This is a genomic window from Pseudomonas fontis (assembly GCF_028656955.1).
Taxonomy (GTDB): Bacteria; Pseudomonadota; Gammaproteobacteria; order Pseudomonadales; family Pseudomonadaceae; genus Aquipseudomonas; species Aquipseudomonas fontis.
Genome location: NZ_JAMDGY010000002.1, coordinates 1 through 55,695 on the forward strand (window position 1 = coordinate 1; position 55,695 = coordinate 55,695).

Genomic DNA, 55,695 nt, shown 5'->3' on the forward strand with positions numbered 1-55,695 from the left:
GGGGGGGTGGAGGAAGGAGGCTTGGCCGCGGGTGTATGCGGGTGGGTTGGTTTCGGTTTCGAAGGAGGAGTATTTACGCAATAGGCAAGATCAACATGAGGGGCATGATGGGCACCGATGCAGAAGAAAAGGGGGCATTATTGGGCTTTTCCTTTTGATTTATTGGATAAAAAAGGGGGGGCTGCCCATACTTTTGGTTTTTTTTGCGCCCAAAAAAGTAACCCGCCGTAAGGGCGGAAGGGGCCAATGGATAAGCTCACCCACCCAAAAAAAACCACCATCACCCCCGAGCCAACTCCTCGATACTGATCTCCCGCATCCGAAACTTCTGCACCTTCCCTGTAACCGTCATCGGAAACTCCTCGACAAAGCGGAAGTACCGCGGCGTCTTGAAGTGCGCAATGCGGCTCTTGCACCACAGTTGCAACTCTTCCCCGCTAGCACTGTGCCCCGGATGCAGCTTGACCCACGCCACAATCTCTTCACCGTAGCGATCATCGGGAATCCCGATCACCTGCACATCGGCCACCGCCGGGTGGGTGAAGAAGAACTCTTCCAACTCCCGTGGATAGATGTTCTCGCCACCGCGAATGATCATGTCCTTGTTGCGCCCGGCGATGCACACATACCCCTGCCCATCCATGCTTGCCAGGTCCCCGGTATGCATCCACCCCGCCGGATCAACCGCCTCGGCGGTGGCCGCCGGGTTGCCCCAATAGCCCAGCATCACGCTGTACCCCCGGGTACACAGCTCACCGATCTGCCCACGCGCCACGATGCAACCGTGCTCATCAACCACCTTGCTTTCCAACTGCGGCTGAGTCCGCCCCACCGTGGTCACGCGCAACTCCAAGCCATCATCCGGCCCAGTCTGCAGCGACACCGGGCTGGTCTCGGTCATCCCATAGGCAATCTGCACCTCAGCCATGTGCAACTCGCTGATCACCCGGCGCATCACCTCGATCGGACACGTTGCCCCGGCCATGATTCCGGTGCGCAGGCTGCTGAGGTCGTATTCGGCGCGCTGCGGCTGGTCGAGAATGGCGATGAACATGGTCGGCACGCCATACAGCGCCGTCGCGCGTTCCTCGGCGACGCAACCGAGGGTCAATACCGGGTCAAAGGCATCGCTGGGATAAATCATCGTGCTGCCATGGGTGACGCACCCAAGGTTGCCCATGACCATGCCGAAGCAGTGATACAACGGCACCGGGATGACCATGCGATCGTGCTCGGTCAAACCCAGGCTTTCGCCGACCATGTAGCCGTTGTTGAGGATGTTGTAGTGGCTGAGCGTCGCGCCCTTGGGGAAGCCGGTGGTGCCGGAGGTGTACTGGATGTTCACCGGCTGGTCGAATTGCAGGCTTTGCTGGAGGGCGTCGTAGCCCTCAAGCTCAATCGAATCGGCCATCTGCGCCAACGCATGCCAAGGCAAAAAGCCTGACGGCGGCTCGGCGTCCAGGCTGATCAACCCGCGCAACTCCGGAAGTCGCTCGCCATTGAGCTGGCCAGCCGCCTGCCCCGCGAGCTCTGGCAGCAGCTCGCCGATCATCGCGTGATAGTTGGAAGACTTGAAGGCACCCGCACAGATCAGCCATTTGCAACCGGACTGCTTGAGCACGTATTCCAGCTCACTGGTGCGATACGCCGGGTTGATGTTGACCAGGATGATCCCGACCTTGGCGCTGGCGAACTGGGCAATGCACCACTGCGCACAATTGGGCGCCCAGATGCCCAGGCGGTCGCCGGTCTTAAGGCCCAGGGCCATGAAGGCGCGGGCATGGCGGTCAACGCTGTCGGCCAGTTGGCGCCAGGTGTAGCGCTGCTGCTGGTGACGGACCACCAGCGCCTCACGTTCGGCAAAGCGTGCCACGGTAGCGTCGAAGGCCTGGCCAATGGTCATGGCCAACAATGGTTTGTCCTGACGGCCCTGGGTGTAACTGGGTTGATTCATGGCGATCCCTTTTTGTGTTTGTTCTGGGAGCTGATTCAAGCGCAGCTACTCTGGCGCAAAGTAACGTTAACGTAAAGGTCACGATGCGATTGACAGTTGTCGGGCCCAGGTTTACGTTAACGTCAAGGTGAAAAACTCTGTGGGAGCCGGCGTTGCCGGCGAAAAGGCCTACACCGCTCCCCCTCAATTCCAAGAACAATCGAACAGAAGGTGACAGCATGCGTTATCCCTCCCTGAACTTCGCCCTGGGCGAAACCATCGACATGCTGCGCGACCAGGTGCAAGCCTTTGTCGCGGCCGAGTTGGCCCCGCGCGCCGCGCAAATCGACCAGGACAACCTGTTCCCCGACGATATGTGGCGCAAGTTCGGCGACATGGGCCTGCTCGGTGTGACCGTCTCGGAAGAATATGGCGGCGCCGGCCTAGGCTACCTGGCCCACGTGATTGCCATGGAAGAAATCAGCCGTGGCTCGGCCTCGGTGGCCCTCTCCTACGGCGCCCATTCCAACCTCTGCGTCAACCAGATCAACCGCAACGGCAATGCTGCGCAGAAAGCCAAGTACCTGCCCAAGCTGATCAGCGGCGAGCACATCGGCGCCCTGGCCATGAGCGAGCCGAACGCCGGCTCCGACGTGGTCTCGATGAAGCTGCGCGCCGAGAAGCGCGGCGACCACTACGTGCTCAACGGCAGCAAGACCTGGATCACCAACGGCCCCGACGCCAACACCTACGTGATCTACGCCAAGACCGACCTGGAAAAAGGCCCGCACGGCATCACCGCCTTCATCGTCGAACGTGACTCGGCCGGCTTCAGCCGCGGCAGCAAATTCGACAAGCTGGGCATGCGCGGCTCGAACACCTGCGAGCTGTTCTTCGACAACGTCGAAGTGCCGGAAGAGAACATCCTCGGCCAGCTCAACGGCGGCGTGAAGGTGCTGATGAGCGGCCTGGACTACGAGCGCGTGGTATTGGCCGGTGGCCCGACCGGGATCATGCAGGCCTGCATGGACCTGATCGTGCCGTACATCCACGACCGCAAGCAGTTCGGCCAGAGCATCGGCGAGTTCCAACTGATCCAGGGCAAGGTCGCCGACATGTACACCCAGCTGAACGCCAGCCGCGCCTACCTGTACGCCGTGGCCCAGGCCTGTGACCGTGGCGAAACCACGCGCAAGGACGCCGCCGGGGTCATCCTCTACACCGCCGAACGTGCCACCCAGATGGGCCTGGAAGCGATCCAGATCCTAGGCGGCAATGGCTACATCAACGAGTTCCCGGCCGGGCGCCTGCTGCGCGATGCCAAACTCTACGAGATCGGCGCCGGCACCAGCGAAATCCGCCGGATGCTGATCGGCCGCGAACTGTTCAACGAAACCCGCTGAGCACAAGGAAAAGGCGCCCATGGCTATCCTGCATACCCAGCTCAACCCTCGCTCGGCAGACTTCACGCATAACAGCGCGGCCATGCTCGAACAGGTCCAGGCCCTGCGCACCCTGCTCGCCCAGGTGCACCAGGGCGGCGGGCCGAAAGCGCAAGAGCGGCACACCTCGCGCGGCAAGCTGCTGCCGCGCGAACGCATTGATCGCCTGCTCGACCCGGGCTCGCCCTTCCTTGAGATCGGCCAACTGGCCGCCCATGAAGTGTATGGCGAAGACGTACCGGCAGCCGGGGTGATTGCCGGGATCGGCCGGGTCGAGGGCGTCGAATGCATGATCGTGGCCAATGACGCCACGGTCAAAGGCGGCTCCTACTACCCGCTGACCGTGAAGAAACACCTGCGCGCCCAAGCCATCGCCCAGCAGAACCGCCTGCCATGCCTGTACCTGGTGGACTCGGGCGGCGCCAACCTGCCGCGTCAGGATGAAGTCTTCCCCGACCGTGAGCACTTCGGGCGGATCTTCTTCAACCAGGCCAACATGAGCGCCCTGGGCATTCCGCAGATTGCCGTGGTAATGGGTTCCTGCACTGCCGGTGGCGCCTACGTGCCAGCCATGGCCGACGAAGCGATCATGGTGCGCCAGCAGGCAACCATCTTCCTCGCCGGCCCGCCCCTGGTGAAGGCCGCCACTGGCGAAGTGGTCAGCGCCGAAGACCTCGGCGGCGCCGATGTGCACTGCAAGACCAGCGGCGTTGCCGACCACTATGCCGAGAACGACGAGCACGCCCTGGCCATCGCCCGCCGCTGCATCGCCAACCTCAACTGGCACAAGCAAGGTGAGTTGCAGCAACGCACGCCGATTGCCCCGCTGTATGCCGCGGACGAGCTGTACGGCGTGGTCCCGGCCGACGCCAAGCAACCTTTCGATGTACGCGAAGTGATTGCCCGCCTGGTCGATGGCTCGCTGTTCGATGAGTTCAAGGCTCTGTTCGGCACCACCCTGGTGTGCGGCTTCGCTCACCTGCACGGCTACCCCGTGGCCATCCTGGCCAATAACGGCATCCTGTTCGCCGAAGCGGCGCAAAAAGGCGCGCACTTCATCGAGCTGGCGTGCCAGCGCGGGATCCCGCTGCTGTTCCTGCAGAACATCACCGGCTTCATGGTCGGCCAGAAGTACGAAGCCGGCGGCATTGCCAAGCACGGCGCCAAGCTGGTGACAGCCGTGGCGTGCGCCAAGGTGCCGAAGTTCACCGTGATCATCGGCGGCAGCTTTGGCGCCGGCAACTACGGCATGTGCGGCCGCGCCTACGACCCACGTTTCCTGTGGATGTGGCCGAATGCGCGCATCGGCGTAATGGGCGCCGAACAGGCCGCCGGCGTACTGGCCCAGGTCAAGCGCGAGCAAAGCGAGCGCAGCGGGCAACCCTTCAGCAGCGACGACGAGGCGCGGCTCAAGCAACCGATCCTTGATCAGTACGAGCACCAGGGCCACCCCTACTACTCCAGCGCGCGGCTGTGGGATGACGGCGTCATCGACCCCGCGCAAACCCGCGAGATCCTTGGCCTGGCCCTCTCGGCAGCCCTCAACGCACCGATCGAACAAAGCCGTTTCGGCATTTTCCGGATGTGACCGATGAGCGACTTCTCTACCCTTGAACTGATCAGGGACCCCCGTGGTTTCGCCACCCTGTGGCTGAGCCGGGAAGCCAAGAACAACGCCTTCAACGCGCAGATGATCCGCGAACTGATCGTGGCCATCGACCAGCTCGGCAACGACGCCAGCCTGCGCTTCGTACTGCTGCGTGGGCGTGGCCGGCATTTCAGCGCCGGCGCGGACCTGGCCTGGATGCAACAGTCGGCCGAACTCGACTACAACACCAACCTGGATGACGCTCGCGAACTGGCCGAGTTGATGTACAACCTGGCCAAGTTCAAGGTGCCGACCCTGGCAGTGGTCCAGGGCGCAGCCTTTGGCGGGGCACTAGGGCTGATCAGTTGCTGCGACATGGCGATTGGCAGCGAAGATGCCCAGCTGTGCCTGTCGGAAGTACGCATTGGCCTGGCACCGGCGGTGATCAGCCCGTTCGTGGTGCAGGCCATGGGCGAACGCGCAGCACGGCGTTATGCCCTGACCGCCGAACGGTTCAGCGGAGTGCGTGCGCGTGAGCTGGGCCTGCTCTCTGAAGCCTATCCCGCCGCCGAGCTGGAGCAACAGGTCGAACAATGGATCGACAACCTGCTGCTCAACAGCCCGCAAGCCATGCGCGCCAGCAAGGAGCTGCTACGTGAAGTCGGGCACGGGGAACTGACCCCGGCCGTACGCCGCTACTGCGAGAACGCCATTGCCCGCATTCGCGTCAGCGCTGAAGGCCAGGAAGGCCTGCGTGCCTTCCTCGAAAAGCGCAAGCCAAGCTGGCTGACCCCCTCTTCGGACAAGGAGCCCCGCCCATGAGCCGTGCCGTGCTGACCACCCTGCTGGTCGCCAACCGTGGCGAGATCGCTTGCCGCGTCATGCGTACCGCCAAGGCCCTGGGCCTGACCACCGTCGCCGTGCACAGCGCCGTCGACCGCGACGCCCGCCACAGCCGCGAAGCCGATATCCGGGTCGACCTGGGCGGCGCCAAGGCGGCCGAGAGCTACCTGGACATCGCCAAGCTGATCGCTGCGGCCAAGGCCAGTGGCGCACAGGCCATTCACCCGGGCTACGGCTTCCTCTCGGAGAACGCAGGCTTTGCCAAGGCCATCGAAGACGCCGGGCTGATTTTCCTCGGCCCGCCCGCCTCCGCCATCCTGGCCATGGGCAGCAAGTCGGCTGCCAAGGCCTTGATGGAAACGGCCGGCGTCCCCTTGGTGCCGGGCTATCACGGCGAAGCCCAGGACGTTGAAACGTTCCGCGCTGCGGCTGAAAAGATCGGCTACCCCGTCCTGCTCAAGGCCACCGCCGGTGGCGGCGGCAAGGGCATGAAGGTGGTCGAGGAAGAAAGCCAGCTGGCCGAAGCACTGGCCTCGGCGCAGCGCGAGGCGTTGTCCTCGTTTGGCGACGCGCGGATGCTGGTGGAGAAGTACGTCCTCAAGCCACGCCATGTCGAAATCCAGGTATTTGCCGACCAGCAGGGCAACTGCCTGTACCTGAATGAACGCGACTGCTCGATCCAGAGACGTCACCAGAAAGTCGTCGAAGAAGCGCCGGCACCGGGTTTGAGCGCTGAACAACGGCGCGCCATGGGCGAGTCTGCCGTACGCGCCGCGCAAGCCATCGGTTATGTCGGCGCAGGCACGGTCGAGTTCCTGCTCGATGCGCGTGGCGAGTTCTTCTTCATGGAGATGAACACCCGCCTGCAAGTGGAGCACCCGGTGACCGAAGCCATTACCGGCCTCGACCTGGTTGCCTGGCAAATTCGCGTTGCCCGTGGCGAGGCGCTGCCGATCACCCAGGAGCAGGTTCCGCTCATAGGCCATGCCATCGAAGTGCGCTTGTACGCCGAAGACCCCGCCAACGACTTCCTGCCCGCCACCGGCCATCTGGCGCTTTATCGTGAATCGGCTGCCGGTGAAGGCCGCCGTGTGGACAGCGGCGTCAGTGAAGGCGACAGCGTCTCGCCGTTCTACGACCCGATGCTCGGCAAGCTGATTGCTTGGGGCGAAGACCGTGAACAAGCGCGCCTGCGTTTGCTGGCGATGCTCGACGAGTTTGCCATTGGCGGGCTGAAGACCAACATCGCGTTCCTGCGGCGGATTCTCGCGCACCCGGCCTTTGCCGCCGCCGAGCTGGATACCGGGTTTATCCCGCGCTATCAGGCGCAGTTGCTGCCAGCACCGCAGGCTTTGCCTGAACAGTTCTGGCAGGCCGCCGGTGAAGCGTTCATCCAGAGTGAGCCAACGCTGCAACGCAGCGACGATCCGGCGTCACCTTGGGCTGCACGTGAAGGTTTCCGGGCCGGTGTGCCGGCGCAGATCAGCGTGCACCTGAACTGCAATGGTCAGAACCAGGCGCTGGGGCTTACCCGGGCTGCCGCGTCGCCCTTCACGCTTGAGGGGGAGCAACTGGTCGTCGACAGCAACGGCATGCGCCGGCAACACCTGGCGATCCGCCGTGGGCAGACGCTGTACCTGCAATGGGAAGGCGAACTGCATGCCGTCACGGCCTACGACCCGATTGCCGAAGCCGATGCTGGGCATAGCCATCAAGGCGGCCTGAGTGCGCCTATGAACGGCAGCATTGTGCGCGTGTTGGTCGAGGTGGGTCAGCAGGTGGAGGCCGGTGCGCAACTGGTGGTGCTGGAGGCCATGAAGATGGAACACAGCATCCGCGCACCACAGGCCGGGACGGTCAAAGCGCTGTATTGCCAGGAAGGCGAGATGGTCAGTGAAGGCAGTGCCTTGGTTGAGCTGGAGGGTGCTGAGGGCTGATGGCCTCATCGCCGGCAAGGCCGGCTCCCACAAGGAGCGTGCCAATGCAGTTCCTGTGGGAGCCGGCCTTGCCGGCGATGCTGCATCAAGTGAACTTGATCAGTGCCTGGACAACCACCCCCAGCACCTCACCGTCCTCAGGCCAGGGCAACTTCGGATAAGTCGGATTCAACGGCCGCAGGTACCGCTGCCCACCCTCCTCTATCAACTGGCGAAACACCGCCGCCCCGCCCGGCAACTGCGCGATCACCAACTTGCCAGGCTCTGCCTGCAACCCGCTGTCGACCAGCACCAGCATGCCATCAGGAACACTCAGGCCGACCGGCGCGGTCATCGCATCGCCTTCCACGGGCAGCCAGTACGCCGTACCTTGCGCTGCGTAATCACACAGCTCGGCACGCGCCTGGTCCAAGGTCAGGTCGCTCCAGCCGCGCAGTGGGTAGCGGAACACCGGCTCAGCGTCAAAGTCGCTGGCATACGCCTGCGCAAGCTCCGCCACATCGCTGCTGGCGTTCATCTGCAAATGACCGATCCCCAGCACTACGAGGATCTCGTTCATCCGCTCAAGCGTGGGTTCGCGCTCTTTGCGCAGCCAATGGCCGACCGCACCCTGGGTGACCCCGATGCGCTCGGCAAGTTTTTCCTGCGTGAACTTCACTTCACGCATCCTGGATTTGACCAGGGCTATCCATTTATCCATCGCAGGCACGATACGGACTGCCCCCACACGCTCAATACACATACTGTAGTATTTAATTTGCAGTAATAAATACAGTACGTATTACCATGGCAAGCCACAAAAACAGCCGACCTACAGGGCCGTCATCATGAACCCATCTTCCTTCGATGAACTGGACAGCGACGCCGCACGTCGCGCACTGGATTTCTACCTCAACCCCGCACCCACAAAGCCCTGGGGGCTCACCGATGCACCACTGGTGATCGCCCGCACCGACCTCACCGCAGACCAAGCCGCCGGGTATGCCTCAACGCTGCTGCGCAGCGCCGCCACAACCGCGTTCCAGGCTGCCGATGGGCTCAATGGCGCACCCCAGGAGATGACCTACTCCGTGATGCACATGATCAACATGGCGCGGGCACTGCTTGAGCGCAGCATCACTGAACAGGCGAAATTCAATGACCTGATGCTGGCTGAGGCGCACTACGCAGCAGAGAACAAGGAATAAGAAGGCGGCTGGATTCAGCCAACAGACAGGCAGCCGAATAATTTTCGCGCATCAACGCAAAAATCATTTGACTTGAAAATGAGAACGATTACTATTGCAAACAACTGGTCGCAAGACTGGTTGGGTAACCTGAAAGCCCTTAGGTCGGACTCTCAGATTATCTCCTCATCAGGCTAATCACGGTTTTTGACCCGGCTTTTTGCCGGGTCTTTTTTTTTGGCTCTTCAGGCTAATGAAGGCGGGTGTTGCTTGAATGACGGCGATGATAGCAAAGGTATGTCGCAGAATGTAACCCTAGGTAACGTTCCTTTGCTGAAATAGCACTTGAGAATCAATCTCATGCAGACTAAGCTGTCGCAGCGTCAGGGAAGACGCCCCCTTTACCGCCTCGGCCGTTCCACCTCAGCAAGGAGCTTGTGCCATGACTCGTCTGTTGCTGCCCCTTGAACACCTCCCCGATTCCATCGAGCAAGACGACGACGCCTTGCTTTGGCGCCTGAACCGGCTGCCACGCCGGGTTCAGCAGGTCTTTCTGCTCAGCCGCCTTGATCAATTGCCCTTCGCCAGTATCGCCCAGCGCCTTGACCTCTCCTGCGCCGCCATCGAGCGCCACATGAACCAGGTACTGCAGGCTGCCCAGCAGGCCCGTACGCCGGTCAGCCGCGAGGCCTGCCTTTGGTATGTGCGCTTGCAGAGCCCGGATGTCACCGCCAGCGAGCGTATCGACTTCCGCCGCTGGCTGGATGCCGCCCCCGAGCACCTGCAAGCGTTCCACGACACCGAGTTGCGCTGGCGCACCCTGCTTGCACCGGCCCGCATGCTCGGCCATGGCCAGTGGTATCGCCAGCCTTGGGCGGCTGTTTCACTAGGTGGCTGTTCGGTCGCCGTCGGCCTTGGTCTGGCCGCATTGCTGGCGATCGGTTTCTGGTCGTGAGCCAGGCGTGTAGAGTGGGTGTCACAACAACTCTACAGGAGCCTGGCAATGACCGTGACGCTGTCCCCCCTGAGCATCGACTGTGCGTTCGACTCCGGCAACATCCTCATCCGTGACGTCAGCAATCCTGCCCAGGTCCGTTTGGCGATCCGCCCTGACACCCATAGCAACCATTTCCAGTGGTTCCACTTCAAGGCCAGCGGCCTGACCCCAGGGCAGACGCACCAGTTCAACCTGGAAAATGCCGGGGAGTCTTCCTACAACGCAGCCTGGCAGGGATATCAGGCGGTCGCCTCGTATGATCAGCAAACGTGGTTCCGCGTACCCAGCCAATTCGATGGCAAGGCGCTGCATTTCAGCCTCGAAGCCCGCGAGCCACAAGCTTGGTTCGCCTACTTCGAACCTTATCCACGCGCGCGCCACAACCAACTGATCGAACGTGCCGTGAGCCTGCCGAACGTCGCGCTGCTGGCGACCGGGCGCAGCGTCGAAGGTCGCGACATTCCCCTGTTGCGTGCAGGTGATGGTGCTGCTGGCAAACGCAAGATCTGGATCATCGCGCAGCAGCACCCCGGCGAGCACATGGCCGAATGGTTCATGGAAGGCGTGATTGATCGCCTGGAGCAGAACGATGAGACGGTTCAAGCGTTGCTGGAAAAAGCGGACCTCTACCTGATCCCCAACATGAACCCCGACGGAGCGTTCCACGGCCACCTGCGCACCAACTTCAAGGGCAAGGACCTCAACCGGGCCTGGCAGGATGCGAGTAGCGAACTGACGCCAGAGGTGCTCTTCGCGCAGCAGCAAATGAAGCTGCATGGCGTCGACCTGTTCCTCGATGCCCATGGTGACGAAGAAATTCCGCATGTATTCACAGCAGCCTGTGAAGGCAACCCGGGTTATACGCCGCGTATTGCCGAGCTTGAAGAGCGCTTTCGCAGCACCTTGTGCAGCGTTACCCAAGACTTCCAGACCAAGCATGGCTATGCACTGAGCAAGCCGGGCGAAGCCAACATGACCCTGGCGTGCAATGCGGTGGGCCAGGCGTATGACTGCCTGTCACTGACCCTGGAAATGCCGTTCAAAGACCATGACGATGCGCCGAACGCCGTTACCGGCTGGTCCGGGGCGCGCTCCAAGGCATTGGCCGGGGCTGTGCTGGAGACGTTTGAGAAGATGGCAGGCAACCTGCGCTGATGCTCGGGAATGGCCACCCTGCTTGCCCTGGAGGCCCTGCCGTTGAAGGTTGAGCGGGCGCGTACGCGGGTCTGGAGCAAAGTCAAAAGCGCCGTCTGACTGCAAGGCAACTGCCGCTAGCGTCTCAAGGGAATCTTGCCTGCATCAGGTAATCAATGAATACCCGCACCCGCAGCGGCAAATGCCGTGCGTGCGGGTAGATCAGCATGAACGGCCGTGAAGTCCCGCCAAACGCCGGCAACACCTCCAGCAATTCACCACTGTCCAGCTCGCGCTGCACGGTAAAGCGATAGGCCTGCATCAACCCAGCGCCACTTTTCACCAAGGTCGAGGTCGCCAGAAAGTCCCCCTGACAGGTGTAGTTCCCGCTTGTCTCCCGCTCCTGCAGGGCCTCCCCGTCTCGGAACGCCCACAGGGCCTTGCGCCCGGTGCTGGGGATGTCGAACTGGATACAGTCATGCCCGGCCAGGTCGTCCGGCGTATGCGGCATGCCCACCTGCGCCAGATAGGCCGGGGTCCCGACCACCACCAACTCGGCATCTTCCAGCCTGCGCGCCACCAGCCGCGAGTCCGTGGGTTCACGCCCGCGAATCGCCATATCGAACCCTTCCTCGAAAAAGTCGACGTTGCGGTTACTGACGTGAAGGTCCAACTGCACCTGCGGATAGCGCGCTCGAAACCCCGGCAACAGTGGCAACAGCCGGTAATGCGCATAGGGCGTGGGCGCACTGATGCGCAGCCGACCGGAAGGCGTCACCTGCCCACCGGTCGCCTCGCGCTCGGCATCCACCAACTGGGCCAATGCCTGTCGGCAGTGCGCGTAATAGCGCTGGCCTTCCTCGCTCAGGCGCATTTGCCGCGTGGTGCGCACAAACAGGCGCACGCCCAGGCGCTCCTCCAGACGCGCCACCGAGCGGCTGACCGCCGCCGGCGTTACCCCCGCCTGCGTAGCCGCCGCCGTAAAGCTGCCAGTTTCTGCCGCAAGGCAGAACAGCTCGATGCTACCCAATTGCAGATCGTCGAAATAGCGGGTCATGGCGGTCACATTGATTACATGGAGTATCAATTGAAATGCCATACGCCTCATTTTTCAACCACCAGTTGTTATCTATAGTGATCTCCATGCCGGGCACCCACCGCCCGTACCCTTGGAGAACCACCCCATGAGCACTGCAAAAACTGTCATCGTCACCGGCGCATCCAGCGGTTTGGGCTTCGCCATCGCCAAGGCCTACCTGGAGCGCGGCGACAACGTGGTCGGCAACGCCCGCACCATGGCGCGCCTTGAAGAAGCCGCAAGCAAACTGGGCAACCCGGCAAACCTGTTGCTGGTGGCTGGCGACATTGCCAAGCCGCAAACGGCGAAAGCACTGTTCGAGCAGGCCATCGCCGCGTTCGGCAAGGTCGATGTGCTGGTCAACAACGCCGGGATCTTCATTGCCAAACCGGTCGGTGACTACACCGAGGAAGACGTCGATGCAATTGTCTCGACCAACCTGAAGGGCTTCTTCTACCCCGCCCAAGCCGCGGCCGCACACATGAGCGCGCAGGGCAGCGGGCACATCATCAGCATTACCGCATCCATTGCCATGCAGCCGAACGTGAAGGTCCCCGCCCTGCTCCCGGTGCTGATCAAGGGCGGCCTGAACCACGCCGTGCGCGGCCTGGCGCTTGAGTTGGCGGCATCGGGCGTGAAGGTAAACGCGGTAGCCCCCGGCATCATCGACACGCCGCTGCACCCAAGCGATGCGCAAACCCAGGCCGCGCTGCGCAGCCTGGCCCCCAGCGGCAAGGTCGGCTCGCCGCAGGATGTGGTCGATGCAGTGCTATACCTGAGCGACACCTCGTTCGTGACCGGCACCATCCTGCCAGTCGACGGCGGCGCCACCAGCGGTACCTGGTAAACCATCACTCCAAGAGGAAAGCGTCATGCCTTACGTTCATATCCGCGTCACCGATGAAGGCGTCACCGCCGAGCAGAAACGCGAACTGATCGAAGCGACCACGGCGATGCTGGAACGCATCCTGAACAAGCCACCCGCCTCGACCTTCGTGGTGATTGAAGAGGTGCCGACGGACAACTGGGGGGCTGGCGGGGAAACCGTGACGGCGATACGGTTGCGAGAAAACAGTCGGACGCGTTAAGACAGGCACTGCAGTACCCCCTCTTCGCCAGGCAAACCCAATCCTCATGATAGAAGTGCCATCACGGATGATGGCATCATGCATGTTCAGTTTCGCCTGGCACGATCGCTCACCTTCAGCGCCCGCATCAGTCAACCCGTACCAAGGAACGTGTAAACAACATGAGTCAGGGACAAGATCAATCCAAAGCGGTGGCACTTTACACTTTTGGGGGCGTCATACTCGGCGGAGCACTGACCATCGCCGCGCAATACTTGATTACCTACCAAGGTATTGAAAGGCCCAAAATTGAATTGGAAACCAAGAGAGCCAATATCGAGGCACACAAACATGTTCTGGCACTCAGCCCCAGTACAAGCAGTTCATGTCATGCAACCAACATCGATAACTGGTCATGGAAGATCTCTTGCACGACCAAGAACGCGGGCCAGTATCCGGTGGATGTCACGCTCAGCGACATTCAGGTCACACTGTCCTCAGATACAACGGAAAAACGCTATCGCGCTGAAAGCGGATTCACCATCAACTACCCAAATGACAAGAAAACCTACCGCTCACAACCAGGCACTGAAGGCCAACTTTGGGCGTACGTAAACTTTGACAAGACACGCTACGCGGATGGCATAAAACGAACAGACCTGCTGGGTATCGCGAATATTGAAAGCGCTACCATTTCTTCAGTACAGGAATATGTCGCCAAACAGTTCCCTGAGCTGAAGCGTCTGGTGGCCGACACATCCACCTCCGGCGCAAATATCTACATCTCATTGCCGGTTCCAGTGGCTGAAAAAAAAGCAGTCGATTGAGACGCCCTGGGCTGGGGGATGACGTGGTACCCCACATCATCCCCCTGGAGGTCAGGACGCTTTCACGTGCAATACCGGAGTACGCGGTGGGATCCTGCGCTTGGAGCCGGTCGCCTCGTACGCCGCCGCAAACTTCAGCAGGTTCGAGTCATCATAGGCACGGCCGGCAAAGGTCAGGCCGATCGGCATGCCGATATCGGCCATCACGCCCATCGGTACGGTGACGGTCGGCACACCCAGGTGACGGATCGCCAGGTTGCCGTTGGCTACCCAGATACCGTTGCTCCAGGCGATGTCGGCCGACGCCGGGTTGACGTCGGCATCTGCCGGGCCAACGTCGGCAACGGTCGGGAACAGCACCGCATCGAGTTGCAGGTTGTCCATCCAGTCTTCCAGGTCGAGCTTGCGGGTCTGCTCCAGGCCGCGCAGGCCGTCCGGCACGGTGCTGATCTGGTCGTACGGGGTAATGCCCCGCTCGGCCATGCGCACGTACTCGTCCATGCCGGCTGCCAGGTCGCCCTCACGGTTAGGCAGCGTGCCTGGGTCATGCGGGAAGATGGCCGGGCCGTCGACGTCAACCAGGCGGTTGAGTTTCGGGTCGCCGTTGGCCTGCAGGAAATCGTCGAAGGCCCAGGCCGTCAGATCCCACAGTTCGTGGTGCTGGAACTCCTTGGAGACGATGCCGCGATTGAACACGGTCGGAGCACCCGGGCGGTCGCCTTCGCAGTTGGAGACCAGCGGGAAGTCGACGTCGATCACTTGTGCGCCAGCCGCTTCAAGCGCCTTGCGCGCGTCTTCCCACAGTGTGATCGCCGAAGCGCGGGTATTGATGCGCTGACCAGTCGGGCCACCGATGCCCGGGGCTTCCGAGGTGCCTGCTTGCAGGTCGGCATTGATATACATGCGCGGAATACCGAAACGCTTGCCCTTGAGCGACTCGGCGCTCACGGCCAGGTCCAGGTAGGACGCCGGACGCACCGAGGCGACGCTCGGGATCGGCACCCAAGGCTGCAGGCGCCACAGGTCACCGCGTTTATCCGGGTCTTCAGCCACGACCACATCGAGCACTTCGAGCAGGTCGGCCATGGTCCGCGCATACGGCACGACCACATCCATGGTCGGCGTCAGCGGCCAGTTGCCACGCACCGAAATCACCCCGCGCGAAGGCGTATAGGCGCACAGGCCGTTGTTCGAGGCCGGGCCACGACCGCTGGACCAGGTTTCTTCCGCCAGGCCGAAGGCCGAGAAGCTCGCCGCCGTCGCGGTGCCCGCGCCGTTGGAAGAGCCCGACGCAAAGGGCGCGGTCAGGTAATCGGCGTTGTACGGGCTTTCGGCGCGGCCGTAGACGCCGCGCTGCATACCGCCATTGGCCATCGGCGGCATATTGGTCTTGCCCAGGCAGATGGCACCGGCAGCGCGCAGGCGCTCGATGGTGAACGCATCACGGTAGGCCACCAGGTCCTTGAAGGCCGGGCTGCCGGAAGCAGCGGTAAGGCCCTTGACCAGGTAGCTGTCCTTGGCGGTATAGGGGATGCCGTCCAGCGGCCCGAGGGTTTCGCCCTTGGCCCGGCGGGCATCAGAGGCCTGCGCTTCCTTGAGCGCCTGCGGGTTGCGCACCACGACCGCGTTGAGGGCGGTGGCGGTTTCAGGGCCGTCATAGGCGTCGATACGGGCCAGGTACGCCTGAACCAGCTCGACCGCCGTCGTCTGACCGGACTCGAGCGCAGCGCGCAGCTCGGCAATGGAAACTTCGGTGACTTCGATCATGCTGCTACCGCCGACGACAGGTGGGAGAAGTGGTGAATATTTCCATCACCCTGGTGGTCGGGCGCATGGGCATCACTTTTCTTGGAATGGGTGTACATAGGGTTCTCATGACAAGGCAGGTTAAGCGCTGGGAGGATCCTACAAAGCCCGGCCTTTCTACGCAAGAAGCGTTTGGCTGAATATTCGCCGCGGGCCGATGACAGGTACTGTCGCAGGGCACGACTTGCCCAGCCATGGCGGGTTCCAGGGCTTTGCAGCGCCGCAAAGGCGTAATTTATTCTTGACACACCACCTCGCCGACAGCGTGCCTGCCCCCCGTATCCATGTCCGGTGTAGGCTGGGCCCTTTCGATATCTGCCGAGTGAAGGCACAATGCGCATCCTTTTTTGGCTGGCCTTGCCGGAGGCCTCGAAATGATCAAAACGCCGTACTACCTCATCGACAAACAAAAGCTGCTGAGCAACATGCAGAAGATTGCCTATGTGCGCGAGCACTCCGGGGCCAAGGCCCTGCTGGCACTCAAGTGCTTTGCCACCTGGTCGGTCTTCGACCTGATGCAGCAGTACATGGACGGCACCACGTCCTCGTCGCTCTACGAGCTCAAGCTCGGCCGCCAGAAGTTTGCCGGCGAAACCCACGCCTACAGCGTGGCCTGGGCCGACGACGAGATCGAGGAGATGATCGAGAACTGCGACAAGATCATCTTCAACTCCATCGGCCAGCTGCAACGCTACGCCGAAGCGACCACCGACAAGGTCCGTGGCCTGCGCGTCAACCCGCAAGTGAGCAGCTCCGACTACCTGCTGGCCGACCCGGCACGCCCGTTCAGCCGCCTGGGCGAATGGGACCCGGTGAAGATCGAACAGGTGATCGAGCAGATCTCCGGCTTCATGTTCCACAACAACTGCGAGAACGGCGACTTCGGCCTGTTCGACCAGATGCTCAACACCATCGAAGAGCGCTTTGGCGAACTGCTGCACAAGGTCGAGTGGGTCAGCCTCGGTGGCGGCATCCACTTCACCGGTGAAGACTACGCACTGGACGCCTTCTGCGCGCGCCTTAAAGGCTTCGCCGAAAAATACGGCGTACAGGTCTACCTGGAACCGGGCGAAGCGGCCATCACCCAGAGCGCCTCGCTGGAAGTCAGCGTGCTCGACACGCTGTACAACGGCAAGCACCTGGCCGTGGTCGACAGCTCCATCGAAGCACACATGCTCGACCTGCTGATCTATCGCCTGAACGCCAAGCTGGCACCGAGCGCGGGTGAACACACCTACATGGTGTGCGGCAAGTCCTGCCTGGCCGGAGACATCTTCGGCGAGTATCAATTTGATCGTCCGCTGGCCATCGGCGATCGGCTGTCGTTTGTTGACGCAGCTGGCTACACCATGGTCAAGAAAAACTGGTTCAACGGGCTGAAAATGCCATCCATCGTAGTGAAACAACTTGACGGTAGTGTCGAGGTGGTTCGTGAATTTGGGTTCGAAGACTACCTGTCCAGCCTCTCGTAAGCGGGCAGAAAGGAGAGATAAAGAAATTGAAGAAAAACGTTCTTATCATTGGTGCAGGAGGTGTCGCCAAGGTGGTGGCCCACAAGTGCGCGCAGCACAACGACGAACTCGGTCGGATTGCTATCGCGTCGCGCAACATCTCCAAATGCCAGGCCATCATCGACAGCGTCAAGGCCAAGGGTAGCCTCAAGCAACCCGCCGACATCAAGGCCTTCACGCTGAATGCGCTCGACGTCGAAGCGACCAAAGCGCTGATCCGCGAAACCGAATCGCAGATCGTCATCAACGTCGGTTCCGCGTTCCTCAACATGTCGGTGCTGCGTGCCTGCATCGATACCGGCGTGGCCTACCTGGACACCGCCATTCACGAAGAACCGGGCAAGGTCTGCGAGACGCCGCCGTGGTACGGCAACTACGAGTGGAAACACCTCGAAGAGTGTCAGCAGAAGAACGTCACCGCCATTCTCGGCGTAGGTTTCGACCCAGGTGTGGTCAATGCCTATGCGGCACTGGCCAAACAACAGTATTTCGACCGCATTGATTCGATCGACATTCTCGACGTCAATGCCGGTTCCCATGGCAAATATTTCGCCACCAATTTCGACCCGGAAATCAACTTCCGCGAATTCACCGGGCAGGTGTGGAGCTGGCAGAACAGCCAGTGGACCAGCAACACCATGTTCGAAGTCAAGCGTACCGATGACCTGCCGGTAGTGGGTTCGCAGAACCTGTACCTGACCGGTCACGATGAAGTGCATTCGCTGTCGAAGAACCTCGACGTGCCGAACGTGCGCTTCTGGATGAGCTTCGGCGAGCACTACATCAATGTGTTCACCGTCTTGAAAAACCTCGGCCTGCTTTCCGAGCAGCCGGTCAAGACTGCCGAAGGCCTGGAAGTGGTACCGTTGAAAGTGGTCAAGGCCGTGCTGCCGGACCCTTCCTCGCTGGCACCGGGCTACACCGGCAAGACCTGCATTGGTGACCTGGTCAAGGGCACCAAGGATGGCAAGCCGCGCGAAGTCTTCATCTACAACGTGGCCGACCACGAAGAAGCCTACGCCGAGACCGACAGCCAGGGTATTTCCTATACCGCTGGCGTACCGCCAGTGGCGGCGGCCTTGCTGGTAGCGCGTGGCGAGTGGGATGTGCAGCGCATGGTCAACGTCGAGGAGCTGCCAGCCGAGCCGTTCCTCAAGGCGCTGGACGTGATGGGCCTGCCAACCCGCGTCAAGGACGAGAACGGCGACCGTCCCTGGAACTGATGTAGCAACACCCGGGCGCCCCCTGAAGGGCGCCCTTCCCCTCCCCTGAACACCCCCCTTTCTTCAAACCTCTTCGCTGCGTCCGAGCCTGCGTCGTGTATGCGCTCGATGATGGGTCACCCTCGGGCTGTTTGCCCACCTTGCAGGCAAGCGAGGTAAGATGCCGTGCTTACCCTCCTACCAAGAGACCTTCATGGCCAACCAAGACATCACCTTCATTCCCGACCCGGATGCGGACTCCATTTCCTCGGACGTCGCCGGTTTCGCCGGCGTGCTGGTGTCCACGCAGATCCCGACCCGTCCCGATGGCAGCATCGAGCTGGGCGACATCACCCTGCAATGCGAATGCACCCTGCAGTCGCTGAAGGATGCACTGGAGCGCGCCGGCAGCTCCATGGACCGCGTGCTGCACCTGACCATCTACCTGACCGACATGGCTGATCGCCCGGCGTTCAACGAGGTGTACCAGCGCTTCTTTGCCAAGCCGTGGCCAGTACGTGCAGCGGTTGGCGTGGCTTCGCTGGCGTTTGAAGGCATGCGCGTGGAAGTGACGGCGATGGCGGCCAAGTAACACCGGCCACCACCCCAACACTTCCCCTTCTGTGGGAGCCGGCATTGCCGGCGATGACGACCGCATTGGCAACACCAATCGCCGGCAATGCCGGCTCCCACAGGGGTCAGTGCAAGGCTGTTGCCTGGGGGCAATTTCCACCACCGGGCAGCACACAGATGCCGGTCGGGCCAATCACGGCTACAATGCGCGCCTCAACCGTGACAAGCCTGACTAAAAAAACTATGTCCTTGCCCAAGCATCACCTGGAATTGCTCAGCCCTGCCCGCGATGTCGCCATCGCGCGCGAGGCCATCCTGCACGGCGCCGACGCCGTGTACATCGGCGGCCCAAGCTTCGGTGCACGCCACAACGCCTGCAACGAAGTAGGCGAAATTGCCGAGCTGGTGGAATTCGCCCGCCGCTACCATGCGCGCATCTTCACCACCATCAACACCATCCTGCACGACAACGAGCTGGAGCCAGCGCGCAAGCTGATCCACCAGTTGTACGACGCCGGCGTCGATGCGCTGATCGTCCAGGACCTGGGCGTGATGGAACTGGACATCCCGCCAATCGAGCTGCACGCCAGCACCCAGACCGACATCCGTACCCTGGAGCGAGCGAAATTCCTCGACCAGGCCGGTTTCTCGCAGCTGGTACTGGCCCGCGAGCTGAACCTCCAGGAAATCCGCGCCATCGCCGATGAAACCGACGCAGCAGTCGAGTTCTTCATCCACGGCGCGCTGTGCGTGGCCTTCTCCGGCCAGTGCAACATTTCCCACGCACACACCGGGCGCAGCGCCAACCGTGGCGACTGCTCCCAGGCCTGCCGCCTGCCCTACACCCTGAAAGATGATCAGGGCCGCGTAGTGGCCTTCGAAAAGCACCTGCTGTCGATGAAGGACAACAACCAGAGCGCCAACATCCGCGCCCTGGTCGAAGCCGGCGTGCGTTCGTTCAAGATCGAAGGGCGCTACAAGGACATGGGCTACGTGAAGAACATCACGGCCTACTACCGTCAGCGCCTGGACGATGTGCTCGAAGGACGCCCGGACCTCGCCCGCGCCTCCAGCGGCCGTACTGCGCACTTCTTCGTGCCGGACCCGGACAAGACCTTCCACCGTGGCAGCACCGACTACTTCGTCACCGACCGCAAGATCGATATCGGCGCCTTCGACTCGCCAACCTTCACCGGCCTGCCGGTGGGCGTGATCGAGAAGGTCGGCAAGCGTGACATGCAGGTCGTGACCCATGAGCCGCTGTCCAACGGCGATGGCCTCAATGTGCTGGTCAAGCGTGAGGTCGTGGGTTTTCGCGCCAACATCGCCGAGCCAAAAGGCGAGTTCGAGGAAGACGGTGCCAAGCGCTACCGTTACCGCGTAGAACCCAATGAAATGCCGGCAGGCATGTACAACCTGCGCCCGAACCACGAGCTGAGCCGCAACCTGGACCACAACTGGCAGCAGGCCTTGCAGAAAACCTCCGCCGAGCGCCGGGTTGGCCTGACGTGGGACGCGCGCCTGCGCGAAGAGCGCCTGGAATTGACTGCCACCAGCGAAGAAGGCATCAGCGCCAGTGTTGCCCTGGACGGCCCGTTCGGTCCGGCCAACAAGCCGGAGCAGGCCCTGGAGCAACTGCACGACCTGCTCGGCCAGCTGGGTACCACGCAGTACCATGCCACCGATATCAAGCTGGATGCACCGCAGGCGTTCTTCATCCCCAACTCGCAGCTCAAGGCATTGCGCCGCGAAGTGATCGAAGCGCTGACCGCTGCACGAATTGCCGCACACCCTCGTGGTGCGCGCAAGGCCGAGACCAGCCCGCCGCCGGTGTACCCGGAATCGCACCTGTCGTTCCTGGCCAACGTGTACAACCAGAAGGCCCGCGACTTCTATCATCGCCATGGCGTGAAGCTGATCGATGCGGCGTTCGAGGCGCATGAAGAGACGGGTGAAGTGCCGGTGATGATCACCAAGCACTGCCTGCGCTTCTCCTTCAACCTGTGCCCGAAACAGGCCAAGGGCGTAACCGGTGTGCGTACCAAGGTGGCGCCGATGCAGCTGATTCACGGCGATGAAGTGCTGACCCTGAAGTTCGACTGCAAGCCGTGTGAAATGCACATCATCGGCAAGATGAAGGGGCATATCTTCAACTTGCCGCAGCCGGGTAGCGTGGTAGGCCATATCAGCCCTGAGGATCTGCTGAAAACCATCGTGCGGGCACCGCACTAACAGCAACTTGGCACGTTGTGGGAGCAGGCCTTGCCAGTTCCTACAAAGTGCCTATCTCACTGACAGCCCTGCTTTCCAAGCCTTGATCCGGGTCAAGCACCGCAACGCCTGAACGCTATAGCGTGAAGACTCTCATTCCAAGGATCCGGGAGTCTTCATGGCCAAGCCCTTCCCCATCAGCCCAAAACATCCCGAGCGCATCTGCTGGGGCTGTGACCGCTACTGCGCGGCCAGCTCCCTGGCCTGCGGCAATGGCGCGGACCGCACCATGCACCCCATCGAGATGATCGGCGATGATTGGTACCAGCATGGCGAATGGGGCTTCGAGCTGCCGATGACCACCGAGAAACCCTCGAAACAGTGACCCCAGCGTTTAGATGGCCTTGAGCAGGTCGCTCGCCTCGATCACCCGCGCATAATCCATCGCCAGATTGCTGAGGGACAGCGCATGCACGTCCTCAGCCGGCCACACGCGGCCATTGAGGTCGGCCTGATCATAGGTATAGGTGGTATCCGGGGGGACGATGACATCAAAGCCAAGGTTGCCGCCTGAGCGCGCCGTGGCTTCCAGTGAATTATTGGTAATGACGCCCACCATGACCAACTGACGAATACCGCGCACCCGCAGCCAACGCTCCAACCCTGTCGCGGCAAACGCATCCGGGACGTTCTTCTCCTGCACATGCTCATGCGCCAGCGGCGCAAGCGCCTCCTGGAACTCGCAACCAGCTTGACCGGGCCAGAACACCGAGCCCGGCGCGCGGGAAATATGCCGCACGTGAACGACGGGGCGATTCGAGGCTCGCCAACCGCTGAGCAACTGCCCGATACGCAGCTCGGCGCCCAAGTTGTTGCGTCGACCAAGCTGCGGCGACAGCATCCCTTTCTGCATATCGATAATGATGAGCGCGGCGTTGCTGTCCAGAGTTGTCATGGTGTGTCCGGTAAAGGGTGGTTTGGGGTTTCGCATCAAGATGACACTCACCCACTAGGGTAGCCGTGGGTTGGCCTGATCAGCGCACCCAGGGCTCAGGTGGCGCACTGCCGACGATCTTCAGCCACGGCCAGCGCGCCTGATAGCTCCTGGCCTTCTGCTCGAACAACGCAGGCTGATGATTGATCGGGTTGCTGCGCAACAACCCCAGTTCGGTATCGGCAAGCCCGAAGGGGGCATAAAGCGCCCCTGATTCAATCTCAAGACCAATGCAGGTGCCGGCGACCAGATAGCGGTCCACGCCATCTTTCGTCGATCGAAGTTGGGGATAGGGTTTGCCAAAACGCTGTTCATACCAGAGATGAACCCGCGCCTGATTCTTCACCTCGACGTTCACGCCCAGGTCGCGAAACAGCTGCTCAGCCGCCTTGATGACCTTGTCCTCGGCGTCCCAGGACAGATCGCGATCGTCGAAGTAGAACACGTCGTAGTCCTTGACGCCCCAGGCCAGCGGCAGGTCGGCCTGGTCATTCCACACCGCCTGGAACAGACAGCCTGCGGTGAGCATGCACTGGTTCAAGCCCAATGCCGGCAAGCGTGCAACGATCTCGGCATTGATCGGGTTGGCCATGGCCAGGGTTAGCAGACCTTCGGCAGTCATTGCCATATGCACTCCATGTGTCGAGCCCTGCGCAACTGCGCGTTCAAAGCAGCCGGAACAACGCTGCCGCAATGATGCCGGCGGCAATGGCCGGCAATGGTTTCTTGACCAGCAGCATGACGATGGCGGTGGTCAGCAGCGCCGCTCGGGCGCCATTGTCGCCATTGACCGCCAAGGGCGTCAGCACTGCCACCAGCACCGAGCCGGACATGGCGCTGATGAACTGTTGCGTGCGGTAGTTGATGGGCACGAACGACATCACGAAGATGCCGCCCCAGCGGGTCACCAGGGTGACCGCCGCCATGACCAGGATAATGATGAGCGTGCCGTGGCCGGCGGTTTCAATGTTCAACTTTTTTCTCCATCCACAGCGCGCCAAGGATGCCCCCGGCCAATGCGCCGACCACCACATGGCTGTTGGCGGGCAGGTACCAGTAGGCCAGCAGCGACGAGCTGGCCGCGACAACCCAGATCACCAGCATGCGCAGGTTCTTTTGCCCGCCGACCACCATGGCCAGCAGGAAGCAGCCCATGACCATGTCCAGGCCGAAGCTCACCGGGTTCTCGATTGCACTGCCAAAATACAGGCCCAGCCAGCTGCCCAATGCCCAGGCTGCCCACATCGCCAGCCCGCCCCCCAGCAGCAGGCCCAGACCCGACTTGCCGGCATTGAACGCTTGCATGGCCATGGCCCAGTTGGCGTCCGAGGCGACCAGCATCACGCCATAGCGCTTGGCCCGTGGCAGGTCGCGCAGCCATGGATAGAGCGTGGCCCCCATCAGCAGGTGACGGGCATTGATGGCAAATACCGTGACGATCAGTGGCACCAGCGGCACCTGCTCGCCCCACAGGTCGAGCGCGGCAAACTGTGAGGCACCGGCAAAGACCAGCGTACTCATGAGCAGGATCGATGCGCCGTCCAGCCCTTTCTGCGCCGCCGCAAGGCCGAAGGCCACGGCGAAGATCAGCACGAACACGGAAATCGGCAGCAGCTGCTTGAAACCAGCCAGCACCTCGTCCCATTTCAGCTCGAGTGAGCGGTTATCAACGGTAGGCAAAACGTAGGCTCCTTTATTTGCCGGCTATTTTGCAGGTACTGAGCAACGGCACAAAAGCTAATTTATGCTTTTTGCCATCTCAGCCGTTGCCGCCCACCCCAGCCCCGCATACACCGGTTTGCCCACCTCGGTGGCATGCAGCACGGCAAAGCCGATGCCGCGCTGTGCAAATTCCGCCTCCGCCAGCTTCATCAACGCCGAAGCCAGCCCCCGGCGCCGGTAGGCCGGCTCCACGAATACGTTCAATACGTAGCCGCGCTGCCCCTGGGTGGGGTGGGCCGGATGCGGTGGCCACTCGATGCTCATCAGGCCGATCGCAGCGGCCACTACATCGTCTTCCAACACAGCAAAACCGTAATAGCGGCCGTCGAGAAGTCGCTCACCCAGCCAAGGCCGAAAATGCTCGGTCATCACCTGCAGTGTCGCCGGATCACCACCCGCCTCAAGGAACATCGCTTCGCGGTGTTCACCAATCATCGCCTGGTCGCTCGGCGCCAGCCGACGCACCGTCAAGCCTGAGAAATCGATGTTGCCGGGGATCTCGTTCATTGCGTGCACCTGGGCGGAGCGACCGATGCTAGGTCCAGCGCCAGGAGAATGTTAGATACAGCTGGAGTGCAATCCGGTCATACAGACTCAGCCCCAGATCGCTGCCCCCTTTTGTGCACTCGCTTGTCATCACGGGCAAGTGAACCAAAAAGAGAGCGTATTCATGCCCGCACTGACACGCCACCGCCCTCGCCTGGGATAGGGTTCTGACGTATGTAGCCGCTGCCGCCAGGCTGCGCTGGAGTCCGCCAGGGCTCCCAAAGCGGCGCCTGCGTTGCAGGCGAGCGCAGCCTGACGGCAGCGGCTACAAAACTTTCAGCTCAACGCGTAGACATAGGCATCGACAGCTTCACCACTGGCCAACTGCACCGCGGTCAGCACCCGCTGATACTCGGCACCTTCGAACTCATCGAGCGAAGCCCAGTGCTGTTGGAAGTTTTCCGACTGCCTGCATCACCTGCTCGTGTCGCTGACTACATTTGGAGCGACTTGCGCAAGAACACCCGGGCAAAACCGTTTTCTGTCGCTCGATGCGTTTCCACATAGCCAAGCTTCTTGTAGAGCTCAACGTTCTCGGTCATCCGTTGGTGCGTGTACAGCTGGATGCTGTTGCAGCCGTTGCGCCGGGCGAAGTCTTCACTGAATGCCATGAGGGCCTTGCCCAGGCCCTGCCCTTTGCAGCGCGGCAACACCGCGATGTTGTCCAGGTGCAATACCTGGTTGTCCCGGTTGAGTACCAGCACGCCGAGAATGTCCGCATCACGGTCTATAACGAACACCTCGGCGTTGGCGATGAGGTCGCTGTAGTCCTCGAGCATCGGCCCGGGCTGCTTGCCGATGCGCGGGATGTAGGATGCATAGGCCTGCATCACCAGCGCAGTAATCTGCTCGGCATCGCGCGGGCCAGCCGGCCGAACAAGGGGAGCTGCTTGCATCCAATTGCCTCCTGTGTGGGAGCCGGCCTTGCCGGCGATGAGGCCGTGACTCCCACCTTTGCCAGCGCGGTCAGAACACCGGCGTGTACTTGACGCTGAACATCACGTTACGCGGGTCGCCGTAATAGTTGTTGTAGTCGATCGTGCTGTACGCCGGCTGATAGTACTTCTTGTCGAGCAAATTGTTCAGGTTGGCCGCCACGCTGACTTCATCGTTGACCTTGTACGCCACCCGCGCATCCCACACGGCATACCCCGGCAGGTCGAACACATGATCATACGATGAGGTCCCGGTCACCGCCGTGGTCCCCAGGCCAATCGAGGTACGGTTCCAGTCACCCGGCAAGGTGTAGTCCGCCCACAGCTTGAGCTGGTGTTTGGGCGTCCACGGGCTGAACACCTTGCCCTTGTAATCCCCGTCTTCCAGGTACTTGGTGGTGTTGTAGACATAACCCGCCATCACTTGCAGGCCACTCAGTACCTCACCGCTGACCTGTGCCTCCAGGCCCTGGCTGCGCACCTTGCCGGACGCTTTCGAGCAGTACCAGCCATCGCAACCCTTCGAGCCGCTGCGATCCAGCACCGCGCGGTGCTCCTGGTCATAGCGGAACAAGGCCACCGAGGCATTCACCGCGCCATCGAGCAGTTCGCCCTTCAAGCCCAGCTCATAGTTGCTGCCGGTAACCGGTTCAACGACCGAGCCGGTGGAGGTACGCGAAGTCTGCGGCTGGAACACGTCGGTGTAGCTGGTGTAGACCGACCACTGCTCGTTGAGCGCATACACCAGGCCGGCATACGGCGAGACCTTGCCATTGGTGCTGGTGCTGGATTCGTTCTGGTTGCTGTGATCGAAACGCTCGGCGTTGTAGGTGTAGTCATACCAACTGGTGCGCGCGCCCAGAATCAGCTTCAACGGCTCGGTGAGGTTGACCGACCAGCGCGAGTAGAAGCCCTTCTGCTCCACCTCATAACCGGTCAACTCACCACGGCTGCGGCTGGCCAGGTCATAGATGCTCGGCATCGGCCGATGGTGATCAACGTTGCTCCAGTCCGCCCCGAAGGTCGGCGCACGTGCCCAGCGATCGTCAGTCTCGATATGCGAGTAGTTGGCCCCCAGCAGGAAGGTCTGCTCGAAACCGAAGCCGGTGAACTGCCCATCCAGGTACAGGTCCAGGCCCTTGCTGTGGGTGGTGAAGTCGGTGCTCCAGTCGATGTAGGTGTTTTCCGTGGAGCCGTTGGTTTGCAAGGCATCCCACAACGCCTGGTAAGTGGCGCCGTTGTGCTCGCTCATGTACACGCCCGCAGCCTTCACCCGCCAGTTGTCGTCGAGGCGATAACTGGCATCGAGGTACACGCTGTTCTGGTCGTTGTTGGCGCGGTTCCAGTCGGCGCCGACGTATTTCGAACGCGACCAGTCGGGGTTGCTGCCATCGGCGTAGCGCGGCGTGCCGAGCATGGCCGGGCGCGAGTGGCCTTTCTGGTTGGCCATGCCGATACCCACGGTCAGGTCCGGGGTGAAGTCGTAGTCGAGGGCGCCGTATACCGTCTGGTTCCAGCCCCGCACGTAATCGATGAATGAACCGTTGTCGCTCTGGCTGACCACGGTACGCCCACGCAAGGTGCCACTTGCATTCAGCGGGCCGCCGGCATCCAGTTGCAGGCCATAGCGATCCCAGGAGCCGGCCTTGCCGGTCAGGCTGACGGTGGCTTTGTCCTGCCCGCGTTTGCGCACCAGGTTCATCGCCCCGCCTGGGCTGTCCCCGCCCTGCAACAGCGCAGCCGGGCCGCGCAGCACTTCGGCACGGTCATAGATGCTCAGGTCCTCGGTGAGGTAGCTGCCCAGCGAATAGGTGTTGCGCGGGATCGGCACGCCGTCGTACTGGATCGTGTCGATGCTGAAGCCGCGCGAGTAGATGAACAGCCCCGAGCCTGGCGACTTGGCGGCGGTCAGGCCGGGCGTGCGCTCGACCAGGTCGGAAATCGTCTCGGTGTTCTGGTCGTCCATCTGCTGGCGGGTCATCACTGTCACCGACTGCGGGATGTCCTTGAGCTTCTGCACGCCCTTGCCCAGGGTCACGGCGCCGGAGGTGTAGGAATGGCTACCTTCGGTGGTAGCCACTGGCAGGCGCCCAACGACCGTCGAACTCTCCAGTTCCAACGCCCCCTGACTGGGCTCGGCGGGCAACGCAATGAGGTACTGGCCATCCGCGGTGCGGCTCAACGTCAGGCCGCTGTTGGCGATCAGTTGACGCAGTGCCTGCTCTACGCTGAGCTGTTGATGCAACGCCGGCGCCCGGACAGCGCGGGTGGCATCAGTGTTGAATAGGATGCGGCTGTCAGTCTGTCGGGCCAGCGCGCTGATTGACTGGTCCAGCGACTGGGCCGGCAGGTCGAAGCGGTACTGCGCCTGTTCGGCATACAGCGGGCCGGCGGCCAGGAGGCTCATGCTCGCCAGGAGCAGCGGTTGGCGCAAGTGATGGACAAAGAACGTCATGGGAACCCTATCAAAGCCAGTGAGAATGCGTTTCATAGGGATTGGCGTTTGTCTTGAGTCGAACTTTGATGTCCCGCTGAAAATATTTTTTTCAGCGGCGTACATCCAGCGTCACCACGCCATTGTTTTCACGTTGCACGGTGACGGGGGCAAGGTGTGGCAGGCTGTCAATCAACTGCTCGACATTGCCCGCCGGGAACTGGCCGCTCAGCCGGTGCTGCCGAGCATCGGCGCCAGTCAAGCGGATCGGCGCGTCACGGTGACGCTGCAACTGCGCCACGACTACGTCCAGCGGCGTGCCGTCGAAATGCAACAAGTCACGGCGCCAGGCATCCAGCTCGCCGGGCTTGCTGGCTTCGACCGCCCCCAGCGCCTGACGGCTGGCCAGTAGCTGCTGGTTGGCCGTGAGCAACTGGCGAGTCGCGCCATTGTCCACTTCGACTGCGCCTTGCAGCACCGCCACCTGCACGCCACGCAAATCACTGCGCACATCGAACACCGTGCCGATATCGCGCACGCTGACGCCCTGGCTGCGCACAATGAACGGCGAGCGCTGGTGCACCACGCTGAACAGCCCTTCCCCATCGAGCAACTCGAACTGACGGCTGCGCAGGTGATGTTCGATGCGCAGCACACTGCCGGCGTCCAGCTCAACCACGCTGCCATCGTCGAGCTGCACCACTTCGCGCCCAGTGCTGGCGACCTGCACCTCGCGATAACCCAGGCTGGGGTCCGCCAGCCAGGCCCAGCCGGCCAGCACCAGCATCAGAGCAGTGCTCGACGCCTTGCGACGACGATTGGCCTGGCGCGCCGACTGCGCCTTGGCTTCCGCCAGCAACGCTTCCCGGCTGGGAATCAGGGCACGCAAGGATTCGGCGTAAGGCTCGAGGTCCTCCGACACGGGGACGGCTGGGCGCTGTTGCATGGGGGTCAAAGCTCCGGCTGCCAGCGTTGCGCGAGGGTACGCATGGCGCGCATGAAGTGCTGGGCAACCATGTTGACGGAAATCTCCAGTTCCTGGGCGATTTCCTGCTGGGTCATGCCATGGATGCGATGCAGCAGGAACACCTGGCGCTGGCGTGACGGCATCGCGTCGATCACCGCAAGCAAGGCGCGCAGACGCTGGTCGAATTCCAGGGCCCTGGCACCATCGATATCATCACGCTGCTGCTCGGCCCAGCCCAGCTGGCTTTGCACGTACAGCGTGCGGGTACTTTCGGCCCGACGTCGATCAATCGCCCGGTTGAGGGTGGCCCGGCGCAGGAAGGCGATAGGCAGGTTGATGGCGTTTAGTGGTGGTTTTTCCAGGATTTGCAGGCACACGTCGTGGACAACGTCGCGGGCGAAATGCTGGTTGGAAAAGCGTCGGCGAATATGCTCGACCAGATCGTCATAGTGCAAAGCCAAGGCTCGCAACAGATCATTTTCGGTCGACGGCATGATAACGCCCAATTGATAGTGAATCTCATTTATAACATGTTGTTTCCGAACATGGCAATTTGCTCGTTGATCGGCGGGGTGGTTGAAGCGGAGAATTGCCGCCCGGCCAGCACTGGGTGACTGCGTCCTTTGGCGGACCGACGGGAGTACAGATATGGATATTGATCGGGCGCTCGCTATCGAGGCTGCCGAGCGGGAGTACTTGCAGTCGCGGGTCGAGAACCTGCTTGGCGTTGACGGCAATCCTTTTGGCGCACGGGTGTTTCACAATGGCAGTTTCCCCTGCTTTGCCGTGAGCGCATCGCCTAGCCCGATGTTCAACCGGGTCTATGGCGACTACCAGCACGATGCCGCCGCCATCGTGGGCTTGCTGTCGCAGTCGGTAACGCCGCTGATTGCAGCACCCGCGTCACTGGAGCAAGGTGTTTGCCTGGCCGGCCGGCAGCTTGAACGCCTGAAAGGCTGGACCCACTTGCAGTTGGCTTGTGCTGTCGAGCACGCCGTAATCGACCAGCACGCCTTTGCCATCGAAGAAGTCAGCGCAGAAACGCTGCCTGCCTTTCTGGATATTCACGCAGCAGGCTTTCATACCAAGGCAGAGCAGCGCTTGTTGAATCGGGCTTCCTTCAGCTATCCGGCGTCGAACCAGCGCGCCAGAATCTACGTACTGAAAAGCGCAGGTGAAGTGGTCGCGGGTGCCGTGCTGTACCTTGCCAGCAACGGCGTTGCCTACCTCGGGACGGCAGCTACGCAGAAAAGCGCACGGGGCCTTGGTTACCATGGTGCGCTGATCAACCACCGTATCGAGCAGGCAAAGTTGCACGGTAGCCGGCTGATTGCTGCTACCGCCCTGGCCAACTCGCAAAGCCGCCGAAACCTGCAACGCGCCGGCCTGACGGTTTCACACGCACAAGCGCTGTACCGCCTCGCCGAAGATTAAGTTCGACCTCAGCAACCCATTACAGGAGTTTACGGATGCCCTTTTTACCCACGGAACATCAGGCCCTTCTCGCTCAAAAGGGCGTGGGCCCCGCCGTCATCGCAAGGCTCGAACAGATGGGTATCGACTCATTGGCGGTGCTCAGCACGGCCAATGTCGGCGATATCCTCAGTCAGGCCTCGGCAATTACCGGCTCGACCTGCTGGAAGAACAGCCCCCAGGCACGTGCGGCGATCAATGCGGCCATTGCGCTGGCCAAGGCCTGGCAAGGGGAAAAGGTCGGCGTATAGCGCACAGAGGCTGCCGGTGCTCTTGGAACGTGCTTATTCGTAGGGCCGGCCATCTTTATGGGTGAAACACCACCCACCATTTGCCCCCGTCACAGCTTGCAGATCGTCGCAGGGATACGTCACTTGATCGCCGAGACTGCGATCACCCACCTCAAGGACAATGCAGTCTTTGTCCGATCGATTCTCCAGATGATGTGCAAGCCCATTGCACGGGAATCCGGCAACCATTCCCGGCGCGAGTTGCACCGTGGCATAGCCCTGGAACAAGGTGGGGTGACCTTCCAGCACATAGATGAACTCGTCTTGGCGCGAATGTGCATGGTGAAGCGCCGACATGCTTCCAGGCGGGAGATGGACCAGGTTCACGCCAAAGTTCCTGATATTGAACAGATCACCCAGTGGGCGCTTTTTACGTCCCTGCATAAGGGATGCAAAGGGTTCAGGGTAGTTACTGGGGCGGGCCCTTTCGGGCGCATCGAGCGCATTGATGGGGTTTGGCTCTGGGGTGCCGATCATTTCAATCTCCTTTGCAACGGGCCATAGGGTTGGCCGCAACAGCCGCGCTAGGAAGGCTAGACAATTACAGGAGCTTTCACCGCCTGTGTCTGAAACAAGCGCTAACCAGTTGGGTGTCCGTTTTCTACACGGCCGCTTTGCTTGTACCCGCTACACGGTGTCATGGCGACCCACTGCTTGCCCGTGAATCAATGATTCTGCCCCCTTTGCACGCTTGGATTTTCAAACGCCAACTGGTAGCGTGCGCCACCTCGCTGTATTGCCCGATCCCTGTCGCTATTCATTGCGTGTCAAAAACAGACCTACGCGAGTACCCGCTGCCCTGTTCAAGGGCGCCGGCGCAGGATGCATCGGGCGATGCACAGTCATTCGCACATGGAGTTCACAATGACGCAAAACAGCACCGTGCTGTCCGGCATCCAGCTGGATCAATTCATGGACCGTCTTGAGGTCGAGCACCAGGAAAACGGTGCCGACTACCTGCTGGGCCAACTGCGCGCCCAGCCACTCAAGGCCGCCTCACTGGAATCTATCGATCGCCTGCACGTGCTGTGGGTCAATGCCGGTGACGCTGACGCGGCCAAGGCGGTACTGGCCGACGACGGCCAGGCCCTGATCGAGGCTACGCCTGCCGAGGCGCGCAACGAACTCAAGGTCAACCTGCTGATCTACCAACTGCGCCTGGGCAACTACCTCAAGGACGAGCCAAGCCTGCTGCAGGCGCTCGACACCTTGCAGCAATTGACCAACGAGCCGCTGCCGTTCGACATCGAGCAGTACCGGCGCTACCGCATATTCGACGATCTGCAACACACCACCCCCGACGTCGCCCTCAAAGCCATCGAGGTGCGTCACAGCCTGGCCTTGATCAACCCCGACCGTCACGCCCTGCGGGCCTGGGACGATGCCGATCAACAGCGGCGCCGGGCCCGGGTGCTGGCCAACCACGATCGTGACGAAGAAGCACGCGAAGCCGCGCTGGCGGCAATTGCCGCGTTGCGCACCGCCGGCGAGGATCAGGATGTCAACGGCAACGACTGGCTGTGGCTGGGCGATGCGCTGATCGACATCGTGCCGTTTCGCCTGGCAACGTTCGAGCAACCTGTGGTGCGCTTGATTGCCGAGTTGTCGCTGCCCCAGCGCCGCGAATGGGAAGTACGCCTGGCGCGCCTGGCGGCCCGCTCACGACAGGCCCAGGACGACTTGGCCGGCGCATTGAACATCTGTGAAGTGGCAACCCTGAGCCTGGAATCCAGCGGCGGTGACAACTTCGTTGACTTCCATCTGCCTTGGCTGCTCGAGAGCGGTCAGATCGACGAGGCTGGGCAACGTGCGTTCATGGAAATCTATGAAATGCGCGGCGAACTGTGGCCGGGCACGGCTTACTGGGTACACGAGCGCCTGCTTGATGCCGAGGACGCATCCGCATGGTGGCCGTTGTGCGTGATGCGTGCCTGTGACGATCAAGCGGTGCTGGAACGGTTCATTTCCGGCCTGCCTTGGCGTGATGAGTCGACGCCGCCTCAGGGCCCGCTGCTTGATGCACTGCAGGCCGCACGCGATGACCTTGGGCAAATCGACAACGTCTTCGCCCAGGCCCTTGCAGAAGCCCGACGCCGCGCGCCAAACCACCCGTGGATCACCCGCCTGATGGCGGTGCGTGAACGCCAGGCCGGGCGCATCGACGCCAGCACCGAGCTGGCGATGCTGCGCGAGGCCGTTTCGGCCGGCGACATGCAGGACAATCGCAGCGCCTTCAGCCTGTTCAGTGCGCATGCCAACGTATTCGGCATTCTCGATGCCCTGCGCCAACCTTTGCCGCCGATGGCCAGCGGCATGTACTACTACCAGTTCGCGACCAGCATCGACGACCTGGTCGAAGCGCACGTCGAGAATCTCTCGAGCGAGGAAGCGCAGCAGGCCTGGGCGCTGCTGTACGACGTTCAAAAGGCTGCCTACGAACACGGCCAGGCCCGGATGGAACAGTGTTTCGCCAGCGGCCACGGGCACCGCTTCGATGCCTGCGCGCACCTGTACTCGATGCTGTGCAACAACCTGGCGATCAACTACCGCTGCTACAACGACCAAGGCCTCTATGGCCAGGCCCTTGAGCTGCATACCCGCGGCATCGCCGCCAGCTCGTTCGCGGAACATTATCAGGGCATCCTTCACAACCGCATTCGGCTGGAGGACAACCCGGGCATCGTCGATGCCGCCGAACAGCTCTGGCACTACGCGGCCGACTATGGCTACAGCCGCCACGACCCGGAAGAATACTTGCAGGAAGTCACCCGCGCCTTGTACCACCTGGACCGTGAACGGGAGATTCCGATCTGGCTGGAGCGCATCCTCAAATGGCAGGAAGAGTGCGGGCTTAGCGACAAGGAGCTCGAGTACTCACCGCTGTTCGCGCGGATGAAAGTTGCCATGTACCTGTCGTACAGCCTGCCGGAGGCGGCCACCAGCCTCTGGCTGCGTTACGCACCGCACATCGACGAACGCGACGAGCCCTCTCTGCTGGGCTGCGCCGGCGATGTGCTCAAGGGCCTCGGGCGCAAGGAAGAAGCCCTGAAGTATTACCAACGGGCCATCCTGCGCAGTGACCCGAACAACGAGGTCGACCAGAACAACAATGAAGTCTTCCGCCAGGCCATCGCTGCGCTGCAGGCTTGGGACAAACCGACCGGCAAGGCTTGGTGGCAGATATGGAAGTGACGCCGGGGCTGCGCCAGTCCGGTTACGCCCCACGCAACGCACTCAATGCCGATCAGCTCAAGCGCGGCATTGCCGAGCGCAGCAAGGCGCGTGGTGATGCGCCAGAGGTGGGCAACTGGTTGCTCAACCATTTCTACCGTCATCTGGTTGGCAACTTCGAGCCTGCACGGCCGATCCTGACCCTGGAGCAGGCTGTCGAGGCACTCGGAAGCGAGCCGCCGTCATGGGTGGCCAGGCATTTGAGCGACGCCGGCAAGGATTCGCAGCAGGCGCTTGCGTTGCTGGTCTGGGTCGATCCGCTACAGGCGCCACTGCTGGCCCAGGAGGCCTTGCTGGTGGAGTTCCTCACCTCGCGCCAGGGCACGGCGCTGGCCGGCAAGCTCAACCGCATAAATTGCCCGCAGGCGCTGGCGTTGTGGCAAAAGGAACACGCGCAGATGGCTGCGCGGATCGACCAGGGCTGGTGCCAGAGCCAGCCCGAGGCCTTGCTTGCGCGGGTGACCAGCGCAGAGCACGTGTTGCAGGAGCTGCGCCCCGAGAGTGCCGTGCTGCGCGCGGAAATGGCCTTTGAAAGCTACGTGATGCGCCACTGCCTGGGCCAGTTCGCCGATCGCCGCGCCTTGACCGGCGGCTACGGCGAGCGCTATGCCGAAGCGGTGGAGCAGCGGCGCATGCGCCTGTTCAGCTTTCGCGACGGCCAGGGTATGCCACACATCACCATCAGCCTGATCGTCCAGGCCGACGGCAGCCTGACTGTCGAGCAGGTCAAGGGCAAGCAGAACCGCCCGCCGGTCGAGCGCTATTACCAGGACTTGCTGCAGTGTCTGAATGCCCTGGGTACCGACCAGCAGACCCCCGCCGACTGCATCGCCATCGGTATCGTGCGCACCGAAGCCGGCTGGCTGCGCATCGAAGAGGTCAACGACCCGACCGCCCAGACTCGCCTGGTGGCTCGATATCCGCAACTGTACGAGCGCCTTGATGCGCCTTCGGCCATGGTCGAATGGCTGGTGGCCGGGCGTCAGCCACAACAATTTCTGCAAGTTGCCCCGCAAGCGGTGTCGGTCAAGTACGCCACCCGGCATATTTTCAGCAAACGCATTGAGCGCCAGCCCAATGACCCGCTGTACCTGACCGAAGGTGTGCCGTGGCCGGACATGGCCTCGCCCCAGGCCGAGGAAATCCAGGCCTGGCAGGCCCGGGCAAGGTAAGGAGACCGGCATGTTTTTGCTTTTCGCAGTTGTAGTCTCAGCCTGGTTGTTGTGGCGAGCATTCAAACCTCGCAGCGCCAAGCCGCTGTTCAGCCAGCGCAAGCACTGGTCGCTGCTGCTGGCCAGGCCCATGGCCGATGCGATGGAAGTCGAGGGTTTCTACTCGCCGGCGTGTGATCACTTCACCGAGCAAGCGCAGACCATCCTGCGAGCAGCGTTGCTGCACCAGGCCGGGATCCGCAGCCATTGCAATGACGAGGCGGTGCGCTCGCACTTCAGCGCGACCCTCGAACGGCAATGGTTCAGCCTCGACCTGCAGGCGCTGGTCGCCGGCGATGAGCCGCGCGCAGCCATGGCCTTTGCCTGCACGCGGGTGGCGTTCCTGGTCCGTTGTGCGCTGCTGATGCGTTGGCTGGAGCCCGACCTCGCCTGGCGTGTGCTGCTGCTCAATGCGCAGCGGGCGCAGGACTGTTTCGACAGTTGGGAAGACTTTGGCACTGCCTACAAGCTGGGGCGTGAGCAGTGGGTTGCAGCGTTTCGCGTCGACTCGCTGGGCGAAGCGCTGCACGAGCAGCATCTGCGCCAGTTGCTGGCGCCCGGCAGCGGTGCCTGGGCCGATATACCCTGGCGTTCGCCAGCGGCGTTGAACCCGGTTTTGGCGGGGTAAGCGTGCTCCCCTCAGCAACGCTTCCTCAGCAGGAAATACATCTGTATATTCGAATATACGGTTTTTCGAATATACGAGCCCTTCCATGCCCCTGCCTCCCACCACCGTCTTCAAATGCCTAGGCGACGAAACCCGCGCCCGAATCATGTTGATGCTCAGCGCCGAAGGTGAGCTTTGTGTGTGCGAGCTGATCTGGGCGCTGGACGACAGCCAACCCAAAGTCTCACGCCACCTTGCCCAACTACGCGCTTGCGGCCTCCTGGAAGACCGCCGCCAAGGCCAATGGATCTACTACCGTCTTCACCCCGCCCTCCCGCAATGGGTCATCGAGGTGCTGCAGATAACCCGCGACGCGAATCTGCCATGGCTGACCCAGGACGCCCAGCGCCTGGCCTCCATGAGTGACCGCCCGGTACGCCAGGCCGCTTGCTGCTGACTTCCCCCACACACCCGAGCCCCATTCATGCTGATAGCCGCTTCGATATTTGTGCTGACCCTGGTGCTGGTCATCTGGCAACCCAAAGGCCTGGGGATCGGCTGGAGTGCCGCCGGCGGTGCGCTGCTGGCGCTGCTGAGCGGCGTTGTGCAATTGAGCGACATCCCCGTGGTGTGGCACATCGTCTGGAATGCCACCGCCACATTCATCGCGCTGATCATCATCAGCCTGTTGCTCGATGAAGCCGGTTTGTTCAAATGGGCTGCACTGCACATGGCGCGCTGGAGCAACGGTCACGGCGGCAAACTGTTCGTGCTCATGGTGCTGCTGGGCGCGATGGTTTCAGCATTGTTCGCCAATGACGGGGCGGCATTGATCCTCACGCCCATTGTCATCGCCATGCTGACCGCGCTGCGCTTTTCCCCGGCCGCTACCCTGGCCTTCGTCATGGCCGCCGGGTTCATCGCCGATACCGCCAGCTTGCCGCTGGTGGTGTCGAACCTGGTCAATATCGTCTCGGCGGACTTCTTTGATATCGGTTTCGGCGAGTACGCCTCGATCATGTGGCCGGTGAACCTGGTCAGCATCGCCGCCACCCTGGGCATGCTGTGGTGGTTCTTTCGCAAGGACATCCCTGCCCACTTCGACACCACGCTGCAAGCCCCTCGCGAAGCCATCCGCGATGTGCGTACCTTTATTGCCGGCTGGTGGGTGCTTGGGCTGCTGTTGCTCGGGCTGTTCACCCTGGAGCCTCTGGGTATTCCCGTGAGTGCCGTGTCTGCCTTGGGCGCCGTGATCCTGCTAGTGGTCGCAGGCCGCAGCCGGATTATCTCGACCCGACGCGTCATCAAGCACGCCCCCTGGCAGATCGTCGTGTTCTCTCTGGGGATGTACCTGGTCGTCTATGGGCTGCGCAACGCGGGGCTGACGCAACAACTGGCCGGGCTGCTGAACGGTTTCGCTGAACACGGTGTATGGGCGTCTGCCCTCGGCACCGGGGTGCTGGCCGCCCTGCTGTCGTCGGTCATGAACAACATGCCCAGCGTGCTCATCGGGGCACTGTCGATTGAGGCCACCCAAGCCTCCGGGGTCATTCAACAGGCAATGATCTATGCCAACGTGATCGGCTGCGACCTGGGCCCCAAGATCACCCCCATCGGCAGCCTGGCCACATTGCTGTGGCTGCACGTACTCGCGAGCAAGAATATCCGCATCAGTTGGGGGTATTACTTCAAAGTCGGCAGCCTGCTCACCTTGCCGATCTTGCTGGTCACCCTGGCCGCGCTAGCACTGCGCCTTTCAATCTAGGAGTTTTCAATGAACGTCCTGTTCATGTGCACCGCCAACAGCTGCCGCAGCGTGCTGTCGGAGGCGCTGTTCAATCACCTTGCGCCTGCCGGCATGACAGGGCTGAGCTCGGGCAGCTTCCCCAGCGGCCGTCTCAATGGTCGTGCATTGAGCACGCTAAGGGCCATGGGTGTCGCCACCGATGGCCTGTATAGCAAGGGGTCGGAGACTTTTTCAGCCTCGCCACCAGACATCGTTATCACCGTGTGCGACAAGGCCGCAGGTGAGCCCTGCCCGGTCTACTTCGGCCCGGCAATCAAAAGCCACTGGGGCTTGAGCGACCCTTCCGAGGTGACCGGCAGTGATGCCGACGTGCAAGCCGCTTTCGAGGCGACGATTGAACACATCAAAAAGCGCTTCGCGGCATTCTTTGCACTGGACCTGGCATCACTCGCTCCCACCGAACTCAAGGCAGCGCTGGATCGCATAGGCGAGCAATAAACGCTCCCTCCCCCTTATCGCAACGGCACATAGATATCCGTCTGCCACTGATCCTGCGGCGTCTCGGGATACACGCTGAGGTAGTGGAAGAACAGCGGGTGATCGCGCAGTTCTTCCCCACTGGCAGGCAGCCAGTCACGGTAGATGGGGTAGATCGTTTCGCCGATGTGATCCGGCGAGCCCATGTGCCGCACCACAACGCAACGCCCGCCGGGGATGACGATCTCATGCACGCCGAACGTATTCGCTGACACCGCCTCGTGGATCTCACCACCAATAGCAAAGCGGAAGTCTTGCGGCGGTGTTGTATCGGGGTTGTTGTACGGCACCCCGAACGTACGACTGGTTGCAACCGGCGACTGCCCACTGTGCATGCGCCACGCAATGAACTTTTGTACGTTTTCATCAACTTGCCCCGGTGGCCCGCAATGCTCCAGCGCTGCGACCCTTACCTCGGCAAAATCCACGATTCTTACTTGCATGATGACGCTCCTTGAGAAGTGAGGGATGGCGAACACCGTATTCCAGACCGTCCAACTCGGTTGCTGCCGGAACGCACTTGGCGTCATGCCGATTGCCCGCTTGAATGCCCGACAAAATGCCTCGGGGCTCTCAAAGCCGGCATCGATTGCCGCGTCCAGTACCGAGTAGTGCGCAATAGAGGCCAAGTGATGTGCCGAGCGACGCAGTCGCATCAGCTGTACATAGCGCGCCACGGGCACGCCGATGTACGCGGTGAACTGTCGATGGAAGTGAAACACCGAAAAGTTCGCAACATCACTCAACGCCTTCACCGACAAGTCACCCTCGAGGTTGGCCTCGATATAGGCCAGCACGGCGTTGAAACGCTTTAAGTAGGCGGCGTTGGTCGGCAGGTCGGTCACAGGGCAGAAGCTCCTACTGGAAGTACGGTGGACAACAGCATCGATCAAATCGGTGTACGTGCGCCTAGCCGGGTTTGCTCAAGGTACGCCAATGCACGACAGGGCGTTTGATGCGTATGAACCTTGGCTTTGGCGATGGGAGCAACGGCCACAGGTCGAAAGCCGTCAGCAAAGCAGGTAGTATTCAATGGCCTTGTGCCACTTTCCATGGAAGACGGCACTTCAATCAAAGCGCCCTACCCCGCTTTCTACCCGCGCCCCTGAAACGGTGACATGCAATGGATGCGAGCATTCAGAAGTTCGAACTCTACGGCCACTTCCTCGACACGCCGAAGAGCAAGGTTGATACAAACTCAGTCCGGCGAGCGTTCACGACGATTGCCTCGACCTGGTCCCGTAAAATCAACGCGGGCTTTCACGAGCTGTTTGCCAACCTGGATGCCCTCTATGAAGATGGCGACGACCTGGCCGACGAGATCCGCAAGCAGGCCATCGGCCAAAGTATCAAGTTCATTGTCGCCCACGGCATCTACGACATTGACGAAGCGCGGTTCTATGAAACGTTCATGCAGCGCTACGATTCATGGGATGAAGACTTCGGGGTATTGGCTGAACAATACGAAGCCATTGCCGAGCGCTCTTCCGACCTGGACGCCCATCGCACCAATCGCCGGCAAAGTCGCCGCCAATGGGTAGGCTACGGCACTGAAAAGGCGGTGTACGACGCCGATGCCAAGAACCTCCTATCCAATATCGGCCATGGCGTATTCAACCTGATGGCCAAAGGGGTCACCGCCATTGGCGACTCGCTGAAGAAAGACGAGATCTTCAAGAGCCCCACGACTGTCCGGGTATTCGTGGACGCGGCCGACAATCTCGTGACAGCGGCCTACCTGGCCACGCTCGATGCAATCAATGAAGAGTCACCCGGCACGTTGCACGGTTACTCGAATGACGAGATCAGAAAATCCAAGGCGATCACCGAAAACATTGAAAAAGGCATCATCCCCGAAGATGCCCTGGTGGTGTCAGCAATCAAGGCCATCAGTGTCTACCCCTACAACGAGACGATCTATCCGATCCTGCTGCGCAACTTTGGCGGCGATCAGGGGCGCCTTGACCAGGTGGTGGAATATTTCGGCATGGGCGACCTGCTCAGCGAAAAACAGGCACTGCTCCAGGCGCAACTGCGCCAATGCGACCTCAGCACAGTGGACAGCTTCAATGCCTGTCGCCCGGAACTTGAACGCTATGCGCAGTTCATTTGCCTTGAGCAGTTCGACGAGCAGTGTGCGCTGGTGATTGCCAAGATCGTTGCCCGCGAGAATCAGGCCGCCATGCAACCGGCCACTGCCCTCGCATTGACAGCTGCACCGCAAGAGCAACGCAGCGGCATGAGCGTAAAAACCGCCGCACATGGCCGCCTCTCCAACGCCGACCACAAGTTCTACGCCGCCCCGGATTTGCCGTCGAAGAAGATTCAGGCCTTCCTGGACAAGAACGGCCTGAGGGTCGCCAACGACCAGGTGGTATTCTTCTTCGATGAGACGGTCTTCGGCTCGGGCGACAAGGGCGTGCTGGTCGATCTGGACTACGTGTATGTCCAACTGCAGTTCAAGGAGGCGCACCGCGTAGCGCTTGGCGATATCGCGAACATCACCATCAGCGGCCTGCTGAACAAGAAACTGGCCATTGCCAAGCACGACGGCACCAAGGTCGACGTGGTGCTCACCCAAAGCAACAACGGCGCGAGCAGCCTGCGAGAGGCCATTCTCGGGCTGGTACGCTTGAAGTCGGCGTAACGGTCTACACACTGGCACGTCGTGATTCCGGGCAGCCGCTTCGCTGCGCGGAACCACGGCTGGGTCAAGCGGGGTGACTTGAGGTTGGCAGCAACGCGATCATTTGATCAAAGGCTGCGAGCGAATAGCGCCCCTCGCGGTTTTCCACGGCCGGCATTGCGGCTGGCAACTCGAATAGCACGCTTGCGGGGCGCACTTGCGCCATGGCCGAGTACCAACTCAAAAGTGCCTGTTGCAGGCGTACGTGCAGTTCAAAGTTGCCCCGACGCCGAGTCGTGTCGGCCTTGGCACGTTCACGCGCCAGCTGCGGATCGATGCGGCCAACGATGTAACAGTCGGCAAAACCGATACGCCCTTGGGCGATGGTTTCCCGTGTGGCGTCCAACTCTACTCGCCAGTCGTGCTCGCTTGCCTCGCCGATCTGCCACAGGGTCCAGATGTAGTGGAGTTTGAGCGGGTCACTGTCACACACCGCCCACGCCGATTGTGCCTCCATGGCCAGCGCCGCTTGCCAGCGGTCGACGTTTCGCTCGGCCCAAAACGTTGCGGTGCCGATGGGGTCCGCCGTCCGGTCTGGTACGTTTTCAAATCGTCCATGTTCCGCAACGACATGCTGCCCACCCTGCCTGGCGCACCACGTGGTTTTCCCGCAGGCACTGATACCTTCAACAACCACAATCATTGCGCTGACTACTCCGTTAATTAAGCAGCGCAGATTGTGCCAGAGCAGCCGCGCTACGGCGAAACAACAGACGCGGCAGGCCCTTCTGCACTGTGGAAAAATAGGCCAGGATCACCGAAGATCAGAAAAAGGCACTTCGCCCACCAGGATACGTACCCATTGCGCTACTCCCTTGTTGCAAACGGCACCCTGCAATCACCGCACAAACCCGAAGTGTCAGTCCCCTGGTGGAGCTTCAGCAAGACCGTACTGGCCGCAGCCGCCCTGACACTGGTGCGTGACGGCCTGATCAGGCTTGACGACGAAGTGCTCGAAGGCCCGTTTACACTGCGCCAACTGCTGCAACATCAAGCTGGGCTCGCCGACTATGGTGAGTTGCCCGAATACCATGCAGCCGTAGCCCAGGGTGAAACACCCTGGCCGGCAGATGAAATGCTGCAGCGCCTGGATGCCAACCGCCTGCGTTATGCCCCTGGCAGCGGTTGGCGATACTCGAATGTCGGCTATCTGTACGTGACGCGATTGCTTGAGCGCCTGACCCGCTTGCCGCTCGCGGACGTGTTGGAGGCGCGTGTATTCGCCCCGCTCGACATGACGGCCATTCGCCTCGCGACGACGTGCGCCGATCTTGAGACGGTACGCATGGGCGCAGATGCCGGCTATGACCCGCGTTGGGTCTATCACGGCCTGCTGGTTGGCCCGCTCTCGCAGGCAGCCCTGCTGCTGGATCGACTCTTGAGCGGAGCACTGCTCCCCCGCGCGCTGCTTGATGAGATGCACAGCACGCTGGCCCTGGGCGGCCCGATCCCCGGCCGGCCCTGGACGGTTCCCGGCTACGCACTCGGTTTGATGATCGGCACCGTGGACAGCGGGTTGACCTTGTGCGGGCACACCGGAAGCGGGCCGAACACTGTGGTCGCGATATACCGCAGTGTTCAGGGTAAGCACACGGCCACGTGTGCCGCATTCAGCGAAGGCGAAGATCAGGGCAAGGTGGAAACCCAAGCCCTGCTCCAACTCTCGCAGTCGCTGTTGCGCTAGCAGCCGGCTGCGGCCCTCAGGCCAATGCCGACTCCACAAACTCCAGGCGGTCTTGTCCGAAGAACATCTCGCCATCGACAAAGCAGGTTGGCGCGCCAAACACCCCGCGCTGCACGGCCTCGGTGGTGGCCACCTTCAGCGCCTCCTTGACCTCGGCATCGGCGACCAGCGCGATGAATTCCTGCGCTGAAAACCCGGCAGCCGCCAGTACCTGAGCCAGCACCTGGGGGTCTCCCAGGTTCTGCTGCTCGACCCACATACCATTGAACATCGCCGTCAGGTAGGCCTCGAAGCGCTGCGGATGCTTGAGCTGCATGCCAATCGCGCCGCGCATCAAGGTCAGCGTGTTGATCGGGAAATACCGGCTGAAGTGCAATGGCACTCCATAGCGGCTGGCGTAGCGTTGCAGGTCCACCAGCGAGTAGCGCGCCTTGGCCGGGATCGCCGCAGGCGATGCATTGCCGGTGACCTGGAATACGCCACCGAGCAGCATCGGGCGCCACACCATTTGCGCGTTGTGGCGCTCGCACAGTGCAGGCAATTGAGTCCAGGCCAGGTAGCTGGCCGGGCTGCCCAGGTCAAAGAAGCATTCGACAGTCTTGCTCATCGCGACAGGTTCCTTTTTGTTGTTATCGGAGAGGTGGCTTACCAGCGTTCCATCCACGGGCGCAGGTCGAGTTCGAAGGTCCAGGCATCGCGTGGCTGGGCATGCAGGAACCAGTAGCTGTCGGCGATATGCGCCGGGTCGAGAATGCCGTCCTGGTCCTTCAGCGCATAGCGCTCGGGGAAGCTGTCGCGGATGAATGCGGTGTCGATTGCCCCATCCACCACTACATGGGCAACGTGGATATTTCGCGGCCCCAGCTCGCGGGCCATGCTCTGCGCCAGGGCGCGAATGCCATGCTTGGCCCCGGCAAACGCGGCAAACCCGGCGGCACCGCGCAGGCCTGCGGTAGCACCGGTAAACAGGATGGTCCCGCGCTCACGGGTGACCATGCGCCGCGCCACCGCCTGGCCGGTGAGGAAGCCGGCAAAGCAGGCCATTTCCCAAATCTTGAAGTACTTGCGGGCCGTCTCGTCGAGAATGCTGCAGGGCACATTGGCGCCAATGTTGAAGACGAAGGCTTCAATCGGGCCGATGTTCGTCTCGATATCCTCGACCAGCGCCGCCACCTCGTCTTCCTTGCGCGCATCGGAGGCAAAACCGTACGCCCGACCGCCTTGGGCATGGATCTCGTCGAGCAGCGGCTGCAACTTGTCGGCACTGCGCCGCGTGACGCAGGCAATGTAGCCTTCGCGCGCAAAACGCTTGGCAATCGCCCCGCCTGTCGCATCCCCCGCGCCAACCACCAGCACGACCTTGTTGTTGTTCTGAGTCATAGCGTCGCCTTTTGGTAAACGATCATTTAGTAAACGAACGCTATGCTATGATTTTGTCTTCGTCAAGCCAGTGATTCAGAGGACCGTCGGCGTGCGCTACTCCACCACCCACAAGGAACAGACCCGCCAGAAGCTGGTTGAAAGCAGCGGCGCCATCGCCAAACAGGGCGGATTCTCGGCCACCGGCGTGGCCGGGCTGATGAAGGCCATCGGCCTGACCGGAGGCGCGTTCTACAACCATTTCCCGTCCAAGGACGACCTGTTCACCGAGGTCGTGCGCCATGAGCTGTCCAACAGCCAGATCGGCCTGTGCACGCGCCACGGTGCGCTGAGCCGGGAGAAACTCGAGCGCTGCCTGGACCAGTACCTGAACATGGCACACCTGCGTAACCCGGAGCATGGCTGTGCGATTCCCGCGCTCGGCGCCGAAGTGGCGCGGGCCGCGCAGCCAGTCAGAGAGGAGGCCGAACATTGGCTGCGGGCGTTGCAGGAGGTGTGGTCGCAGACACTGGACGACCCGCAACTGGCGTGGGCCCTGCTGTGCCAGTGTGTCGGTGCCTTGGTGGTCGCGCGGATGCTGGCGCATGAAACGAGCCAGGAAGAGGTGTTGCAGGCCAGCCGTGGGTTCCTGGCCAAGGCGCTGCATCCAGCGCCTTGAGCCCTGTGTTCAGCTCAGGTCGTTGCGACGATACAGGCTGAGGCCCAGCGCCAGTACGGCGAGCATGCCGGCGCAGCTGCGGTTGACCCACTGCATCACCCGCGCGGAGAAGCTGCGCATGGCATGCCGGCCGCCCAGGGCGTAGATCATCATCATGACGCAGTCGAGTACCGCCGTGGTCACGGCAAGAATCACGTACTGCTGGGCCACCGGCTGGTCCGGGCGAATGAACTGCGGCAGGAATGCGGAAAGGAACAGCAGGCCCTTGGGGTTGGACAAGCCGACCAGCAGTGCCCGCAGGAAGCTCGAACGACCAGTGACAGCAGCGCTCGAATGGGTAGTGGCAAGGGCTTGGGTCGGTGCCCGCCAGAGTACCCAGGCCAGGTACAGCAGGTAAGCTGCGCCCACCCATTTCACCAGGCTGAACAGTTGCTCGGACGCTTGCAGCAACGCACCCAGGCCACAGCCCACGGCGGCGATCAGGATCAGGTCGGAGACCATCGCCCCGGCCATGCCGAAGCCCGCTACACGCATGCCGTGGCTGGCGCCGTTGTTCAGCGCCAGCAGCATGGCCGGGCCGGGCGTTATCATCACCGCACTGGCGGCAATCACGTAAAGCAGAAAGGTCGAGGCGTCCATCAAGGGCCGTTCCAGAAATCGCAAAGCGCCAAGAATGCATGGCTTGGCGCGCTTGCTCAAGTGTTGCCACATGACAATTCGTCGGCCTTGAGGTGACGAACCCGTCTGGCGGTAGTCCAACCGTGATCCGCTCATCAAGGCGCTGCGAGTCGCCAGGAGTTCCATGTCAGTCGTTTCCCTGCCCCGTGTTGCGTTGTTGGGCCTTGCCCTCGGCCTGTCGCAAGCCGCCGTTGCGGGGTGCCCGGCAGACCCGCTGCAGGCGGCCTGCACGCAAGCCTTCAGCCCGGATCTGGGCACGCTGTTCGAAGATGTCAGCAAGATGGCTGCCAGTGGCCTGGCGGGTTGGTTGAAGTTGTCGCGGGATACCGCGGCGGCCGGCGAGGTGTTGCCGATTCCGCTGCATATCCGCGCGCAGTTGGAGGCGTACTACGACTTCCAGGTGCTGGATGCCGCGCGGTTCAAGGTGGGTGATCCGCAACAGATCGATGCGGCAACGGCGATGTTGCAGAACCCGGATGTGAGTGCGGTGACCTTGATCGACATCATCGTGTTCCGTTCGGCCGAGGACGCGCAGAACAATGTCGCGCTGTGGGCACATGAGTTGAAGCATGTGCAGCAGTATCAGGAATGGGGCATCGAGGAGTTTGCCGCGCGGTACACCCGCAACTACGAGGCCGTCGAGGCCCCGGCCTACGAGATCCAGGCGAAGGTGAGCAAGGCGCTGCGACTGGCGGGGCAGTGAAGGTAGCCGCTGCCGCCAGGCTGCGCTGGAGTCCGCAGGGCTCCCAAAAGCGGCGCCTGCTGCGCAGGCGAGCGCAGCCTCACGGCAGCGGCTACAAAAGCCAGGACCAGTCGGCTGGAAAACCTCAGCCGACACGCCGCAGCAACTAAACTTAAAGCCCTGCTGGCTTCTTTCAGGAGTGCACGCAATGGACGAGGTCAAACTCAACGCGTTCATGGGCAAACTGGTCGGCGACATGGGCGCTGCAGCCATGCTTGCCAATATCATCCTGGGTGACGAACTGGGCCTGTACAAGGCCATGGCGGACGGCCACCCCATCACCCCCGAGGCCCTGGCCAGCAAAACCGGCTGCAACGCCCGCCTGTTGCGCGAGTGGCTGAGCGCACAGGCCGCCTCGGGCTATGTCGAGCATCAAGACGGCACATTTCGCCTGCCCGAAGAACAGGCCATGGCCTTGGCGATCGAGGATTCACCGGTGTACGTCGCCGGCGGCGCCTCGGTGATTGCCGCGCTGTTCCACGACAAGGACAAATTAGTCGCCGCCATGCGCGGCGATGGCGCGCTGGCCTGGGGCGACCATCATCCCTGCATGTTCAGCGGTACCGAGCGGTTCTTCCGGCCGGGCTACCGCGCGCACCTGGTGAGCGAGTGGCTGCCGGCGCTGGACGGCGTGGTCGAGAAGTTGCGCGCTGGTGCGAATGTCGCGGATATCGGCTGCGGACATGGCGCGTCGACGGTGATCATGGCCCAGGCGTTTCCCGCCTCGCGGTTTGTCGGGTTCGACTATCACGCGCCATCGATAGCAACCGCCAACCAGCGCGCGCAGGATGCCGGGGTGGCGCAGCAGGTCAGCTTCCATCAGGGGAGTGCCAAGAACTACCCGGGCAATGACTATGACCTGGTCTGCTATTTCGACTGCCTGCACGACATGGGCGACCCGGTTGGCGCGGCCAGGCATGCGATGCAGTCGCTCAAGGAGGATGGCAGCGTGTTGCTGGTCGAGCCGTATGCCAATGACACCCTGGAGCAGAACATGACCCCGGTCGGGCGATTGTTCTATGCGGCGTCGACGTTTATCTGCACGCCCAATTCGTTATCGCAGGAAGTGGGGTTGGGGCTGGGTGCCCAGGCGGGTGAAGGGCGCTTGCGCAAGGTGTTTGAGGAGGCTGGGTTTACCCGGTTCCGCCGGGCCACGGAGACACCATTCAATCTGATCCTGGAAGCACGCAAGTGAAACTCGGTCTGTAGCCGCTGCCGTGAGGCTGCGCTGGAGTCCGCAGGGCTCCCAAAAGCGGCGCCTGCGCTGCAGGCGAGCGCAGCCTCACGGCAGCGGCTACAACCACATCGCATCCCACAGTGGATAATCACCAACTCGGGTCACCAACCCTGCGCGAATCGGGTTGTTCACGATGTAGCGGGCAATACACCTCACATCGTCTTCCTGACGAACCGCTTGGTCATGGTAGCCCTTCTGCCAGACCCGCCCTGTTTCTCCTCTAACTGAATTCAATGCCAGGCTGCTTCTGGACTTCACTTTGCGCATCACGGCGCCCAGGCTTGAACCCTGTAGCTGAAACAACCAGTGGAAGTGATCTGGCATCACCACCCAGGCCATGGATTGCACCTGCCTGCTCTCGTGCAATGACCTGAACTCCCTGACCAGCAACCGTCCACTCATCCAGTCGACGAATAGCGCCCTGCGTCGATCAGTAACGGCTGTCACCAGGTAAGCACGGCCCACCTCACTGACTCGCCCCGAATACAAACCATGTGCACGCTCTCGTGACATGACCTTTGCTTCCCTGCCTTTATTTTTGTTCAAGACTAGTGGGGTTGTGGCCACCTTCGGAGTGGGGTTATTTCGGGGTTTTGCGAGCTCGGTCTGTAGCCGCTGCCGTCAGGCTGCGCTGGAGTCCGCAGGGCTCCCCAAAGCGGCGCCTGCGCTGCAGGCGAGCGCAGCCTCACGGCAGCGGCTACGCTTAGCCAGATGCTCACCATCCAGAACCTGTACAAATCCTTCCCCACCGCCCAGGGCCCGCTGCCAGTCCTGCGCGGTGTCGACCTGCAATTGCCCCCTGCCACCAGCCTGGCCCTGATGGGCGAATCCGGCAGCGGCAAGAGCACCCTGCTCCACCTCATCGCCGGCCTCGAACAGCCCGACCAAGGCAGCATCCTCATCGACGGCCAGCCCCTGCACAGCCGCAGCGAAACCGAACGCGCGCGCTGGCGCCGCGAAAACATCGGCCTGGTGTTCCAGCAATACAACCTGATCAGCAGCCTCGACACCGCCAGCAACCTGTCCTTCCAGGCCCGCCTCGCCAATCGCCATGACCGCACCTGGAGCACCTACCTCGCCGAACGCCTGTGCCTGGCCCCGCTGCTGCAACGCTTCCCCGAACAACTCTCCGGCGGCCAGCAGCAACGCCTGGCCATCGGCCGCGCGCTCGCCGCCCGGCCAGCCCTGGTGCTCGCCGACGAACCCACCGGCAGCCTCGATGAAACCAGCAGCGAGATCGTCCTCGAACTGTTCTTGCAACTGGTCCACGAAGCTGGCAGCAGCCTGCTGATGGTGACCCACAGCACCCACCTCGCGACGCGCTTGAACCGCCGCCTGCAACTGCACCTGGGCCGCCTGCTCCCCGGTGACGCCTGATGCTGCGCCTGTGCCTGAGCGCGCTCCTCAGCCACTGGCGACGCCACCCCCTGCAAGGCATCAGCATCCTCACCGGCCTGTGGCTGGCGACCGCCCTGTGGACCGGCGTGCAGGCGCTGAACGATCAGGCCCGCGCTGACTATGCCCGGGCCAACGCCCTGCTGGCGGGGGCCGCGCAAACGCAGTTGGTTGCGCGCCAAGGCGAGCGTTTTGCGCAATCGGCCTACGTGCAACTGCGCCGCGCCGGCTGGCCGGTGTCGCCGGTATTGGAGGGTCGTTTGCGCTTTGCCGGGCGTGAACCGGTCAGCGTTCGCCTGCTTGGCATCGAGCCACTGTCACTGCCCGCAGACAGCTCGGTAGCCGGACAATCCACACAAGGCTTCGATCTGCTGCACTTCCTGACGCCACCCGGCCAGGCCTGGGTCGCCCCCGATACCTTGCAACGCCTCGGGCTCAAACCCGGCGACCAGCCCACCAGCGCAGACGGCCAACGCCTGCCGCCGTTGGCAGTACAAGCGCAACTCGCCCCCGGTGTAATGATCGTCGACATCGGCCAGGCACAGCGCCTGCTACAGGCGCCGGAACAACTGTCACGCCTGCTGCTGCCCAACGACTTCGCGCGCACCCTGCCCGCCCTGCCCGACAACCTGCGCACCCAGCTACAGCTGCAACCGGCCGCAGACAACGATGACCTGCAACACCTGACCGAGAGCTTCCACCTCAACCTTTCGGCCCTGGGTTTGCTGGCATTCCTGGTAGGCCTGTTCATCGTGCATGCGGCCATCGGACTGGCCCTGGAACAACGCCGGGGCCTGTTGCGTACCCTGCGAGCCTGCGGCGTCAGCCTACGGGCGCTGATCGGCGCACTGGCGCTCGAGCTGGGCCTGTTCGCCTTGATTGCCGGCTTGGCCGGCGTGCTCAGTGGCTACCTGTTGGCGAGCCTGTTGCTCGGCGATGTCGCCGCCAGCCTGCGCGGGCTGTACGGTGCGCAAGTTGCCGGGCACCTGAGCCTGTCCCCGCAATGGTGGCTGGCCGGGCTCGGCATCAGTCTGCTCGGGGCAGCCCTGGCCGGACTCAACAGCCTGCTGCGCTCCGCACAGTTGCCGCTGCTGGCGCTGGCCCAGGCACAAGCCTGGCGCCAGGCCCAAGCGCTCTGGCTACGCCGGCAAAGCGCACTGGCGATTGTCCTGTTGCTGATCGCGGCCGCTTGCTGGCGTTGGGGCGACAGCCTGCCCAGCGCCTTCGCCCTGCTCGCCAGCCTGCTGCCCGCCGCAGCGCTGGTCCTGCCCGCCCTGCTCGATGCGGCCCTGGCCCTGCTCAGCCGCCTCTGCAGCACGCCACTGAGCCAATGGTTCATCGCCGACAGCCGCCAACAGCTGCCGGCCCTGGCCCTGGCCTTGATGGCCTTGCTGCTGGCACTGGCCGCCAGTGTCGGCGTGGGCAGCATGACCGAAGGCTTTCGCCAGACCTTCCTCGGCTGGCTCGACCAGCGCCTGTCGGCCGAGCTCTACATCACCCCGCGCGATACCCGCCAAGGCCTGGCGATGCGCCGCTGGCTCGACGAGCAGCCTGGTGTCGAAGCGGTCCTGCCGCAGTGGCGACTGGAGTTGCGCCTGCAAGGCCTGCCGGTCCAGTTGCAAGGCATGCTCGACCACGACAGCTATCGCCAGCACTGGCCATTGCTGGAGCAGCAGCCGGATGCCTGGGCCAGCCTCGCCAGCGGTAAAGGCCTGATGCTCAGCGAACAGCTGGCCCGACGCCTGAAACTTCATCTAGGGGAACGCCTGGCCCTGCCCACGACGCCACCCTCGCCGGCTCTGCCCGTCGTCGCGCTGTATGCCGACTACGGCAACCCGAGGGGCCAACTGCTGCTCAATGATGAGCTGCTGCGCCGGCTCTGGCCGGGTGCCACGCTGAGTTCACTGAATGTCCGCCTGCCCGCCGAGCACGTCCCCGCACTCAAGGCGCAACTGCAATCACGTTATCGGCTCGACAGCACCCGGCTGGTTGATCAGGGCACGCTCAAGCGCTGGTCGGTCGAAGTGTTCGAACGCACCTTTGCCGCCACGGCGGCGCTCAACAGCCTGACCCTCAGCGTCGCCGGCGTGGCGCTGTTCATCAGCCTGCTGACCCTCGGCCAGAGCCGCCTGGGGCAACTGGCGCCACTCTGGGCGCTGGGCGTGACGCGCCGGCAACTGGCCTGGCTGTCACTGGGGCAAACCCTGATGCTCGCCGGGCTGACCGTGTTGCTGGCGATGCCGTTGGGCATCCTGCTGGCCTGGTGCCTGGTGGCGGTGGTCAATGTACAGGCGTTCGGCTGGCGCCTGCCGTTGCATGTGTTCCCAATGCAGTTGGCGCACTTGGCGTTGCTCGGGCTGTTTACCAGCCTGCTGGCAGCAGCCTGGCCGCTGTGGCAGCTGGCTCGACGGCAGCCCGCCGACTTGCTGAGGCAATTTGCCGATGAACGCTAAACCCGTGCTGATCCTGCTGGCTTTGCTGCTCGCCAGCTGCGACCCACCCGCACCGCCATCGACAGGTTTTGCCGGCCTTGGCCAGCAGGCCGGCGAGTTTGCCCAGGTCGAACGCGGCCATGGCTTGCAGTTCCCTGCCGATCACGGCGCCCACGATGGCTTTCGTATCGAGTGGTGGTATGTCACCGCCAACCTCACCGACAGCGACGGGCGCAGCTGGGGCGCACAGTGGACGCTGTTCCGTTCGGCCCTGCGCCCCGGCGGCGAACAGCAAGGCTGGGAAAGCCCCAATGTGTGGATGGGCCATGCCGCGCTCAGTGGCCCATTCGGTCACCAGTACAGCGAAACCCTGGCCCGGGGTGGCATTGGCCAGGCCGGCGTTGCCGTCAGCCCGTTCCACGCCTGGATCGACGATTGGACGCTGCGCAGCCTGGGCGGCGACGGCCTGCAGCAACTGGAAATGCACGCCACTGGCAAAGACTTCAACTACCGCCTGCAGCTGCGCAGCGACCGGCCCCTGGTACTACATGGCGACCAGGGCTACAGCGAGAAATCCGGGCAAGGCCAGGCGTCGTACTACTACAGCCAGCCGTTCTATCAGGTCAGTGGCGAGATCGAACGCGCCGGTCAGCGCTTCTCCGTCACCGGCCAGGCCTGGCTCGACCGCGAATGGAGCAGCCAGCCGCTGGCTGCCGGGCAATCCGGTTGGGACTGGTTTTCCCTGCACCTGGACAGCGGCGCAAAGCTGATGCTGTTCCAGGTCCGCCAGGAGAATGCGGCGCCTTACCGGGCCGGCACCTGGATCGCCGCCGACGGTCAGGCCACGCCGCTAAAGCCCGAGCAAATCACACTCACCCCGCTCGCCTGGACTCGCCTGGCAAATGGTCGGCGCGTACCGACCCACTGGCGCGTCGCGTTGAGCCAGCCCACCTTGACGGTCGAAATCCAGGCGCTGCTGCCGCAGGCCTGGATGGGCACACGCTTCCCGTACTGGGAGGGCCCGGTACGCATCAGCGGCGACAGCAACGGCCGGGGCTACCTGGAAATGACCGGCTATGCGCCTTGAAGCCCCACTCCTGGCGCCTTTGCGGCTATCCTTGGGTAGTCCTTGTCCCTTCTGGAAGCTCCCATGCCCAGCTCGCTCGCCCCCAGCCCTCGTGGCTGGTCGCTGTGGTGGAAACCTTTGGTGTTTCTGCTCGTCGCCATCATCGGCCTGTATTACGTCAAATGGTCCCCCTATTACCTGAAGTCCTTCATCGCCGCTGATCAGCACAGCATCGGCGCCTCGATCCTCAACGACCAGCAGACCGCACCGCTGGCCGCTGCGCTCGCCTATGCCCAGGTGTACTTCCTGGCGATCTGGAAAGCCGCCGTGCTCGGGGTGATCCTCGGCTCGCTGGTGCAGGTGCTGATCCCGCGTGACTGGCTGCTGCGGTTGTTCGGCAAGGCCGGTTTCGGCTCGACCCTGCGTGGTGGCCTGTTCGCCCTGCCGGGCATGATGTGCAGCTGCTGCGCCGCACCCGTGGTGGCCGGGCTGCGCAAGCAGAACGTATCGGTAGGCGCCGCACTGGCCTTCTGGATCGCCAACCCGGTGCTCAACCCGGCCACGCTGGTGTTCATGGGCTTTGTGCTGGGTTGGGAATTCAGCGCCCTGCGCCTGGTGGCCGGGGTGGTGCTGGTGTTCGGCGTGGCGCTGTTCGCCCAGCGTATCTCGCGCCCGGACGTGCTGCCGGAGCCTGCCGTCGAAGCCGCTAATGCCGCCATCGCGCCGGAACAGGGCAACCTGTTCGGCCGCTGGATGAAAACCCTCTGGCAACTGTTCTGGACCACCATCCCGATCTACGTGCTGGCCGTGTTGCTGCTGGGCGCCGCGCGGGTCTGGGTGTTCCCGCACGTGGACGGCGGCATGGGCGACGGCCTGATGTGGCTGATCCCACTGGCCATCGTCGGCACGCTGTTCGTGATCCCCACGGCGGCGGAAATCCCGATCGTGCAGACCCTGATGACCCTGGGCCTGGGCACCGCGCCTGCGGTGGCGCTGCTGATGACCCTGCCAAGCATCAGCCTGCCGTCGCTGCTGATGCTGCGCAAATCGTTCGATACCCGCGTACTGGTCTGGGTGGCGCTGCTGACCATGCTGGTGGGCGTGGCCAGCGGCCTCGTGGCGTTGCTGGTGCTTTAACCGCGAGACACCACGGGCTCAGGCGAGCCTGTGGTGGTGGCGCTGGCGCAGGTACGCCAGCACTTCAGCCTGATCGCCGGCGAACTCGATACGTTCGGCTTTGGCGTCGCGCTGGTAGACGTACATCGGGTCGTAGTACTCCTCCAGCAACACGCTGATCCACTCGCGATGGCCGTCCACTGCACCACGCACTTCCTGCGCTTGCAGGGCATTGTCCATGGCCGCAGCCAGACGCTGGAATCGCTCGCCGCCGAGCCGCTTGGCAATGCTCGACAGGCTCAGGCGCAGGCGCTCGGCAAACAGCGCAAAGCCCTCCTCGGTACCGTTGGCCTCGACAAAGCGTGCGCTCAGATCGACCACGTAGTCCTTGAGAATGCGCTCCACGCGGTTGTCGAAACTGTCTTCCAGCCACACCAGTGGCGCAGCCTTCATGCGCAGTTGCATGGACAGCGGCAACGACCGCCCGCCAATCAAGCGCCCTTCGTCTTCCAGCACGAACTGCTCGATTCCCTGCGCGCGCTTTTTCAGGAAGTCCACGGCCAGGTTGTTCTCGAAAGAGATCTGCGGCGGCTGTGGCGTGACCTGCTTGCCGAAGCTCGACCCGCGATGGTTGGCGTGCCCTTCAAGGTCCACGGCGTTGTCCAACTGCGCCAGGGCCTCTGTCTTACCGGTGCCAGTCATGCCACCGAGCAGAACCACGTCGCACTCGGCCATGGCCTGCTCATTGGTGTCGATCAGGAAGGTACGCAACGCCTTGTAGCCGCCGACCACGCGCGGGTAGGCAATACCGGCCTCATCCTTCAGCCATTGCTGGGTGATCTGCGAGCGCAGGCCACCACGGAAGCAATACAGGTAGCCCTGCGGGTTGGCCCGGGCGAACTGCGCCCAGGCCTCGATGCGGGCCTGCTTGATCGCGCCGCCGACCAGCGCATGGCCCAGCTCGATTGCGGCATGCTGGCCTTGCTGCTTGTAGGTGGTGCCGATCTGTTGGCGCTCGCTGTCGGTCATCAACGGCAGGTTGATCGACTGGGCGAACGCGCCCTTGTCGAACTCGACTGGGGCGCGTACGTCCATCAGGGGCAGATCGTTGAGAAAGAGTTCACGGAAATCAGTGCAGTCGCTGCGCATCAAAACACCTCGACTGCATGACGCTGTCGCTCGACCAGTTCGCCAATCGGCGACAGGTCGAGGCCCAGCGATGCAGCCATTTCGAGAAACGCCACCTGCCCTTCAGGCGCCACCGCCACCAGCAATCCACCACTGGTTTGCGGGTCGCACAACAGCAGTTTGTTGGCCTCGCTCAGGGGCGCAATGCGTTCGCCATAGCTGTCGAAATTGCGCAAGGTGCCGCCCGGCACGCAGCCTTCGGCAATGTAGTGGTCGACGCTGGCCAGGCGTGGCACTGCGGCGGCATCAAGGCGAGCACTGAGGCCGCTGCCATCGGCCATTTCCACCAGGTGGCCAAGCAGGCCGAAACCGGTGACATCGGTCATCGCCATGACCCCCGCCAGCTTGGCAAATTTGCTGCCGGCACGGTTGAGGGTGCACATCTGGTCGCGGGCCAGGCCCACGTCGGCGTCTCGCAGCAGGCCCTTTTTCTCGGCCGTGGTCAGCACGCCGCTGCCCAACGGCTTGGTCAGATAGAGCAGGCAACCGACTGTGCCGGTGTCGTTGCGCTTCATGTTGCGCTTGTCGACGATGCCGGTCACCGCCAGGCCGAAGATCGGCTCGGGGGCATCAATGGAGTGGCCACCGGCCAGGGGAATCCCCGCCTCGTCACACACCGCGCGCCCGCCACGAATCACTTCGCGGGCAATCTCCGGGGCCAGTACATTGACCGGCCAGCCGAGGATCGCGATGGCCATCAGCGGATCACCGCCCATGGCGTAGATGTCGCTGATGGCGTTGGTCGCGGCAATGCGCCCGAAATCGTAAGGGTCATCGACGATAGGCATGAAGAAGTCGGTGGTGGAGACCACGCCGCGCTCGTCATCAATGGCATAAACCGCCGCGTCATCGCGCGAGGCATTGCCGACCCACAGCTTGGGGTCGAGGTTCTGCGCTCCGCTGCCGGCGAGAATCACTTCAAGGACCTTGGGTGAAATCTTGCAGCCACAGCCAGCACCATGGCTGTACTGGGTAAGACGTATCGGTTCGCTCATGGTGGATTGCCCCCTGTTGTTCAGGGGGCCAGTCTAGCATCGAGTCAATCTTCGAGCGGCTTGGGTGGCGGCAGTGGCTTGGCAGGTTTGACCGGCTTGGCCGGTTTTCCGTCCTTGGCCGGCTTTTCTTCAGCACCGGCCTGGCTGGCCGCCTGCGAGGCGACCGTGGGCGGCTGGATGGCTTTTTCCTCAGCCGGCAGCTGGTCGACCGCATCAAAAATCTGCTTGAAGCTCACTGGCCCATCGCTCTCGATGCGCCGCGCCTCGCCGTCCTTGCCCACCAGGAAGACCCGCGTATCAGCCTTCTCAGCGGCTTTGCTGAGCTGGCGGATCAGGATCATGGTGTCTTTCTGTTCAAGGAACTTGTCGTCGCGTTTGCCGATGGTGCCGGCAACGCTGTAGAGCACCAGGTTGCGCTCGGCAAATTTG

55 protein-coding genes and 1 pseudogene (1 of these 56 only partly in view) are annotated in these 55,695 nt (G+C 62.4%); 32 read left to right on the forward strand and 24 right to left on the reverse strand.

The annotated features are described in order from the left end of the window. Positions 1-280 precede the first annotated feature (280 nt). Positions 281-1,954, reverse strand: coding sequence for an AMP-binding protein (locus tag M5G11_RS00080; protein WP_273913017.1), 1,674 nt, complete (start codon positions 1,952-1,954; stop codon positions 281-283). Positions 1,955-2,172: 218 nt separating this feature from the next. Here M5G11_RS00080 and M5G11_RS00085 point away from each other — a divergent pair, with 218 nt between their 5' ends. From M5G11_RS00085 to M5G11_RS00100, 4 genes are read left to right on the forward strand one after another with little or no spacing between them, the layout of a single operon-like run. Continuing rightward, on the forward strand, positions 2,173-3,336 hold the full coding sequence (locus M5G11_RS00085) for an isovaleryl-CoA dehydrogenase (protein ID WP_273913018.1): 1,164 nt from the start codon (positions 2,173-2,175) through the stop codon (positions 3,334-3,336). A gap of 19 nt (positions 3,337-3,355) precedes the next feature. Then, a complete protein-coding gene (locus tag M5G11_RS00090) occupies positions 3,356-4,963 on the forward strand; it encodes a carboxyl transferase domain-containing protein (RefSeq protein ID WP_273913019.1) in 1,608 nt (535 codons plus the stop codon). Positions 4,964-4,966: 3 nt separating this feature from the next. Beyond that, complete coding sequence (locus M5G11_RS00095; RefSeq protein ID WP_273913020.1) at positions 4,967-5,785, forward strand: gamma-carboxygeranoyl-CoA hydratase; 819 nt, start codon at positions 4,967-4,969, stop codon at positions 5,783-5,785. Then, positions 5,782-7,743, forward strand: a complete 1,962-nt coding sequence (locus M5G11_RS00100; RefSeq protein ID WP_273913021.1) for an acetyl/propionyl/methylcrotonyl-CoA carboxylase subunit alpha — start codon at positions 5,782-5,784, stop codon at positions 7,741-7,743. The genes M5G11_RS00095 and M5G11_RS00100 overlap by 4 nt, the downstream gene beginning before the upstream one ends. A gap of 85 nt (positions 7,744-7,828) precedes the next feature. Here M5G11_RS00100 and M5G11_RS00105 read toward each other — a convergent pair whose 3' ends face one another. Continuing rightward, complete coding sequence (locus M5G11_RS00105; RefSeq protein ID WP_273913022.1) at positions 7,829-8,443, reverse strand: LexA family protein; 615 nt, start codon at positions 8,441-8,443, stop codon at positions 7,829-7,831. Positions 8,444-8,570: 127 nt separating this feature from the next. On the opposite strand from M5G11_RS00105, the gene M5G11_RS00110 reads away from it, so the two are divergent. From M5G11_RS00110 to M5G11_RS00120, 3 genes are all read left to right on the forward strand, one after another. After that, positions 8,571-8,930, forward strand: coding sequence for a DUF6124 family protein (locus tag M5G11_RS00110; RefSeq protein WP_273913023.1), 360 nt, complete (start codon positions 8,571-8,573; stop codon positions 8,928-8,930). A 421-nt stretch (positions 8,931-9,351) separates the two neighbouring features. Further along, entirely contained in the window at positions 9,352-9,864 is a 513-nt protein-coding gene (locus M5G11_RS00115; protein ID WP_273913024.1) for a DUF4880 domain-containing protein, read from the forward strand. A gap of 48 nt (positions 9,865-9,912) precedes the next feature. After that, a complete protein-coding gene (locus M5G11_RS00120; protein ID WP_273913025.1) occupies positions 9,913-11,061 on the forward strand; it encodes a M14 family metallopeptidase in 1,149 nt (382 codons plus the stop codon). A gap of 124 nt (positions 11,062-11,185) precedes the next feature. Here the strand turns inward: M5G11_RS00120 and M5G11_RS00130 are convergent, their stop codons facing one another. Further along, a complete protein-coding gene (locus M5G11_RS00130; protein WP_273913026.1) occupies positions 11,186-12,097 on the reverse strand; it encodes a LysR family transcriptional regulator in 912 nt (303 codons plus the stop codon). Positions 12,098-12,224: 127 nt separating this feature from the next. Here M5G11_RS00130 and M5G11_RS00135 point away from each other — a divergent pair, with 127 nt between their 5' ends. From M5G11_RS00135 to M5G11_RS00145, 3 genes are all read left to right on the forward strand, one after another. Further along, positions 12,225-12,965: an SDR family NAD(P)-dependent oxidoreductase gene (locus M5G11_RS00135; RefSeq protein ID WP_273913027.1), complete on the forward strand. Its 741-nt coding sequence runs from the start codon at positions 12,225-12,227 to the stop codon at positions 12,963-12,965. A 25-nt stretch (positions 12,966-12,990) separates the two neighbouring features. Further along, the gene (locus M5G11_RS00140) at positions 12,991-13,206 is read left to right on the forward strand and encodes a tautomerase family protein (protein ID WP_273913028.1); all 216 of its coding nucleotides are present in this window, start codon (positions 12,991-12,993) and stop codon (positions 13,204-13,206) included. 161 nt (positions 13,207-13,367) lie between these two features. Then, positions 13,368-14,012 (forward strand): hypothetical protein, encoded by a 645-nt coding sequence (locus M5G11_RS00145; protein WP_273913029.1) that lies wholly within the window; start codon positions 13,368-13,370, stop codon positions 14,010-14,012. Between the two features lie 51 nt (positions 14,013-14,063). On the opposite strand, the gene M5G11_RS00150 is transcribed toward M5G11_RS00145, so the two are convergent. Beyond that, positions 14,064-15,779, reverse strand: a complete 1,716-nt coding sequence (locus M5G11_RS00150) for an amidase (RefSeq protein ID WP_273913030.1) — start codon at positions 15,777-15,779, stop codon at positions 14,064-14,066. A gap of 413 nt (positions 15,780-16,192) precedes the next feature. Between M5G11_RS00150 and nspC the strand changes: the two genes are divergently transcribed. The 5 genes from nspC to M5G11_RS00175 all read left to right on the forward strand — a co-directional run bounded on the left by nspC (position 16,193) and on the right by M5G11_RS00175 (position 21,700). Beyond that, entirely contained in the window at positions 16,193-17,290 is a 1,098-nt protein-coding gene (gene nspC, locus M5G11_RS00155; protein WP_273913031.1) for a carboxynorspermidine decarboxylase, read from the forward strand. 26 nt (positions 17,291-17,316) lie between these two features. Then, on the forward strand, positions 17,317-18,552 hold the full coding sequence (locus tag M5G11_RS00160) for a saccharopine dehydrogenase family protein (RefSeq protein WP_273913032.1): 1,236 nt from the start codon (positions 17,317-17,319) through the stop codon (positions 18,550-18,552). Positions 18,553-18,745: 193 nt separating this feature from the next. Further along, positions 18,746-19,123, forward strand: coding sequence for a RidA family protein (locus tag M5G11_RS00165; RefSeq protein ID WP_273913033.1), 378 nt, complete (start codon positions 18,746-18,748; stop codon positions 19,121-19,123). 224 nt (positions 19,124-19,347) lie between these two features. Beyond that, the gene (locus M5G11_RS00170; RefSeq protein ID WP_273913034.1) at positions 19,348-21,336 is read left to right on the forward strand and encodes a peptidase U32 family protein; all 1,989 of its coding nucleotides are present in this window, start codon (positions 19,348-19,350) and stop codon (positions 21,334-21,336) included. A gap of 157 nt (positions 21,337-21,493) precedes the next feature. Next, on the forward strand, positions 21,494-21,700 hold the full coding sequence (locus M5G11_RS00175; protein WP_273913036.1) for a DUF3079 domain-containing protein: 207 nt from the start codon (positions 21,494-21,496) through the stop codon (positions 21,698-21,700). 9 nt (positions 21,701-21,709) lie between these two features. Here the strand turns inward: M5G11_RS00175 and M5G11_RS00180 are convergent, their stop codons facing one another. The 10 genes and pseudogenes from M5G11_RS00180 to M5G11_RS00225 form a co-directional block, all read right to left on the reverse strand. Then, positions 21,710-22,270: a cysteine hydrolase family protein gene (locus tag M5G11_RS00180; protein WP_273913037.1), complete on the reverse strand. Its 561-nt coding sequence runs from the start codon at positions 22,268-22,270 to the stop codon at positions 21,710-21,712. A 79-nt stretch (positions 22,271-22,349) separates the two neighbouring features. After that, the gene (locus M5G11_RS00185) at positions 22,350-22,937 is read right to left on the reverse strand and encodes a nucleotidyltransferase family protein (protein ID WP_273913038.1); all 588 of its coding nucleotides are present in this window, start codon (positions 22,935-22,937) and stop codon (positions 22,350-22,352) included. Positions 22,938-22,974: 37 nt separating this feature from the next. Continuing rightward, positions 22,975-23,283: an AzlD family protein gene (locus tag M5G11_RS00190; RefSeq protein WP_273913039.1), complete on the reverse strand. Its 309-nt coding sequence runs from the start codon at positions 23,281-23,283 to the stop codon at positions 22,975-22,977. Next, positions 23,273-23,989, reverse strand: coding sequence for an AzlC family ABC transporter permease (locus tag M5G11_RS00195; protein ID WP_273913040.1), 717 nt, complete (start codon positions 23,987-23,989; stop codon positions 23,273-23,275). Before M5G11_RS00195 ends, M5G11_RS00190 begins: the two co-directional genes overlap by 11 nt. Positions 23,990-24,046: 57 nt before the next feature. Continuing rightward, positions 24,047-24,538, reverse strand: a complete 492-nt coding sequence (locus tag M5G11_RS00200; protein ID WP_273913041.1) for a GNAT family N-acetyltransferase — start codon at positions 24,536-24,538, stop codon at positions 24,047-24,049. Between the two features lie 315 nt (positions 24,539-24,853). Beyond that, positions 24,854-24,955 (reverse strand): annotated as a pseudogene (locus M5G11_RS00205) (gamma-glutamylcyclotransferase); the annotation flags it as partial. A gap of 56 nt (positions 24,956-25,011) precedes the next feature. Next, positions 25,012-25,473 (reverse strand): GNAT family N-acetyltransferase, encoded by a 462-nt coding sequence (locus tag M5G11_RS00210; protein ID WP_273913042.1) that lies wholly within the window; start codon positions 25,471-25,473, stop codon positions 25,012-25,014. Between the two features lie 70 nt (positions 25,474-25,543). After that, positions 25,544-27,967 (reverse strand): TonB-dependent siderophore receptor, encoded by a 2,424-nt coding sequence (locus tag M5G11_RS00215; protein WP_273913043.1) that lies wholly within the window; start codon positions 27,965-27,967, stop codon positions 25,544-25,546. A 91-nt stretch (positions 27,968-28,058) separates the two neighbouring features. Beyond that, positions 28,059-28,892: a FecR family protein gene (locus M5G11_RS00220; protein WP_273913044.1), complete on the reverse strand. Its 834-nt coding sequence runs from the start codon at positions 28,890-28,892 to the stop codon at positions 28,059-28,061. Between the two features lie 5 nt (positions 28,893-28,897). Continuing rightward, entirely contained in the window at positions 28,898-29,407 is a 510-nt protein-coding gene (locus M5G11_RS00225) for an RNA polymerase sigma factor (RefSeq protein WP_273913045.1), read from the reverse strand. Positions 29,408-29,561: 154 nt separating this feature from the next. Between M5G11_RS00225 and M5G11_RS00230 the strand changes: the two genes are divergently transcribed. Both M5G11_RS00230 and M5G11_RS00235 read left to right on the forward strand, forming a co-directional pair. Further along, complete coding sequence (locus M5G11_RS00230; protein ID WP_273913047.1) at positions 29,562-30,347, forward strand: GNAT family N-acetyltransferase; 786 nt, start codon at positions 29,562-29,564, stop codon at positions 30,345-30,347. A gap of 35 nt (positions 30,348-30,382) precedes the next feature. Continuing rightward, positions 30,383-30,637, forward strand: coding sequence for a helix-hairpin-helix domain-containing protein (locus tag M5G11_RS00235; protein ID WP_273913048.1), 255 nt, complete (start codon positions 30,383-30,385; stop codon positions 30,635-30,637). Positions 30,638-30,670: 33 nt separating this feature from the next. On the opposite strand, the gene M5G11_RS00240 is transcribed toward M5G11_RS00235, so the two are convergent. Continuing rightward, the gene (locus M5G11_RS00240) at positions 30,671-31,153 is read right to left on the reverse strand and encodes a cupin domain-containing protein (RefSeq protein ID WP_273913049.1); all 483 of its coding nucleotides are present in this window, start codon (positions 31,151-31,153) and stop codon (positions 30,671-30,673) included. Positions 31,154-31,540: 387 nt separating this feature from the next. Between M5G11_RS00240 and M5G11_RS00245 the strand changes: the two genes are divergently transcribed. The 6 genes from M5G11_RS00245 to M5G11_RS00270 all read left to right on the forward strand — a co-directional run bounded on the left by M5G11_RS00245 (position 31,541) and on the right by M5G11_RS00270 (position 37,970). Next, the gene (locus tag M5G11_RS00245; protein WP_273913050.1) at positions 31,541-33,868 is read left to right on the forward strand and encodes a hypothetical protein; all 2,328 of its coding nucleotides are present in this window, start codon (positions 31,541-31,543) and stop codon (positions 33,866-33,868) included. After that, the gene (locus tag M5G11_RS00250; protein WP_273913051.1) at positions 33,859-35,079 is read left to right on the forward strand and encodes a hypothetical protein; all 1,221 of its coding nucleotides are present in this window, start codon (positions 33,859-33,861) and stop codon (positions 35,077-35,079) included. The genes M5G11_RS00245 and M5G11_RS00250 overlap by 10 nt, the downstream gene beginning before the upstream one ends. Positions 35,080-35,089: 10 nt before the next feature. Beyond that, the gene (locus M5G11_RS00255) at positions 35,090-35,746 is read left to right on the forward strand and encodes a DUF1266 domain-containing protein (RefSeq protein WP_273913052.1); all 657 of its coding nucleotides are present in this window, start codon (positions 35,090-35,092) and stop codon (positions 35,744-35,746) included. A gap of 85 nt (positions 35,747-35,831) precedes the next feature. Then, entirely contained in the window at positions 35,832-36,182 is a 351-nt protein-coding gene (locus M5G11_RS00260; RefSeq protein WP_273913053.1) for a metalloregulator ArsR/SmtB family transcription factor, read from the forward strand. Between the two features lie 27 nt (positions 36,183-36,209). Continuing rightward, positions 36,210-37,490, forward strand: a complete 1,281-nt coding sequence (locus tag M5G11_RS00265) for an arsenic transporter (RefSeq protein WP_273913054.1) — start codon at positions 36,210-36,212, stop codon at positions 37,488-37,490. A 9-nt stretch (positions 37,491-37,499) separates the two neighbouring features. Further along, complete coding sequence (locus tag M5G11_RS00270) at positions 37,500-37,970, forward strand: arsenate reductase ArsC (protein ID WP_273913055.1); 471 nt, start codon at positions 37,500-37,502, stop codon at positions 37,968-37,970. Between the two features lie 14 nt (positions 37,971-37,984). Here the strand turns inward: M5G11_RS00270 and M5G11_RS00275 are convergent, their stop codons facing one another. Beyond that, positions 37,985-38,854, reverse strand: a complete 870-nt coding sequence (locus tag M5G11_RS00275) for an AraC family transcriptional regulator (protein ID WP_273913056.1) — start codon at positions 38,852-38,854, stop codon at positions 37,985-37,987. Positions 38,855-39,132: 278 nt separating this feature from the next. On the opposite strand from M5G11_RS00275, the gene M5G11_RS00280 reads away from it, so the two are divergent. Then, the gene (locus M5G11_RS00280; protein ID WP_273913057.1) at positions 39,133-40,656 is read left to right on the forward strand and encodes a hypothetical protein; all 1,524 of its coding nucleotides are present in this window, start codon (positions 39,133-39,135) and stop codon (positions 40,654-40,656) included. A 64-nt stretch (positions 40,657-40,720) separates the two neighbouring features. Here the strand turns inward: M5G11_RS00280 and M5G11_RS00285 are convergent, their stop codons facing one another. Continuing rightward, positions 40,721-41,338 carry a hypothetical protein gene (locus M5G11_RS00285; protein ID WP_273913058.1) on the reverse strand — a complete coding sequence of 206 codons (618 nt, stop codon included), beginning with the start codon at positions 41,336-41,338 and terminating at the stop codon, positions 40,721-40,723. Between the two features lie 159 nt (positions 41,339-41,497). On the opposite strand from M5G11_RS00285, the gene M5G11_RS00290 reads away from it, so the two are divergent. Beyond that, a complete protein-coding gene (locus M5G11_RS00290; RefSeq protein ID WP_273913059.1) occupies positions 41,498-42,379 on the forward strand; it encodes a serine hydrolase domain-containing protein in 882 nt (293 codons plus the stop codon). A gap of 16 nt (positions 42,380-42,395) precedes the next feature. Here M5G11_RS00290 and M5G11_RS00295 read toward each other — a convergent pair whose 3' ends face one another. Further along, the gene (locus M5G11_RS00295) at positions 42,396-42,986 is read right to left on the reverse strand and encodes a 2-hydroxychromene-2-carboxylate isomerase (protein ID WP_273913060.1); all 591 of its coding nucleotides are present in this window, start codon (positions 42,984-42,986) and stop codon (positions 42,396-42,398) included. Between the two features lie 38 nt (positions 42,987-43,024). Further along, positions 43,025-43,759: an SDR family oxidoreductase gene (locus tag M5G11_RS00300; protein ID WP_273913061.1), complete on the reverse strand. Its 735-nt coding sequence runs from the start codon at positions 43,757-43,759 to the stop codon at positions 43,025-43,027. 91 nt (positions 43,760-43,850) lie between these two features. Here M5G11_RS00300 and M5G11_RS00305 point away from each other — a divergent pair, with 91 nt between their 5' ends. Beyond that, positions 43,851-44,417 carry a TetR/AcrR family transcriptional regulator gene (locus M5G11_RS00305; RefSeq protein WP_273913062.1) on the forward strand — a complete coding sequence of 189 codons (567 nt, stop codon included), beginning with the start codon at positions 43,851-43,853 and terminating at the stop codon, positions 44,415-44,417. A 9-nt stretch (positions 44,418-44,426) separates the two neighbouring features. Here M5G11_RS00305 and M5G11_RS00310 read toward each other — a convergent pair whose 3' ends face one another. Continuing rightward, a complete protein-coding gene (locus M5G11_RS00310) occupies positions 44,427-45,056 on the reverse strand; it encodes a LysE family translocator (RefSeq protein WP_273913063.1) in 630 nt (209 codons plus the stop codon). Between the two features lie 163 nt (positions 45,057-45,219). On the opposite strand from M5G11_RS00310, the gene M5G11_RS00315 reads away from it, so the two are divergent. Next, positions 45,220-45,798, forward strand: a complete 579-nt coding sequence (locus tag M5G11_RS00315; RefSeq protein ID WP_420793859.1) for an eCIS core domain-containing protein — start codon at positions 45,220-45,222, stop codon at positions 45,796-45,798. A gap of 187 nt (positions 45,799-45,985) precedes the next feature. Then, entirely contained in the window at positions 45,986-47,032 is a 1,047-nt protein-coding gene (locus tag M5G11_RS00320) for a class I SAM-dependent methyltransferase (protein WP_273913064.1), read from the forward strand. Positions 47,033-47,131: 99 nt separating this feature from the next. Here M5G11_RS00320 and M5G11_RS00325 read toward each other — a convergent pair whose 3' ends face one another. Continuing rightward, complete coding sequence (locus M5G11_RS00325; protein WP_273913065.1) at positions 47,132-47,587, reverse strand: REP-associated tyrosine transposase; 456 nt, start codon at positions 47,585-47,587, stop codon at positions 47,132-47,134. Positions 47,588-47,785: 198 nt separating this feature from the next. On the opposite strand from M5G11_RS00325, the gene M5G11_RS00330 reads away from it, so the two are divergent. The 4 genes from M5G11_RS00330 (at position 47,786) to M5G11_RS00345 (ending at position 53,104) form a co-directional block, all read left to right on the forward strand. Beyond that, complete coding sequence (locus M5G11_RS00330) at positions 47,786-48,451, forward strand: ABC transporter ATP-binding protein (RefSeq protein WP_273913066.1); 666 nt, start codon at positions 47,786-47,788, stop codon at positions 48,449-48,451. Beyond that, positions 48,451-50,922: an ABC transporter permease gene (locus M5G11_RS00335; RefSeq protein WP_273913067.1), complete on the forward strand. Its 2,472-nt coding sequence runs from the start codon at positions 48,451-48,453 to the stop codon at positions 50,920-50,922. Before M5G11_RS00330 ends, M5G11_RS00335 begins: the two co-directional genes overlap by 1 nt. Next, entirely contained in the window at positions 50,912-51,988 is a 1,077-nt protein-coding gene (locus M5G11_RS00340; RefSeq protein ID WP_273913068.1) for a lipocalin-like domain-containing protein, read from the forward strand. Before M5G11_RS00335 ends, M5G11_RS00340 begins: the two co-directional genes overlap by 11 nt. A 63-nt stretch (positions 51,989-52,051) precedes the next feature. Beyond that, complete coding sequence (locus M5G11_RS00345; protein WP_273913069.1) at positions 52,052-53,104, forward strand: permease; 1,053 nt, start codon at positions 52,052-52,054, stop codon at positions 53,102-53,104. A gap of 18 nt (positions 53,105-53,122) precedes the next feature. Here M5G11_RS00345 and mnmH read toward each other — a convergent pair whose 3' ends face one another. The 3 genes in view from mnmH to M5G11_RS00360 are tightly spaced (at most 44 nt apart) and all read right to left on the reverse strand, a layout consistent with a single transcriptional unit that may run on beyond the window. Then, positions 53,123-54,232, reverse strand: coding sequence for a tRNA 2-selenouridine(34) synthase MnmH (mnmH, locus tag M5G11_RS00350; protein ID WP_273913070.1), 1,110 nt, complete (start codon positions 54,230-54,232; stop codon positions 53,123-53,125). Then, positions 54,232-55,266: a selenide, water dikinase SelD gene (gene selD, locus M5G11_RS00355; protein WP_273913071.1), complete on the reverse strand. Its 1,035-nt coding sequence runs from the start codon at positions 55,264-55,266 to the stop codon at positions 54,232-54,234. The genes mnmH and selD overlap by 1 nt, the downstream gene beginning before the upstream one ends. 44 nt (positions 55,267-55,310) lie before the next feature. Further along, positions 55,311-55,695, reverse strand: the 3' portion of a protein-coding gene (locus M5G11_RS00360) for a DUF4174 domain-containing protein (protein WP_273913072.1). The gene runs 200 nt beyond the window's last position; only the last 385 of its 585 coding nucleotides appear in the window; its start codon lies beyond the right edge, outside the window — the gene reads right to left on this strand; it ends in the stop codon at positions 55,311-55,313.

Bases quoted from the DNA above. Each gene is read 5' to 3' on its own strand.
- M5G11_RS00080 (WP_273913017.1), bottom strand. From the start codon at position 1,954: ATGAATCAACCCAGTTACACCCAGGGCCGTCAGGACAAACCATTGTTG.
- M5G11_RS00085 (WP_273913018.1), top strand. From the start codon at position 2,173: ATGCGTTATCCCTCCCTGAACTTCGCCCTGGGCGAAACCATCGACATG.
- M5G11_RS00090 (WP_273913019.1), top strand. From the start codon at position 3,356: ATGGCTATCCTGCATACCCAGCTCAACCCTCGCTCGGCAGACTTCACG.
- M5G11_RS00095 (WP_273913020.1), top strand. From the start codon at position 4,967: ATGAGCGACTTCTCTACCCTTGAACTGATCAGGGACCCCCGTGGTTTC.
- M5G11_RS00100 (WP_273913021.1), top strand. From the start codon at position 5,782: ATGAGCCGTGCCGTGCTGACCACCCTGCTGGTCGCCAACCGTGGCGAG.
- M5G11_RS00105 (WP_273913022.1), bottom strand. From the start codon at position 8,443: ATGGATAAATGGATAGCCCTGGTCAAATCCAGGATGCGTGAAGTGAAG.
- M5G11_RS00110 (WP_273913023.1), top strand. From the start codon at position 8,571: ATGAACCCATCTTCCTTCGATGAACTGGACAGCGACGCCGCACGTCGC.
- M5G11_RS00115 (WP_273913024.1), top strand. From the start codon at position 9,352: ATGACTCGTCTGTTGCTGCCCCTTGAACACCTCCCCGATTCCATCGAG.
- M5G11_RS00120 (WP_273913025.1), top strand. From the start codon at position 9,913: ATGACCGTGACGCTGTCCCCCCTGAGCATCGACTGTGCGTTCGACTCC.
- M5G11_RS00130 (WP_273913026.1), bottom strand. From the start codon at position 12,097: ATGACCCGCTATTTCGACGATCTGCAATTGGGTAGCATCGAGCTGTTC.
- M5G11_RS00135 (WP_273913027.1), top strand. From the start codon at position 12,225: ATGAGCACTGCAAAAACTGTCATCGTCACCGGCGCATCCAGCGGTTTG.
- M5G11_RS00140 (WP_273913028.1), top strand. From the start codon at position 12,991: ATGCCTTACGTTCATATCCGCGTCACCGATGAAGGCGTCACCGCCGAG.
- M5G11_RS00145 (WP_273913029.1), top strand. From the start codon at position 13,368: ATGAGTCAGGGACAAGATCAATCCAAAGCGGTGGCACTTTACACTTTT.
- M5G11_RS00150 (WP_273913030.1), bottom strand. From the start codon at position 15,779: ATGATCGAAGTCACCGAAGTTTCCATTGCCGAGCTGCGCGCTGCGCTC.
- nspC (WP_273913031.1), top strand. From the start codon at position 16,193: ATGATCAAAACGCCGTACTACCTCATCGACAAACAAAAGCTGCTGAGC.
- M5G11_RS00165 (WP_273913033.1), top strand. From the start codon at position 18,746: ATGGCCAACCAAGACATCACCTTCATTCCCGACCCGGATGCGGACTCC.
- M5G11_RS00170 (WP_273913034.1), top strand. From the start codon at position 19,348: ATGTCCTTGCCCAAGCATCACCTGGAATTGCTCAGCCCTGCCCGCGAT.
- M5G11_RS00175 (WP_273913036.1), top strand. From the start codon at position 21,494: ATGGCCAAGCCCTTCCCCATCAGCCCAAAACATCCCGAGCGCATCTGC.
- M5G11_RS00180 (WP_273913037.1), bottom strand. From the start codon at position 22,270: ATGACAACTCTGGACAGCAACGCCGCGCTCATCATTATCGATATGCAG.
- M5G11_RS00185 (WP_273913038.1), bottom strand. From the start codon at position 22,937: ATGGCAATGACTGCCGAAGGTCTGCTAACCCTGGCCATGGCCAACCCG.
- M5G11_RS00200 (WP_273913041.1), bottom strand. From the start codon at position 24,538: ATGAACGAGATCCCCGGCAACATCGATTTCTCAGGCTTGACGGTGCGT.
- M5G11_RS00210 (WP_273913042.1), bottom strand. From the start codon at position 25,473: ATGCAAGCAGCTCCCCTTGTTCGGCCGGCTGGCCCGCGCGATGCCGAG.
- M5G11_RS00215 (WP_273913043.1), bottom strand. From the start codon at position 27,967: ATGACGTTCTTTGTCCATCACTTGCGCCAACCGCTGCTCCTGGCGAGC.
- M5G11_RS00220 (WP_273913044.1), bottom strand. From the start codon at position 28,892: ATGCAACAGCGCCCAGCCGTCCCCGTGTCGGAGGACCTCGAGCCTTAC.
- M5G11_RS00225 (WP_273913045.1), bottom strand. From the start codon at position 29,407: ATGCCGTCGACCGAAAATGATCTGTTGCGAGCCTTGGCTTTGCACTAT.
- M5G11_RS00230 (WP_273913047.1), top strand. From the start codon at position 29,562: ATGGATATTGATCGGGCGCTCGCTATCGAGGCTGCCGAGCGGGAGTAC.
- M5G11_RS00235 (WP_273913048.1), top strand. From the start codon at position 30,383: ATGCCCTTTTTACCCACGGAACATCAGGCCCTTCTCGCTCAAAAGGGC.
- M5G11_RS00240 (WP_273913049.1), bottom strand. From the start codon at position 31,153: ATGATCGGCACCCCAGAGCCAAACCCCATCAATGCGCTCGATGCGCCC.
- M5G11_RS00245 (WP_273913050.1), top strand. From the start codon at position 31,541: ATGACGCAAAACAGCACCGTGCTGTCCGGCATCCAGCTGGATCAATTC.
- M5G11_RS00250 (WP_273913051.1), top strand. From the start codon at position 33,859: ATGGAAGTGACGCCGGGGCTGCGCCAGTCCGGTTACGCCCCACGCAAC.
- M5G11_RS00255 (WP_273913052.1), top strand. From the start codon at position 35,090: ATGTTTTTGCTTTTCGCAGTTGTAGTCTCAGCCTGGTTGTTGTGGCGA.
- M5G11_RS00260 (WP_273913053.1), top strand. From the start codon at position 35,832: ATGCCCCTGCCTCCCACCACCGTCTTCAAATGCCTAGGCGACGAAACC.
- M5G11_RS00265 (WP_273913054.1), top strand. From the start codon at position 36,210: ATGCTGATAGCCGCTTCGATATTTGTGCTGACCCTGGTGCTGGTCATC.
- M5G11_RS00270 (WP_273913055.1), top strand. From the start codon at position 37,500: ATGAACGTCCTGTTCATGTGCACCGCCAACAGCTGCCGCAGCGTGCTG.
- M5G11_RS00280 (WP_273913057.1), top strand. From the start codon at position 39,133: ATGGATGCGAGCATTCAGAAGTTCGAACTCTACGGCCACTTCCTCGAC.
- M5G11_RS00285 (WP_273913058.1), bottom strand. From the start codon at position 41,338: ATGATTGTGGTTGTTGAAGGTATCAGTGCCTGCGGGAAAACCACGTGG.
- M5G11_RS00295 (WP_273913060.1), bottom strand. From the start codon at position 42,986: ATGAGCAAGACTGTCGAATGCTTCTTTGACCTGGGCAGCCCGGCCAGC.
- M5G11_RS00300 (WP_273913061.1), bottom strand. From the start codon at position 43,759: ATGACTCAGAACAACAACAAGGTCGTGCTGGTGGTTGGCGCGGGGGAT.
- M5G11_RS00310 (WP_273913063.1), bottom strand. From the start codon at position 45,056: ATGGACGCCTCGACCTTTCTGCTTTACGTGATTGCCGCCAGTGCGGTG.
- M5G11_RS00315 (WP_420793859.1), top strand. From the start codon at position 45,220: ATGTCAGTCGTTTCCCTGCCCCGTGTTGCGTTGTTGGGCCTTGCCCTC.
- M5G11_RS00320 (WP_273913064.1), top strand. From the start codon at position 45,986: ATGGACGAGGTCAAACTCAACGCGTTCATGGGCAAACTGGTCGGCGAC.
- M5G11_RS00325 (WP_273913065.1), bottom strand. From the start codon at position 47,587: ATGTCACGAGAGCGTGCACATGGTTTGTATTCGGGGCGAGTCAGTGAG.
- M5G11_RS00330 (WP_273913066.1), top strand. From the start codon at position 47,786: ATGCTCACCATCCAGAACCTGTACAAATCCTTCCCCACCGCCCAGGGC.
- M5G11_RS00335 (WP_273913067.1), top strand. From the start codon at position 48,451: ATGCTGCGCCTGTGCCTGAGCGCGCTCCTCAGCCACTGGCGACGCCAC.
- M5G11_RS00340 (WP_273913068.1), top strand. From the start codon at position 50,912: ATGAACGCTAAACCCGTGCTGATCCTGCTGGCTTTGCTGCTCGCCAGC.
- M5G11_RS00345 (WP_273913069.1), top strand. From the start codon at position 52,052: ATGCCCAGCTCGCTCGCCCCCAGCCCTCGTGGCTGGTCGCTGTGGTGG.
- mnmH (WP_273913070.1), bottom strand. From the start codon at position 54,232: ATGCGCAGCGACTGCACTGATTTCCGTGAACTCTTTCTCAACGATCTG.
- selD (WP_273913071.1), bottom strand. From the start codon at position 55,266: ATGAGCGAACCGATACGTCTTACCCAGTACAGCCATGGTGCTGGCTGT.